This is a genomic window from Chromobacterium sp. Panama (assembly GCF_003052555.1).
In the GTDB taxonomy this organism is placed as follows: Bacteria; Pseudomonadota; Gammaproteobacteria; order Burkholderiales; family Chromobacteriaceae; genus Chromobacterium.
In genome coordinates this window covers 4,302,502-4,360,172 of record NZ_QARX01000001.1, presented here as the reverse complement: position 1 = coordinate 4,360,172, position 57,671 = coordinate 4,302,502, and the positions used below count along the sequence as shown (strand labels likewise).

42 protein-coding genes and 3 pseudogenes (2 of these 45 only partly in view) are annotated in these 57,671 nt (G+C 52.0%); 34 read left to right on the top strand and 11 right to left on the bottom strand.

Annotation, left to right across the window (positions count from 1 at the left end; all coding sequences use genetic code 11):
* The 3 genes from DB032_RS23935 to DB032_RS19580 all read left to right on the top strand — a co-directional run.
* On the top strand, window positions 1-1,038 hold the 3' portion of the coding sequence (locus DB032_RS23935; protein ID WP_146176752.1) for a transposase. It extends 978 nt beyond the left edge of the window; only the last 1,038 of its 2,016 coding nucleotides appear in the window; its start codon lies beyond the left edge, outside the window; its stop codon occupies window positions 1,036-1,038.
* Window positions 1,035-2,411, top strand: a complete 1,377-nt coding sequence (locus DB032_RS19585) for an ATP-binding protein (protein ID WP_107800941.1) — start codon at window positions 1,035-1,037, stop codon at window positions 2,409-2,411. Before DB032_RS23935 ends, DB032_RS19585 begins: the two co-directional genes overlap by 4 nt.
* A 92-nt stretch (window positions 2,412-2,503) precedes the next feature.
* Complete coding sequence (locus DB032_RS19580; protein WP_107800940.1) at window positions 2,504-3,184, top strand: type IV toxin-antitoxin system AbiEi family antitoxin domain-containing protein; 681 nt, start codon at window positions 2,504-2,506, stop codon at window positions 3,182-3,184.
* 344 nt (window positions 3,185-3,528) lie between these two features.
* Here DB032_RS19580 and DB032_RS19575 read toward each other — a convergent pair whose 3' ends face one another.
* The 3 genes from DB032_RS19575 to DB032_RS23925 all read right to left on the bottom strand — a co-directional run bounded on the left by DB032_RS19575 (window position 3,529) and on the right by DB032_RS23925 (window position 5,564).
* Window positions 3,529-4,224, bottom strand: coding sequence for an adenylate/guanylate cyclase domain-containing protein (locus tag DB032_RS19575; protein WP_107800939.1), 696 nt, complete (start codon window positions 4,222-4,224; stop codon window positions 3,529-3,531).
* Between the two features lie 10 nt (window positions 4,225-4,234).
* Entirely contained in the window at window positions 4,235-4,750 is a 516-nt protein-coding gene (locus DB032_RS23930) for a Pycsar system effector family protein (protein WP_146176751.1), read from the bottom strand.
* 571 nt (window positions 4,751-5,321) lie between these two features.
* Window positions 5,322-5,564, bottom strand: coding sequence for a hypothetical protein (locus DB032_RS23925; RefSeq protein ID WP_146176750.1), 243 nt, complete (start codon window positions 5,562-5,564; stop codon window positions 5,322-5,324).
* Window positions 5,565-5,747: 183 nt separating this feature from the next.
* Here DB032_RS23925 and DB032_RS19570 point away from each other — a divergent pair, with 183 nt between their 5' ends.
* The 5 genes and pseudogenes from DB032_RS19570 (at window position 5,748) to DB032_RS19550 (ending at window position 16,391) form a co-directional block, all read left to right on the top strand.
* Window positions 5,748-8,348, top strand: coding sequence for a hypothetical protein (locus DB032_RS19570; RefSeq protein WP_107800938.1), 2,601 nt, complete (start codon window positions 5,748-5,750; stop codon window positions 8,346-8,348).
* Between the two features lie 546 nt (window positions 8,349-8,894).
* Entirely contained in the window at window positions 8,895-11,591 is a 2,697-nt protein-coding gene (gene rdrA, locus DB032_RS19560; protein WP_146176749.1) for an antiviral RADAR system adenosine triphosphatase RdrA, read from the top strand.
* A complete protein-coding gene (gene rdrB / locus DB032_RS19555; RefSeq protein WP_107800935.1) occupies window positions 11,591-14,386 on the top strand; it encodes an antiviral RADAR system adenosine deaminase RdrB in 2,796 nt (931 codons plus the stop codon). The genes rdrA and rdrB overlap by 1 nt, the downstream gene beginning before the upstream one ends.
* Before the next feature lie 361 nt (window positions 14,387-14,747).
* Window positions 14,748-15,164 (top strand): annotated as a pseudogene (locus DB032_RS24905) (TniQ family protein); the annotation flags it as partial.
* 150 nt (window positions 15,165-15,314) lie between these two features.
* On the top strand, window positions 15,315-16,391 hold the full coding sequence (locus DB032_RS19550; protein WP_233246745.1) for a hypothetical protein: 1,077 nt from the start codon (window positions 15,315-15,317) through the stop codon (window positions 16,389-16,391).
* On the opposite strand, the gene DB032_RS24900 is transcribed toward DB032_RS19550, so the two are convergent.
* The 5 genes and pseudogenes from DB032_RS24900 to DB032_RS19525 form a co-directional block, all read right to left on the bottom strand.
* A complete protein-coding gene (locus tag DB032_RS24900) occupies window positions 16,362-17,537 on the bottom strand; it encodes a TnsD family Tn7-like transposition protein (protein WP_370445206.1) in 1,176 nt (391 codons plus the stop codon). The two genes, DB032_RS19550 and DB032_RS24900, sit on opposite strands and share 30 nt — an antisense overlap.
* Before the next feature lie 615 nt (window positions 17,538-18,152).
* A complete protein-coding gene (locus DB032_RS19540) occupies window positions 18,153-19,634 on the bottom strand; it encodes an ATP-binding protein (protein ID WP_107800932.1) in 1,482 nt (493 codons plus the stop codon).
* A gap of 5 nt (window positions 19,635-19,639) precedes the next feature.
* On the bottom strand, window positions 19,640-21,808 hold the full coding sequence (locus tag DB032_RS19535; protein ID WP_158274373.1) for a DDE-type integrase/transposase/recombinase: 2,169 nt from the start codon (window positions 21,806-21,808) through the stop codon (window positions 19,640-19,642).
* The gene (locus DB032_RS19530) at window positions 21,801-22,685 is read right to left on the bottom strand and encodes a TnsA endonuclease N-terminal domain-containing protein (protein WP_107802029.1); all 885 of its coding nucleotides are present in this window, start codon (window positions 22,683-22,685) and stop codon (window positions 21,801-21,803) included. Before DB032_RS19530 ends, DB032_RS19535 begins: the two co-directional genes overlap by 8 nt.
* Window positions 22,686-23,172: 487 nt before the next feature.
* Window positions 23,173-24,309: pseudogene (locus tag DB032_RS19525) on the bottom strand (IS3 family transposase).
* Between the two features lie 213 nt (window positions 24,310-24,522).
* Here DB032_RS19525 and DB032_RS19520 point away from each other — a divergent pair.
* From DB032_RS19520 to DB032_RS24240, 4 genes are all read left to right on the top strand, one after another.
* Window positions 24,523-26,034 carry a hypothetical protein gene (locus tag DB032_RS19520; protein WP_107800930.1) on the top strand — a complete coding sequence of 504 codons (1,512 nt, stop codon included), beginning with the start codon at window positions 24,523-24,525 and terminating at the stop codon, window positions 26,032-26,034.
* 18 nt (window positions 26,035-26,052) lie between these two features.
* Window positions 26,053-28,353, top strand: a complete 2,301-nt coding sequence (locus DB032_RS19515; RefSeq protein ID WP_107800929.1) for an adhesion domain-containing protein — start codon at window positions 26,053-26,055, stop codon at window positions 28,351-28,353.
* 71 nt (window positions 28,354-28,424) lie between these two features.
* Window positions 28,425-28,958, top strand: a complete 534-nt coding sequence (locus tag DB032_RS19510) for a hypothetical protein (RefSeq protein WP_107800928.1) — start codon at window positions 28,425-28,427, stop codon at window positions 28,956-28,958.
* Between the two features lie 185 nt (window positions 28,959-29,143).
* A complete protein-coding gene (locus DB032_RS24240) occupies window positions 29,144-29,314 on the top strand; it encodes a hypothetical protein (protein WP_158274372.1) in 171 nt (56 codons plus the stop codon).
* A gap of 138 nt (window positions 29,315-29,452) precedes the next feature.
* On the opposite strand, the gene DB032_RS19505 is transcribed toward DB032_RS24240, so the two are convergent.
* Window positions 29,453-30,778, bottom strand: a complete 1,326-nt coding sequence (locus DB032_RS19505) for an RNA-directed DNA polymerase (RefSeq protein WP_233246744.1) — start codon at window positions 30,776-30,778, stop codon at window positions 29,453-29,455.
* Window positions 30,779-30,823: 45 nt separating this feature from the next.
* Here DB032_RS19505 and DB032_RS19500 point away from each other — a divergent pair, with 45 nt between their 5' ends.
* The 8 genes from DB032_RS19500 to DB032_RS24235 all read left to right on the top strand — a co-directional run bounded on the left by DB032_RS19500 (window position 30,824) and on the right by DB032_RS24235 (window position 35,219).
* A complete protein-coding gene (locus DB032_RS19500; protein WP_107800926.1) occupies window positions 30,824-31,087 on the top strand; it encodes a hypothetical protein in 264 nt (87 codons plus the stop codon).
* A gap of 77 nt (window positions 31,088-31,164) precedes the next feature.
* Complete coding sequence (locus tag DB032_RS19495; RefSeq protein ID WP_146176747.1) at window positions 31,165-31,641, top strand: FxLYD domain-containing protein; 477 nt, start codon at window positions 31,165-31,167, stop codon at window positions 31,639-31,641.
* Window positions 31,642-31,691: 50 nt separating this feature from the next.
* On the top strand, window positions 31,692-32,948 hold the full coding sequence (locus DB032_RS19490; protein ID WP_233246743.1) for an EAL domain-containing protein: 1,257 nt from the start codon (window positions 31,692-31,694) through the stop codon (window positions 32,946-32,948).
* The gene (locus tag DB032_RS19485; RefSeq protein ID WP_107800923.1) at window positions 32,945-33,589 is read left to right on the top strand and encodes a response regulator transcription factor; all 645 of its coding nucleotides are present in this window, start codon (window positions 32,945-32,947) and stop codon (window positions 33,587-33,589) included. The genes DB032_RS19490 and DB032_RS19485 overlap by 4 nt, the downstream gene beginning before the upstream one ends.
* 190 nt (window positions 33,590-33,779) lie before the next feature.
* Complete coding sequence (locus DB032_RS19480) at window positions 33,780-34,385, top strand: YSC84-related protein (RefSeq protein WP_107800922.1); 606 nt, start codon at window positions 33,780-33,782, stop codon at window positions 34,383-34,385.
* A gap of 117 nt (window positions 34,386-34,502) precedes the next feature.
* Entirely contained in the window at window positions 34,503-34,715 is a 213-nt protein-coding gene (locus DB032_RS19475; protein ID WP_146176746.1) for a hypothetical protein, read from the top strand.
* A 7-nt stretch (window positions 34,716-34,722) separates the two neighbouring features.
* The gene (locus DB032_RS23920) at window positions 34,723-35,085 is read left to right on the top strand and encodes a hypothetical protein (RefSeq protein ID WP_146176745.1); all 363 of its coding nucleotides are present in this window, start codon (window positions 34,723-34,725) and stop codon (window positions 35,083-35,085) included.
* Window positions 35,082-35,219 (top strand): hypothetical protein, encoded by a 138-nt coding sequence (locus DB032_RS24235; RefSeq protein WP_158274368.1) that lies wholly within the window; start codon window positions 35,082-35,084, stop codon window positions 35,217-35,219. Before DB032_RS23920 ends, DB032_RS24235 begins: the two co-directional genes overlap by 4 nt.
* A gap of 304 nt (window positions 35,220-35,523) precedes the next feature.
* Here DB032_RS24235 and DB032_RS19470 read toward each other — a convergent pair whose 3' ends face one another.
* A complete protein-coding gene (locus tag DB032_RS19470) occupies window positions 35,524-37,842 on the bottom strand; it encodes an ATP-binding protein (protein ID WP_107800920.1) in 2,319 nt (772 codons plus the stop codon).
* A 1,071-nt stretch (window positions 37,843-38,913) separates the two neighbouring features.
* On the opposite strand from DB032_RS19470, the gene DB032_RS24895 reads away from it, so the two are divergent.
* The 8 genes and pseudogenes from DB032_RS24895 (at window position 38,914) to DB032_RS23915 (ending at window position 46,607) form a co-directional block, all read left to right on the top strand.
* The gene (locus tag DB032_RS24895) at window positions 38,914-39,180 is read left to right on the top strand and encodes a mechanosensitive ion channel domain-containing protein (RefSeq protein WP_107800919.1); all 267 of its coding nucleotides are present in this window, start codon (window positions 38,914-38,916) and stop codon (window positions 39,178-39,180) included.
* A 25-nt stretch (window positions 39,181-39,205) separates the two neighbouring features.
* A pseudogene (locus DB032_RS19460) lies at window positions 39,206-40,033 on the top strand (integrase core domain-containing protein).
* Window positions 40,034-40,259: 226 nt separating this feature from the next.
* Window positions 40,260-41,858: an SAVED domain-containing protein gene (locus DB032_RS19455; protein ID WP_199225942.1), complete on the top strand. Its 1,599-nt coding sequence runs from the start codon at window positions 40,260-40,262 to the stop codon at window positions 41,856-41,858.
* An 11-nt stretch (window positions 41,859-41,869) separates the two neighbouring features.
* Complete coding sequence (locus DB032_RS19450; protein ID WP_199225941.1) at window positions 41,870-43,150, top strand: hypothetical protein; 1,281 nt, start codon at window positions 41,870-41,872, stop codon at window positions 43,148-43,150.
* A 16-nt stretch (window positions 43,151-43,166) separates the two neighbouring features.
* Window positions 43,167-44,846, top strand: a complete 1,680-nt coding sequence (locus DB032_RS19445; protein ID WP_199225940.1) for a ThiF family adenylyltransferase — start codon at window positions 43,167-43,169, stop codon at window positions 44,844-44,846.
* Window positions 44,847-44,911: 65 nt separating this feature from the next.
* On the top strand, window positions 44,912-45,376 hold the full coding sequence (locus DB032_RS24890) for a Mov34/MPN/PAD-1 family protein (protein ID WP_107802021.1): 465 nt from the start codon (window positions 44,912-44,914) through the stop codon (window positions 45,374-45,376).
* A 629-nt stretch (window positions 45,377-46,005) separates the two neighbouring features.
* Window positions 46,006-46,287: a CopG family ribbon-helix-helix protein gene (locus DB032_RS19430; RefSeq protein ID WP_107800917.1), complete on the top strand. Its 282-nt coding sequence runs from the start codon at window positions 46,006-46,008 to the stop codon at window positions 46,285-46,287.
* 140 nt (window positions 46,288-46,427) lie between these two features.
* On the top strand, window positions 46,428-46,607 hold the full coding sequence (locus DB032_RS23915; RefSeq protein ID WP_146176744.1) for a hypothetical protein: 180 nt from the start codon (window positions 46,428-46,430) through the stop codon (window positions 46,605-46,607).
* A gap of 1,109 nt (window positions 46,608-47,716) precedes the next feature.
* On the opposite strand, the gene DB032_RS19425 is transcribed toward DB032_RS23915, so the two are convergent.
* The gene (locus DB032_RS19425; RefSeq protein WP_146176743.1) at window positions 47,717-48,235 is read right to left on the bottom strand and encodes a DUF6471 domain-containing protein; all 519 of its coding nucleotides are present in this window, start codon (window positions 48,233-48,235) and stop codon (window positions 47,717-47,719) included.
* Window positions 48,236-49,115: 880 nt separating this feature from the next.
* On the opposite strand from DB032_RS19425, the gene DB032_RS19420 reads away from it, so the two are divergent.
* The 6 genes from DB032_RS19420 to DB032_RS19395 all read left to right on the top strand — a co-directional run.
* Entirely contained in the window at window positions 49,116-50,492 is a 1,377-nt protein-coding gene (locus DB032_RS19420; protein ID WP_146176742.1) for a hypothetical protein, read from the top strand.
* On the top strand, window positions 50,489-52,231 hold the full coding sequence (locus tag DB032_RS19415; protein WP_107800914.1) for a TnsD family Tn7-like transposition protein: 1,743 nt from the start codon (window positions 50,489-50,491) through the stop codon (window positions 52,229-52,231). The genes DB032_RS19420 and DB032_RS19415 overlap by 4 nt, the downstream gene beginning before the upstream one ends.
* 54 nt (window positions 52,232-52,285) lie before the next feature.
* Window positions 52,286-53,785, top strand: a complete 1,500-nt coding sequence (locus tag DB032_RS23910) for a TniQ family protein (RefSeq protein ID WP_233246802.1) — start codon at window positions 52,286-52,288, stop codon at window positions 53,783-53,785.
* On the top strand, window positions 53,761-54,687 hold the full coding sequence (locus tag DB032_RS23905) for a hypothetical protein (protein WP_158274367.1): 927 nt from the start codon (window positions 53,761-53,763) through the stop codon (window positions 54,685-54,687). Before DB032_RS23910 ends, DB032_RS23905 begins: the two co-directional genes overlap by 25 nt.
* A gap of 44 nt (window positions 54,688-54,731) precedes the next feature.
* Window positions 54,732-57,002, top strand: coding sequence for a transposase family protein (locus DB032_RS23900; protein WP_146176739.1), 2,271 nt, complete (start codon window positions 54,732-54,734; stop codon window positions 57,000-57,002).
* A gap of 287 nt (window positions 57,003-57,289) precedes the next feature.
* On the top strand, window positions 57,290-57,671 hold the start of the coding sequence (locus DB032_RS19395; RefSeq protein WP_107802020.1) for a glyoxalase superfamily protein. It continues 1,271 nt past the right edge of the window; only the first 382 of its 1,653 coding nucleotides appear in the window; the start codon lies at window positions 57,290-57,292; its stop codon lies off the right edge, out of view.

The window sequence follows — 57,671 nt, the reverse complement described above, 5'->3', positions numbered from 1 at the left end:
GTTGTGGTTCGAATAGTTTGCCACGTATCTGGATTGGTGCTTGGTATTGGATTCTCTTTTGGTAGCGAAACGCATATCGCTTACCGTTTGGCATTGTTTTGCATGGCGGTACCTAAAGAATTTTTTTGTTCCTTGTTTGGAATGAAAATCAAAAAAGAACAGTGGCCCAATCACGGTAGATCTCCGCACCTGATTACGGACAAGGGGCCTGGCGCTAAGCTGGACATTATCCCTGATGGCCCATATCGGTTTGCAATTAAAGGGTTACCCCCCTCTTATAGTGGACAGAGTAAAGCTACTTCCGAATCATCCCATCCGCGTGATACCAAAACAGAAGGTGAACCAGTCTACATTGCCAGTGATTTGAATCCTGTTCAAATGGCTCGTCGGGAAATTAAACGTGTGCTTGTGGATAATTCATGTTCTGATGCAGATAATAGACGGACGCCTGAAATGATCGCGGATAATGTATTTCCTAATCCAATTGGAGTCTGGAATTTTTTGGACCAGAGAGGGCGAACTTGCGCCTTGCCAATTTCCATTCAAGATGCTGTCCGAACATATCTTACGCCTATCAAGCTGACGGTGCAGCATGACGGCTTATATTATCGCACCCAACGTTTTGACTCTAGGTCTCTGCGCGAGACGGGCTTGATTGAACGTGTTTCACGAGGGCAGAACGCTGACTGTAATGGATATATGCTTGACTGTTGTCTGCGCTATTTATGGGCTGAGATAGATGGAAAGATTATCCTGTTGGCGGCTAAATTGCCAATTCGAGATTCAGAAGAGCAGCTTTTTATGAGTTCGGTTGAGCTTGAAACTATGGAAGAGCAAAGAAATAAGCAGAAGCCTATGTTTCGTATTCATAAGCTTGCAACAAAGGCAGAGGCATACCTGGAATTTGAAAGGCTCACCGGGAAGAAATGGCATTCTGGTAGTCAGAAGAAAGGAAGCCCCGGCAAGGGAGGTGCCTTGCAGCAACGCGAAGCCAATGAAGCAAAATCCATATTGTCTCCTAAAAAGAAAGCGTCATGAATAATCAGAATCCTTGGGTTGATCGCTTTGTTCCATTGCTGGATGATGATGCTATTCGAAGCAGAGTCAAGGTGGCCCCTGAGCCTTTGATGAGGTTGGTGGATCTTTCTGTCGGTGAGGCGGTAGCTGAAATAGAAAGTCGGTTAAAGCAGATCTATCTTCCGACTGATCAGAACGTACGCATAATAAGGTGGATTATTGATTATATATTTGGCTGCGTAAAAGATCGCTATAGCAATAGATCAGCATTTCTTCGTGATGTATATAACCCGACTTATAAAGATGATAAGCTTCCGTCTGCTTATTGCCTGTCTGGCCTTGCCGGAGTCGGAAAAAGCGTCCTTTTAGAAGCACTCCAAAAGGTGTTGCCAGCAGACTTTGAAGTTGATGTTGGTGAGGGTCATGACCCCTTCCCTGTCCGATCATGTTGGTATGTAAGATTATCAGCTGATGCTTCGTTGTCAGACTTGCTTTCTCCGTATGTTCAAGGGCTCGGTGAGGAGAATACTCGACCGCGTAACTTAATCCGGCGTTGTCATGATCGAGCTTTTCGTGATGGAGTTGGATTGTTGATTGCTGATGAGTTTCAACATTTAAATGCTGGTGAACATGCGAATGCTCTAGTTACTAAATATTTGCTGAAATTCAGATCGATTGGTGTGCCTTTTGTATTTTCCGCTAACTATAGCTTAGGCCATCGCTTGTCCAGAAGGCCGCAGGAAGATAAGCAGCGTTTGTTATCAAGTCCAATTGTGTTATTGCCTGAGGATCCTCGTGGTGAAGATTGGGTGAAATATCTTCATGAAATTAAACGAGTGCTTGGTGGGTTTTTTTTCGTTGACCCTGTTCAGGATCGAGCGGCTATGTTTAATTATTCCGCTGGGTTGCCTAGGTTGGTAAATAATTTGATTGCTATTGCATATAAAATTTCTAGGGGAAATGGGAAAGTGGTGATTACCATTGAAGACGTTTGTACCGCCTACCAGTCGTTAGAATTTACAATTAATCGATGCGATGTGATGAAGCTTAATGAAATATCAATCGTGGGCTCGATGGCTAAGTTCTCAAAGGCAGACTCTCATCTTATATGTCCATTTGAACTGCCAAAGAGTAAAGTGCAGGCTGTCGCTGAGCATCTTCAGGAGGAACGTGAGCGACGCGTATGGGAGGCTGGATTGAACTCTTCGCTGACGGAGGAAGAACGTAAAAATTGTGACAAGTTGGCTGGTTCTAAAAAAGCTGAGCAGAATTCAGGTAAATCTAATAAGACTAGTACTGTCTTTTCTATGCGTACAAAAAAACCAAAATCTGCGGATGAGATTATTGCGGCTGCTCAAGAGTTTCAGAACTCCATTCTGTCTAAGAAGACATGATATATCTGAGGTAGTATTTTAAAAATATTTTAGAATTTTGTTGGATATTGTAGTAATGATCAAATTTGTGCTGGTGGGCTAAGGGAACGGCAATGATAAACCGAATTGTTCAGCACTTGATGAGAGAGACTCCAAGGGGCCAGCCTCTGGATTCTGTATTGCTGAGCGAACTTGGTGTTAGCGTTCATTTAGCATCCCATCTCGTCGAGGAAGGATGGATATATAGGTTGTCGTCGGGAGCTTATCTTTTAACAGGAGATAAGCCAACAAGAGACGGCACGATTGCATTTCTAGGTAGACGGATCAAGGGGCTTCATGTCGGTGGGAAAACAGCACTGGCTTGGTATGGCGTTCGCCATAATATACCTTTCCGAGAGAAGGTCGTGCTGTGGGGACAAACAAAATACAAATTTCCTCCTTGGGTTGAAGAGGTAATGCTTTTTTCCTACCAAACCACTTCTATATTTAATGAAGACTTTCCTTATAGCTCACGGATAAAGCCAATGCCTTACGGCAATCCGAATGTTTTAGTTTCCTGCCCCGAGCGGGCTCTTCTTGAGCTAGCGAGTGAGGTCGGAAAGGGACAATCCATGGAAGAGGTTCGTAATCTTGCCGTCATGTTACGCAACCTTAGACCGGCTGTTTTGGTTGAACTAATGAATTACTGCAGCAGAGTAAAAGTCGTTAAACTGGTTTGCAAGCTTGGGGTGGAGGCGGGTTACTCGTGGGGTAATGAGGTATTGAAGTATGATTTTTTTCGTCGTAAGGTCTAAATATAAATGCTCGATATATCCTTTTTAATTGAATGAATCTTGAATGTCTGGCCTTGATTGTTCGGTTTCATGTCTATGTGTTAGGGGATTGATTGTGCGTAATTTTTCGTGAATTTCTAATTGCTGCCAAGAATGGACCTCGTATTTACTTTGCGCCACTTGTTTATTCATTCAAATGGATCAGAAATAAGATGCAGCGATATGCGGCGAAACGTTAAAAGAAGAGTATCGTCGACCTCTTTGTCCGACACTCAGCTTATTATCACTATAATACCAAAGCCGCCTGCACCCAATAAATTTCCCCCACCTTTTATACGGCAGTGATGAGATGGTCGGATTGGGTGTCAGAATTTGCGCCTCCAAGCTGAGCAATAAATCTCCATATTGTTCATTGGGGTCCAAAAGCGTTTCTCCCACATCTCTCTTCCATCGCTAGACTGTTTGACGTCTTTATGCATGGAGTCGTATACCGCTTTTGTGATCCAGAGTGGCTTGTCGGATAGATTCGTGAGCTTTGCTGCGTAGTTGGCTGCTCGTCCGATCCAGACAAGGTCGTTGTATCCACGTACTCCGATTCGAGCTGCTCGCAGTTGACTAGTGTCTACCCCTATCACGTGTCTCAGTTTGAAGTTAGTGTTGGGGTACTGTTTGGTAATCCCAGGTTGAATGATCTGCTCAACTGCGTAGTTGATTTTCATGGCTGCTCGCACCGCGGATGTGTTCTTTGATGAGCTGGTAAAAATAGCCATGATACGATCGCCGTCATAGGCAGTTACCACGCCATCTTCGGCTGCAATGATTCGTGCGGCACAGCGAAGGTAGGCTTTGTAAATCTCCGCACTGAATGACCATTGGTAGTTGTCTACCATATTCGTTGAACCGTCTAGATCTGCATAGAGAACCGTAGCAGTTTCAAGGTCCTTTGCGTGATTTGATAGTCGCAGTTGAATGGGATCGGGAACGCCCTTGGTTTTCTCAACCATCCACTGCTCTTTTAGTATCTGTGTGATCTCAGATTCTAAGTCTTCTTTAAGTGGCATATTCTTATCTTTAGAGTTTGACGAGCAACCCGATTGCAACAATCCAAAGAGTTGCGGCGAAGAATGACCAGAGCATGCTTCGTCGTACCCATATGTACTTTTTTTGTGCAATCTCTGCGTTTCGATGAATCTGATCGGTCCAGTCTGTCAGCAGTTGTTCATCTGTTACTTGGCGGAACCTGTCGCCAAAGCTGGTAGAGCCCTGGGCTGCGATTGGTCCGAAGAAAAGTAATGAGTCTTTGGGACCGTTGGTGCGGGGTAATACAGCCACGGCTGCGCAACATAGTCCGATTACAGCGGCTCCTGCGGCCGTAAGTGTGAATAAATAAGTCCAAGCTACACGCGTAGTGCTGTCTGAGGTGGTGAAAGCAGCAGCAAGACCACCAAGTAGTGCCATGTTGATAGTTACTATCACACCCACTTTGACTTCGGCGGCAGCAATCCATGCGAGATGCCGTTCAAACACCCACTGAGCGGTAGCAAGGCGTTGTTTTGTGTCAGTCACGTCGCGCCCTTTATCAGCCATTGCTTTTCCAAGTGCATTTAATACAGCCAATATATTGTCATATTTATTGAATTCAAGTCCGCAATGTACAGCTCACAGGCTCGATCTTGTAGGTCTCGCTCACCGTTGCGGTGGTCATCAATGTCAAGGGGGTAATCAGCACCACCTTTCGTGGCCAGCACCGCCATCTCAATGGACTGCCCCGGCTCCTGTAGGCAATCCTGCCCTATGAGTGCCTGTGCGCAAAACGTTCTTTTTTCCTGCTGTTAGATCTCACGGTAGTAGTTTGTGGCACCTGACCACTGTACTGGCATATACGAGCAGGAAATGCTGATATTGGCTCAGGGCACCTCAACGGTAAAACCCAGCGGCCATTCATTGGCCAACAGATTGGAGCGTCTTATGTTGAGGAAGGGAGGCGTCGATGAAGACGTCTCCCTTTTTTGTTGTGCCTAGCGAACCCGACGGCGGCGGGTGCAATTACGAAGACATGGGTCACAGCAGGCAGCCGTTTGAGGCATGGCCGCTACTCTGTAGGGCACGCAGCGTTGCTGCGCCCATTGCACCCATTGCACCCATTGCGTGCATCACGCTAGGTCTTCGCGGGGAGCTTGGGTGCGGAGCGACTTGCCATCTGCTGTTGTTCGCGGCAGTGATCTAGGCACTCCTGAAACCCATCCTGATACCCGGCGTGGTAGCCATCGTTGTAAGCGGCCTGATACATCCGTTCCAAAACGCGTCCCGGACCTCCCATGGCTTTCATTCGTGCGGTCATGGCCGAAGCGCCGCTCACACTCCTGCCGCCGGGAAGTACATAGGGTGCGAAAAAGTTCATGGTCTCTCCTAATCGAGTTGCAATGACAGATAGTGGTCTGCCGTTTGAACAAAGCCGTCCCGGGTAGTCCGGAAACGTCGCCGCAAAACTATGCGGCCACCGCAGAGTAGAAGAGCCCTCGGCAAGGAACAAGATCATGTGCTAAAAAATGTTCCGGAGCATTGAGAAGAAGGAAGGATTCCCATGAGCGGGCCAATCGCGAGCGCACCACACTGGCACAAGTTTCACAGCTATGACGAGATCGCCAGGGCATTGAAGGCGAGGTACAAGAACGATTTCAAGGACTGGGCTGCCAGAAGGCTCGGTATCCAGATCGGCAACATCGATCGCCGCAGCAACCTGCAGTGGTGGAAGAATAGGCCGCTTCAAACTCAGCACCTGACGACCTTGCTGGGTTTACGTGAAGATGATCTAGCTCTGGAGCCAGCGCGGGCAGCCTATTTGTTTGAATTTAAAACGTTCGATGCCCTTCCGCCGTTGGATTGGCGTACCGACATGCCATGTGAGCTGGGGAATATCCTGCCGCTCGAGGGTGACCCCGCGCCGCATGAGGGCTGTTCGACAGTCGAGGCTTGGCTGCAGAGACGCTCTTGGCCATCTGCGCCAATACAGAACGCCTGGCTACAAATCGACGATGGGTATGAGTTCGAGTTGGTCGCGGCGAGATTGCAATACAAATTTCCGGTCGATGTGCTCCGCTGCACCCGACTGGTTGCCGACCAAATGCTCAAAAGCGACCGGTTGTATGCCCCGGCCTTGCTGATGCTCTTGGTCGACCAACCTGTGACACCCGGGGAAATCGCTTGGCTTGGGAGCAAACGCCAGAATGGGGGATTGTGCATTATTTCCCCGTATCCCAACCCGGCAGTGTCCGCCTCACAATCAACAGAGATGAATGCACCCCGATTTGCGCCTTGGCGCTGGGTTCGTCATCCGGACTGGCGCGAGCGCCTGCTGCAATGGATTGGTGCACGACTGGCTGCGTTTCACCGCAAGACTCATCTTGAGATTGAGTCGGCACGACAACTGTTGGAGGAAATCGATCCTAGCGGCCGACTTCTAACGTCTTCACAGGATGTATATGCTCTATGCAACGAATTTCATCGCCCACCGGTAACCGATGGCGTAGCCGACCCAGTAGATCGCAATGCCAAGACATGGGGGCTTAGTCTCCAGCGGCTACCCGCTGGCATGAAGCGAGCTCTCAAACAGAGTATTGAGGACCGCTGGCTGAACTGGGAGTCCTCTTGGAATGGGCCGCAAGCTGTTGATTCAGTGGACCGCCTAGCCATGAAGGGTGTGGACCCCGGTACACGGGGGAAAAACCGACTGCCTGTGGAGAAAAAAGGAACCTTGAGTTGGCCGACGACACAATTGATCATGCTCCGCGACATCGTGATCCAGCACATCAAGGCCAATGATGTGAAATGGCGAATGGCATGTTACGACGAGAGTCGTCGTCCGATCATTGATGCGGCTTTAGCCACGCTGGAGATGCCAGCGCTATGCGAGGTCATGCAAAAGCTGCTCAGCCAAAAGGACACCACAGATCGACCCGCTCCCGCTGTTGCCCTGTTTCTTGCCATCGGGCGCCGCTTATCCTCTTTGACTCCCATTCCACGGGCGGCACGCGAAGGCGCGGCTAAACTTCTGGACGCCGTCTCGACACAACTTGAGCCGCATGCACGCGCGCCGATGCCCTGGAGCCGCCCAGGCACTAGCCAAGGTGATCTGCTGTACTGGATCGCGGCCTGCTGGGCCTGGAGTGTGCATTCGCTGGTGAAGCCCATCAATGCCGCAGGTCTGGCGGGGTGGCTGTTTCCTGGATGGACCAACGAGCCTATTCCTGTTCCAGGCGATGTCGTCCACCAGACCACCTCCCTCGTGCCCGGGGACAGTCAGATGCAGGCAATCCAAATCCTTCTCAGACTACCGGAGTCCTTCTGGCAGAAGATGAGGGAGCGGATGCAGGACTATCCAGCGGCGGTTTTCCTACGGATGGGTCTGTTGCTAGCTGCTTGTAAGAACCGTCAGCCCATCGAGCCTGACTGGTGGTACGGAATCATTCGAATGGGGTTGCTGGAGAATAGCCTGTTGCTAGAGATCCAACGTAACTCGAAGGAAGAAGTCGGCCAGCCTTTAAATTTGCGGGTAGCGGAGTCATGCTGGCCATCGTTGGTCGAGTTCGTACGCCAGGAATACACCAAAGCCCCCTTGCGCCATGTGTATAAAGTCCCGGCTTGGTTCACCACTGACGCATCAGATAGTGCATTTTCGCCGATAATCAGCGCAGTGGTTACAACACTGAGGCAAGACCCGGGGAAGGCCATCAAGCCGCTGAATCGCGAACAGATCAACTTTCTCATCGAGCATCCAGAGTCCTTGCCGGTGGAGATTCGGCGCGAATTGCTCGCCAAAATTTCGTTAGACGACGTAGCGAACGAGTGGTTGCCGATGGGCTTCTTCGTTCGGTTCGGGGCCGATTGTACGGCATCGTTCCCGCGGTTTCTGGAAGCACAGAAACTCAGCATCTTTGCTGCGCAAGCCCTGTGGGCATGGGATCGCTTCCAGGCTGAGGCTATCTTGCGCCGTCCTGCTGGTTATTCCGATCAGGCGATCAGGAACATGATCATGCATTGCCCAGCCCAGAGCGTAGGCGCTGCTTTGGCCGCTCGGGCCGAACGTCAAGATTTTCTCAAGGAGGACGAGTGGCGAAACTGGGCCAAAGCGCGCATCCACAACGCGGGGCCGCTGGCGGCTAAGCTTTTGTCTTTGGTGGGCTGAATGAAGTTTGGAGAGGGGGGCCAGCGAGGGCAGTGTTCCACGTTGGGAACTTGATGGTGGGAGTCCCCTTTGCCGAAAATAACCGGGCGCTTGGCCCTGATCAGTTGATCTTAATAGACACAGCTAGCAATCTGCATTTTGTCATCCTCAAATATCAACACGGACGCGTAATACAAAAAACTCTGCACATCCTCTCGGCCGAAGCGGTCGATGATGCCTCTGTGCTAGACTGCCTGCTGACAACCATGACGCAATGATCATGAAAGGTCGCTTTGCCACAGTATAAATCGGCAAGGACTCAGCCCCGCCGAGTGCTATTCCCTCTTTAGCAGCGCTAGGTGTCTGATGTTGACCGCCGTGGGGAACAACTCTGAGCTGCTGCTTTTGAGCTACTGGAAAGCGCCATTCACCCAAGTTGTCGCTCAGGATTCGTGAAGTCGTGTTGGATTGGATAGGTGGTCAGGTTCATGCCATGAGAATCACCGCGATCAGCTGATGCAGAATGTCAGGATCCCAATCAAAAAACTGCATACAGAGGGAGAACTCATGCCGGCAAGATCAGATCTGCTCCAGGAGCCAATCTACTATCCATTGAATCAGGGCGAGCGCGCGAGCCACCTGCATGTGGATCAATTGCTGCCCAGGGACGTCTACGAAAGGCTCGCGGAGATGCTGCAGGAATCGCTGCAGCAACAGTCCCCCGCCGTGGATGGTGAACCTCCGGAGCCGATTGACGGACTCCAGCAGTTCGCTCGCGGGCGCGGCCACACCACCGTCTTTCTAGACGGGGGGCGTGGAACCGGAAAGACCACTGTCATTGTGAACCTGCAGGCGTATCTGCGGGCGCCCAGCGTGCGGGACAGTTTCGAAGGGGTGGCCGACCAAGTGCACATACTGCAGCCCATCGACCCCTCGCAGCTCGAGGACGACGACGACCTGTTCCTGAACGTCGTCGTAGCGGCGGTCCTGGGGGACGAGGAGATCCAGCGCGGGCGAGAGAAGGATCCCGTTCGCTGGCAAGCGCTGTACGACAGCCTTCAGCATCTAGGGACAGCGTTGGCAGGCAAGGAAACCCAGAGCGATGGGGTTGGTCTCGACCGCCTCCGCTCCTTCATGGGGGCACAGGAACTGGCTAGTGCCGTCCACGACTTTTTCGCCAAGGCAGCAAACTTGTTGGAAAAGCGTCTCCTAGTGCTGCCGATCGACGATGTCGATACGACGCTCCATCGGGCCTTCGAGAACCTAGAGGTCGTGCGTCGCTATCTCGCGAGTCCCGTATTGCTGCCAATAGTTTGCGGCGATCTGCGGCTTTATCACGAAGTGACATGGCGGGACGCTTTTCGTCGCCTCACGAAGGATGTTGCGGGCTTTCACAGTGAAGCCAGACCAACAGCGGTCTCCCTTGCAGTGGAGTACCTACGCAAGATCTTTCCTCTGCATCGACGTTTGCGGATGCCAGAGGTGGGCACATTCCTTCGGAACGACAGGATCCTGCTCGGCACGCCGCGAGACGGCGCCCCGCCCCCGCGTCTGACACTGCCCGACCTGGAGGCCTGGCTGAGGGCGCTGCTGGCGGGGGCCGTGAACGACCATGAGAACAGCCGGCTCCCGATTCCCATTCCGACCGTACGAGCGCTGTCCCAGCTGTTGGCGCGTGTGCAAGCGGGAATTCCTGCGCTTGAGCTTGCTTTTCACAACGAGACAGCCCCGCATCCCGTGACAGACCTGATGCGCCGGATAGTGTATCGGCGTCACGGTGAAACACCGCAGGCACTTCGGCGTGGCGAATCGCATCCAGAGCCTGCCACCGCCGAAAGCAAGCTGTCGCTGGCGCAGTGGCAATCGGCATTGTTCAACCATTTCATGTTCGAACCCGGTGGTGGTGCAGTGTGTCTAGTCCTGATGGCCGCGCGCCACTGGCGCGAGGCTCCTAGCAGGTCAGTCCTCGACACCCCGCTTTTCGCTCCTCTGAAACAGGTCGGTCAGCACGACCTCCGATACATCGAAGCCCGCGCGGCACTCAACTGGAAGACGGACTTGACCGGTCGTCTTCCGGAGTCCTGGGTGAACACGCTAGCGGAAGAATCTATTCTGCCATTCGCCACTCCCGAGATCGGGCGAGCCGTGGTGCCGGATCGGTGGCAGGTCGATCCCAAGGACATCGGAGACGACGGCTTCAGCGAAACCCCCCGAGTGCTGATCGAATTGATCACGCACCGTAACTTTTACAGTCCCAGTAAGCGAGCGACGCTGATCTGCAGTGGACGTATTCTCGAGCTTGTCGTGACCAGTCTTGTCAGGAATGTCTCCGCTCAGGATATTGATCGCATCCTGACAACGGCGCCCTTTCATAGCGCAGTCGCCGTTGCGGCAACGAAGGCAGCCCACATCACGGTGGACGAGCTAGAGTCCTCCGACCTTGAAGGCGACGAGGATACCGCGGGAGAGGAGCCGTCGGAAGAAGGCTCCAGTCACGCCGAGCTGGATGACACCATGGTGGACCGAGACCTCGCGATCGATTTACTAGCCCAGAAAATCAATGAGTGGCGACGCGAAGTCGAGGCCCACCGTCTGCCGCTGTCGCCGTGGCTGATCTATTGCGCCTTAAACAAGACTTTCAACCAAGCGCCGCTCTTCACCCGCCCGCTGCAGTACAACGAACAGCCGAGCAAGGAAGCGCTTAGCAATGTCGTGGCGTCCGGCCTCTCGGCGTTTAATTCGTTCTGGGCTGCGGTGGCGAGCTTCGAGAAAGGGCCACTTTTCGATCTTCCGCTGGAGTTGTCCAATGTCAATCTGCTGAATCGGCGCGGCGACTTCCAGCGCAATGATCTGTTCACTCAAAACATCAGGCCCTTACTCAGGAAAGAGCACGGATCTATCCGGGGCGAACGGGTGATTTCCACCACTTGGGCGCTGGGCGAGCATCCCTTGCGTGGGTTGCTGCAGGATTTCTTCGACTTAGCGAAGGAGCGCGAAGAAGATCCCACAACCGTTGAGGAGGATGCGGTCGATGGTAGGACCCATTTCCTGAAAATGCTGGGATTTCCGAAGGATCGGAAACGACTCTCTGTCGCTGCCATCGTAAAGGCCTTGGAACAGAGTGCCCCCAAAGGGTCCTCGCCGGCCCGCTATGGAAAATCCATCTTCAACCAATTGTCTCGCCGTTTCCCGCGCCTTGCGGAGCTGACGGTTCTAGAACGCGCGATCGCCGAACTGGAGCTTCGCGCCGCCGGAACGCGCTGATGTTGCTGCGAGCTGTTCCTGAGCGAGCGCTCGGCGCGCTGTTGGGGGGCGAGCCGGTCGCGGACGTCTTGTGTCAGTACCTGATTGGGCTGACCCGGCCTACAAAGCCTGAAGGCGTGGCTTCGAAGCCGTCCCTCGAGCCCTTGAGAAAGGCATTGCGGGCGGCCATTCAAGCGGACATCGATCAAAGAACCGCCCGGTATCATCGCCTGAACGAGCTTCAAACGATGGCGCAGCAGCTGTGCGCCCCTCGCTTTCTCGAGACTACGGAGATCCCGGCACTCGCTGCGGCGTTTGACGAGGTGATGGAGTGGCGCGGCTCTCAGGTGTGCTTCAAGGACAAGCATGTGCAGCGCTATGCGGAGCTGATCTCGGAGCTCGATCCGACAGTACTGGTGGCGTGGCAATTGGCCAATGACCGAGGAAGCCCACAAATCGAGTCGCCCGCGACGTTGAAGGAGGCGGTGGAGGGCCTGGCCACGCTGTTCGTGGGCCCTCGATTCTTCACTCAACCGTTCGCCGAGAACCACGCACATCTCCACGGCATTGCTGGGGACGACCTCGTGCTCGCCCAGCTTGTGTTGAGCCACGGTTTTCCCGTCAGGAATGAGGATGACGAGGAGAGTAGCGAGACCGGGGAGGCTAAGGCGGATGTGGGCAAGGCGGACCTCGACGAGCGAGATCCGCCGCCGGAACCTCCGCACGTGATTCGACTCAGGCGCATTCGCCGCCTGCTCGAGGCGTTCATCGGGGTCTGGAAGACAGTCAACGCGGACGAGCCTTCGACGCTCACGCGGCATGAGGAAGCCTTGATACACGCCTGTCCGCATGATGTGAAGTCGGCGGTTGGCAGTTCGACACTGAACTGGCGGGAGGAGGACAGGGGCATCGTCGTCGGCGACGAAGTCATCAACACCCGTTGGATGCTCAAGCAGCTGGCGGGCGCCGCGAGCCGAGGCGACCTCCAGTACGCCTGGACCTGGCTGTTCGTCCTTCTATGGCGTACCTATCGCGCGCAAGCGGCATCGGCAACGATCCGCGTGGCGGTTCTGCTGTTGATCACCGATGTCATGGCGTTGCGGCGGCAGTTGATCATGGATGGCAACGGCCTGAGGCGCTTCACGACTAGCTACTTTCGTCCCGTCATGCGGCTCATGGCGGGCGAGAACGCGGCGTGGAAAGGGATGTCGCAGAAGGAGACCGCCCGTCGTGTGTTCGCACGGCTCGGTGACAGGGCTGAACTCAAGATTTCTGCGGGGAGCTTCCTGGAGGCCGCCTTCACCGCGGCCTTCGCGCAGGTCGCCGACGGGCGCATCGAGTCGCTGCGGTCGCTACACCCGGACGGTGACGTCAGCTACGCGGACCTATCTTCGCTCGATCATTGGCACTTTTGCCTGCACTTCAATCGCTCGGGAAGCAAGACGCGTCATGCCCGCCGTAAGAGCCTTTGGGAAGAGGCTCGCAAGCTGAAGGGGGTCCTGGGGTCCTCGGTCAAGTGGGACCTCGAACCACTCTTGCGAGGCGGGAGCAGCACATTGGGCGGTCAGTTCACCCCTGCACGTTTCGTCCGCGGCCTCGACGTCGCGGGCGACGAGACTCGTTGGCCGATTGAGGTTTTTGCACCGATGTTGCGATGGCTGCGGTACCAAGAGGTGGTAACAGAGCCGTTGGAAGAGTCGACAGTTCCCGCTACGGTACCGCATTTCAGCATTCATGCCGGCGAGGACTATGCGCATCCCTTGTCCGGTCTCAGGCACATCGATGAAACCGTCCTGTTCTGCGAAATGAAAGAGGGCGATCGGTTAGGCCATGCGCTGGCCCTGGGCATTCCTCCGGACGGGTGGCTTCGTCGTCACGGTGAGGTCCTCCTGCCAGTCGACGAGCATGTGGATAACCTCGTCTGGGCCTGGCACCAAGCCAGCGAATTGGCTCGAACGAAGCAACTCGCGGAGGCAGAACGCGTACTGCCGCGACTTGCGACAAGGATCACCCGCTTCCTTCCTCATGTCTCGTGGCGTCCGGCGTCGTCGAAATCCTCCCTGCCACCGTTGTCCGAGTTGCATGAGGCTTGGAAGCTGCGCCGGAACTGCTCGTATCTGGTACTCGAGCAGCCCAAGAGCGTACCTACTGGCGGCTCGACCTTGGATATCGGCGCTCCCGACCTCCAGGTCATCTCTGCTCAAGTAGGCAAGCCTAGTGTAGACGTCGCGGCGGGGCTGTATGTCCATCGGGCGAGAGCCGAGCGCGATCTCGGGCCGCAGGGGAAGGGGGGCAACGTCATGGTGCGGTTGACCCAGCAGCGGCATGGGCATGCCTCCCGCGCGCAACTCCATCTGGAGACACTCGGGCCTGACCGGGCGTTTCAGATGCATGATCACGACGACGTGCATGACCTGCGGTTCATGCTGGCGTTGCAGGATGCGTGCATCGAGCGTTACGCCCAAGCCGGCATTTCAATCGAGGCGAATCCGAGTTCGAATGTCTACATAGGTCAGATCGAGACCCACAGCGACCATCCGGTCTATCGCTGGTATCCGCCTGATCCGAAAGATCTACTTAAGGGCGGTAAGTTCAACGAGTTTGACCTTCGCACGATGCCGATGCCGGTGACCATCAACACGGACGACCAGGGCATCGTCCCGACCACCTTGCGGATGGAGCACCACTTGATGCATGAAGCGGCCCTTGACCGCGGGCATGCAGAGACACTGGCGGATGCGTGGATCGAGGAGCTCAGGTCGTTGGGTCTGCAACATTTCGAGACCACGCATCAGTTAGAACGGAATGCTCCTTAGGGAGCGCGTTGATCAATGAGGAATTCCGGCACTGCTAGTCAGTTGATCCACACCGGTTCCGACAGACTATATTTACGGGACGGTTCTGCTCAGAACTAAAAGCACTCGGTCCGACAGAGTGCTTCTTCGTTTCCTTAAGATTTTGGTGTTTGTAAAATCAACAAGTTAGCGAAGGCCGTCCGACAGGCCTTATTCCTTCAGATCAGTGCCCCCAAGTAATTTTGGGGGCACTGCCGTTTAACTGGTCCTGAGATTTAGGATTTTGGTTGAAGTAAGGTTGCCTGTGAGTCTCAAACGCATTACTCATTCCCTTCCAGAAAATCCCCCAGTAGTCGCTAGCAATGCCGAAGCATGTCTGGTGATGCCATACCTAACAGATGAGGCGATCATCTCGATGGTAGCCCGCTACCATATACAGAGTGGTAACACTACGGTAGATCACACTTTGAATGCGTTGTTCGATACTAGGCAGATTAGACTTAATCATTGGATTCCTAGGCACTTAGACCGGCTCGCTAAGGTTATGCCAGGTCACACAGATCTCTTGCTTGAAGGGCTCCTGCAGAACAATACGCTGTTCCCGTTGCTCAATTTGTTTCTTGGGAAAATGGGAGGGTCTGCGTATTTGATGCAGCAGTCATTGCCAAAGAGAGCTTTTTCAGGAGCTGGGGCCGTCAGGGTTTGCTTGGCTTGCATTAGCGAAGACGAACAGGTGCATGGTACCCCTTATGTTCACTTGTCCCACCAAATCCCGGGGGTTTACATCTGCACCAAACACAAAACCTGGCTGATTGAACGCTGCCCATACTGTAGGCAGCCACTATCACGGGATGGAAGCTTACCCTTGGAAATATGGCGTGAGGGAATTTGTGGGCACTCTCTGTCTTCATTTGAGCCAGAGAGAGTACGGGGGCGCCAGAAAGTAGAATTGAACTATGCATCTTTCTGTGCTGACTTACTCGGTTCCGGTGCTTCACCAGTTCCTGCGGATGTGCTTAAGGAAATGTACAGATCACGTGCGGTAGAAATGACTGGTGGGTGGAAGAAATCGCTTGATCGCTTTGCGTTCCAGGAAATGATTCATACGTTTTATGGTCCGGTATTTTTGGCCAAATTGGACGAAGACTTTAGCCTTGGTGATTTCACAAAAAGCTATCATTGGCAGAGCCTTTCGACAATCAAGGAAGTTCCATTGATTAGGCATTTGGCATTGGCTTTTTTCCTTTTTCGCTCCTTCCGAGACTTCAAGAAAGCCCGTGCGGTGGCAGAAGTGCACTGTATAGAACAACGTAGAAAAGAAATTGACTCTCAACAGCCGCTAGACACATCAAGTAATTTATTTGAGGAGATGCTTGCCGTCGCAAGACAAATACCAAAATGCACACTGGAAAAGCTTTGGGAGCGGCATTACGGGTTGACCAAGCGATTCATTAAACGATTCCCTGACCGCCTTGATGAACTACTCCGTGCCGCAAGTAGCAAACCAGTAGCCAAACCAGCTCAAATGCGCTCTTTGACTAGGCTGGAGGATCAAGAGTGGGCTGGGCGGTTCAGAGTGGCTGCCTCTACTCTTTATCAGCTTGTCGATAAGCGGCCCGAGCGCGTCAGTCGTAATCGGATCATGATCGAAGCGGGTTGGAAGCGGCCCTACCCAACTGCTGAAGTCTGCCCTTTGACATGGAGAGTTTTGGAAGAGTCTCTTGAGTCAGATTGGCACTACCACGCCCGACGTTATGTGTGGGCAATGCTTTCTCTTCGACCGGAACAGGGGGTTTCTCGCATCACAAGAGCATCTGGCCTTGATAATCTACGATTCAAAGAGCTTCGCCTCTTTTTTGCGGAAGTAACCCATTGGCCTTTACTTGAGATAGGGGTTGTTGTGGAGTTTCTCGAGAATTTTGGGGTCACCCGACAGTGGGCTGGGCCTTGTCCTGACAGGCAATTTCCCCAGCTGGGACGGAAATACCAGCGCAAGTCATGGGAGTCCGGCCAGGCGTCGGAGTAACCAGTCCGGAGGCATGTGCCCCATTTCCTTTTGGGATTGCTGACGGAACCAGTTTAGTCGTCGTTGTTGGAAAGTGGACACGGGCTCAAGATGCTCTTTCAAATAAATTTGGGTGAGGGGGAGCTTATCCAATTGTTTGTTCAGCCAGTCAGGGTGTTCGATCAACTCTGCTAGAGCCGGGAGACTAATTCGCAGAGGTTTGCCTTGGAACGATAGCAGAGTCAGGGTTGCTTTTTGAAGGGCGACCACCATTGCCCGGTCACGGGCCTGCCAATCTACGACTGGTCTTCTACAATTTTTTGCATGAGGCAGTGTGGATTTGAAGCGCCCTAGCCAAGCTTGGTCATGACGAGAGAGCCAGACACAGGTTGCAGGTGCCTGATGGCGTAGTTGTTGCCAAGTTGTAGTCCGGCTTCGACGCCGAAGATATCGTAAATAGGTTCGTTCGGTGAGTCTTCGTCTTGCCAAGATGCTCTGCCGACGGAGTGCTTGGGTTGTCGGACTCGTTGCAAGCAGACGGTATAGGGTAGATAGGGAGGTGTGATGAGCCTTGGCTATATCGATTAGTCTCCGCGGTTCAACGAGCGCAGTCTGAAGTCGACGGCATGTACTGGTATTGAGTTGCTTAGGCCGTGTTTTGACCGAGATATGAAGCCTTTGTGCAAGGATGATCACGGTATTCGTGCTTAGACCCAAGCACTTAGCCGCTTGTCGGAGTGACATCGGTTCTTGTTCAAGCAAGCAGGAGAGCCGTGTAAGCCGTTCATCATGGTAAGGGGGTTTAGTGGTATTGGTGTTGCCGCTTCGAGGTGGGGGAGCTGGATCGATGGCTAAGAAGGTATCAATGTCAGGCGCCAGAAATCCTATCAAAAGTAGATGTTTCAACGGATGATGGGCGGCGCGTGGGTGTCTGCACAGGGTTGTTAGCCAATGCCCTTCTCTTTGTTGAAGATCGTTTAGTAAGCGGTCAAATGGAGGGATGTCGTGGAGGGGATGCCAGTAAGCTTCTATGGCATTTGTGAGGGCTCTTTGGTCGATGTAGGTTGGTTGTTTGGCGAGCCTTACTTGCATTAGCCAGGCCGCGTAGCGCCAGCGGAGCGAAGTGTAGATAGTTGAACCTGATACTCTCAGCAGCTCGGTACTCATTGCTGCAACCTGGTTTAGTCGTTCTTGTGCTAGAGAAGAACTTTCTCTTGACAATGCAGGGCTACATTGTTCGCCGAGATCCTCTGGTAAAGGGAGGCGATGCGGGTGACGGCGTAACGTCTGTGGTGGGAGGATAATAAGTGGCTGTCGGTGTTGGGAACACATTAGGACACCAGGTAAATGGGGAGCTCGGTGCCAAGTTGCCACTCCAAGGCTGACAAGGTCTTGCTCGGCACAGGCTGGGCAGAAGGCAAGGCGATTGGATCCCCCCAATCGGCTGGCGATAAGGCCCAGAGAAAGCTTGCTTCCTCCCACATTCTGTCCCGCCATAGCAGTCAGTACCTTGGCGTAGATGTTTGGTGCGACAAAATGTTTGAAGTAGGGTAACGCAGTGTGAGCTTCGATCAATTCTTGGATGGATTCTTGGCATTCCAGTCTTGATGCCATTCTTTGCAGATGACTGGGTAGCAAGCAGACTGGTTTGGCATGACGTGTGCCAAAGAGGGCTTGGAGGGTGTCTTGAAAGCGGAGAAGACCTGCGAGCCTGTGGTAGCGGGCCGCGATTCCCATAATAGATTCCTCGCGGCCGAGTGCGGTCAGTATGGGGGGCATCACTTACTCGTCAGGAACGCCTTGTCCCAAACCAGGTAAGTCGGTATTTAACTGCCCAGTCTCATGGAGAAAATCAAGGGGGGAGAGCTGTGTCGCAGCATGACGCAGGTCGTTAGGATCATCCAGTTGTGGGCGGTGGCGACTTTTATTTTTCTTAGCAGGGGAAGGTGTAGAAGCAGAAGCGGCATGCATTGAGCTCTTAAACAGGTCATCTAATTCTCCTTCCACAAAATCGATATTGAGATTTTGAGTGTCCTTCAATTCTTTTAGATAACGATCGGGAGGGAGAAGATCCTCGAAAGCAAACAGCGACTCGATAGTATTCTTCCGCAACGCATTGATAGCGGGGTGAAGTAGAGTTAAGGACTCATCGTAAGTCGTTTGAATAGCCATTTCGCTAAGCGTCTCGGATCCATCCTCCATTGCCCGCTGCTGAGCTAACTTGAACAGGATCACAAGGAAGTCGGTAACGCCTTGGGTCAGATCGAACAACCGGTCAAGCATGGAGGTTGTGAGTGGGCTGAAGGTGTGCAGCCACTGATAATGCCAAATGCGCTCCACCAGCTTATCCCACTCGGCATCTCGGCACATCGGGCGCCTGAAATCGATCAAACCGGATTCCGAAGCTCGTCGAGCATCTTTCATTTCACTTTTGAATAGGTTTACAGCCTTATATGTGCCGACCAATACAATTGGGACTTTTAGCATGTCGCGCAAGTTCTGAATGAAGTCCAGCAAGCGCTCAGTTCCACCTGACTTCGCAGTGCTCAAGCGCTGGATTTCATCAATGACTAGAACTCCCAGAAAATACGTTGCGGAATGTTGCCGCATCATGGCCTCCGCTTCGTCGGTTGTTACGCGGGATCGCGAGTACATCTCTTCATATTCGTTGGTACCCAGCGCGCGGTCGAGTTGACGGGAGAATTCCCGGCAGAAAGCGAGAATTGAGCCATTCTTCGGGCAAGTAATTTTCAGCCAAACTAATTGCTTGACGGGTAGGGGCTTGTTGTGCCAACGTTGGTGTTGGATAAGTTGCTGAGGGTAAGTGCGCAGTACCGCATCAATCGCTGTGGTTTTCCCCATACCGCTGAGACCTACTACCACGGCTTCGGAGTCGGTTGCCGTTAGGTGACGGTGTAACAGGGGAGGAGGCATATTTTCCTGGGCTTTGTACACGGCTTGCCAAGTTTCGGGCTTACAGGGGTTACGCAGAACATAACCTGTTCGTATGAGCCTGGAAACCGTACGTTCAAGCTGATAAAAATGGGGACGTGGCGCGACAATGTGTTTCAAACGCCCTAACAGATGCCAGCGCTCTTCAACGGAAAAGGACTTTTCCCCAAGTTCGAAGGGTGGCCGGTACATCATGTGCAGTGCTGCCTCCCGGAGGCCCATGATAGGGGGTAAAGCTTCAATCAGTGGGTTGTCCTGGTATTCCTGGATTCTTTGCCGTAAGTATGTGGGCGAATGGTCTTTGGTCTTCATCTGATTTACCAAATGTCTTCAAGTGGATCGGGCATAGTTGGGGCGGGCGATGTTTGAGTCCTCTGGAGCAGAGGGGATGTGGTGCGATAGGACTCGACGTCTTGGCGTAGGCGTTCGGCACGACCTGCTTCTTTTTCGATTGCACGATGGCTGGTGATCGACGCAGCAATTCGCGCTTTGCTGAGACCTTGTCGAGCCTCTTTTGTGGCGGCCTGAGCTTTTTGGACGATGTCATCGCACTCGGCGTCTAATCGAGAATTGATTTGCTTCTGAGCATTCTGCTTTTTCTCGGCCTCATAATTTAAAATCTGAATTTGATCCCACAGCTCCTCCTGTCGAGCTTGTGCGTAACTCAGTTCGTGTTCGACCAGATAACAGGCTTCCCAACTGCGATTTTCTTTGTTCTTAATCCAGATCTGCTTCGGAGCATAGGACAGGTACCGAATCTCGATCATGTCGTACTTCCCTCTGGTGCGGGCTCGGGCGAACCTCTCCTCCAGACAAAGACGATTATTGATGTAGTGACGTCCATCGAAGTAGAGGCCTTTTGGCCTGATTGAAGCTATTGCTTTGGGTAGCAGCGCAGTCCAAATGATCTGAGGATCTTCCCTGCGAGCACGGCCCGTCTTGTTTGCGATTCCCCAGTTCCAGACAGCTAATGGTGTCGCATCTAGTAAACCCTCGCCCACCATCTCGGGAGGCAGGCGGTCTGCTTTGTATCTGGAATGGTTGAACTGTAGAAAGCGCCGAATCAGGATTGAAGTCAGTTCGCGCAGGTTTATACAGGCATCCAGAGGGTTTCCGCGTTTGCGTACCTCCCGCTCCCGTTGCACGAGTGCACCGGGTAGAAACCGAATAGTACCCTCATTGATTAGGTGGAACTGCTGCTCGATATTTGGTTTCCAGTCACCTCGTCGAACGGCTGCATTCTCCACGTCAATGTTCAATGTTTTTGTCAGCGTGTCGGAGGCTTTGCTGCGCATTTCACCGTTATCGCTGAGTAGCTTGTGGGGGAGGTGGTGGCATGGCCAGTCTTCCTGGGTGATCTCTACACCATAAGATTTGCAGAACTCAACTTTATCGCTGAAGGCATTGAAAAGCGCCAACCGCGCCCCTTCCCAGCTTGGACCTTCTAAACCCAAGTGAAAGCCAACGACCATGGCGGAGAAGACATCGACGATGACGTACAGGACAGGTCGGCCAATGATCCAGGCTCGATTGAGGGTGGATACTAGGTAAATGTCCATGATCGTGGCGTCGACTTCGAATCGAGCACACGGGCCGAATAAGTGACTACGAGATGAGCCGTATGAACCTCGAAAGGCCAGGTTCCAGGTCGAGGTGTCGATCTGCTTCTTCGTTAAGGACAGGTTGTAGTCCAATTGTTGGATTAAGTAACGAAACTGCCATATGGATGGCTTTTCATGGGCCTCCGGCATGATTGGAACGCTTAACTTGCCATGCCGCTCATAGCCCTTGTTAAAGTGTTTTTTGATTGTTTCCTCGTAGGCCTTGGTGATGGTTTTGTCTGGTTGGAGGAACTCCGTAATGCCCGCGATCAAGCGGGAGCGGACAGAGGCTGCCGAAATTCCCACTTGATCCGGTTCATCATTAAAGAGGACGCGGACGGGGCGGCGACCCCGTTTGCCCATGGTTGGTTTTGTGCGACGTTCCTCTTTGCTTCCCTGCGGACCACACAAGTCATAGCAGGGGAGTAGTGCATTGATCGTGCTGCCGTAAGCCCAGTATTTATAAAGGAGGCGCCGGAGCTGACTGGGGGGGATGGCTAATGTCTTTGCTCGTTGAGCAATAGCGGATCCTCTATGTTTTGGGTGGTAGATCCAAGGGAGCATGGCATCGCAGACGAGTGGCTCAATAATTGCCCAAGACTTGGCTCGGATGGTCAGGTAATGCTCTGGTAGGCTGTCATCGTCTTGTAAGGCAAAGGGGCGCAGGGTCAGTGCAGTGGGCTGAATGTATCGCCCCTCAAGTAACTGCTGCCATGCGCTTAGTTGGAACTCACAAGGAGCCTTGAGGGGAGACTGGATCGCAATGGCAACCAGAAGGTCATTGGATGCGTCGACCCATAAAATGCGATACAGCCCTTGCAAGGGGAGATTGTCGATGCCTGGGGTCGGTTCAATTAAGCTGTTTTGCAGGAGTAGGTCACTCACGTCTGTACTCCGGTTGGTTTCTAGGGCTGTATCCATTTGTGATGATCTGTTGAGCCAAGGGTGAGAAACGGAACGAACTGGGCAGGGAGAGACTTATTGGTTGGTGTAAATTCACTAAGAGGAGATGGCTCCATGCGCTATGGCAAAACAGCTGCTGCGCGCAGCCTTGGTCATCAAGATGAAGCTGGTTTGCACTGGTCGCGAGCAACTGTGTCAGAGAGAGTTCAAGGTGATTTAGTCCCGCGAGACAGTTTAAGAAGCGAGGAAGTTGAAACAGTAGTTCAGGGGTTAAGTCGCGGGCCCCATAGCTCAGCCATTTCAAGTTGGTGATCATAATGGGATCGAATGCCTCCTCGGTGACTAATGTCCATGGCACATTGAGAGAAAGCCAGAGCCGTCTTTCAATTTCGAGTTTTTCAAGTGTGCGAGTTCGGCGGCGCCTGTTTTCCTCGGTAAGACGCGATGATGGCTTGATGCTGTAGGCGTGATAGTGGTGATAGCCTTTCCTGTCTTGATGTGTCAGGAGAAAGTCGGTTGTCATTACTGTCCACTTAGCTGTTTTGCGATCTGCGGGATGGCGGATCCCCATGTCTTGTGCAATTTGTATTGTCTGCTCAATGGGAAGCAAGGGAAACTGTGTCCGGATATCGATAACATTTGGAGCAAAGTCGGCAATCAAGAAGAAGTTTGTTTCCAGATCCGAGAGTAGATGATGCTCTCTGTCGACTGTGTGACCGGCTGCGCGAGTCTTACGTCCCAGTGAAGGAACATCTCTGACGGTTAGCCAATGCTCGTAATCCAGTCCTTCTTTTGACATGGTGAGAGCTTGGGCGCTTCTCCCGTGTTCACTGGCAAAGTTGGTGACGGATTTTGTCATAGCTGTTTACAACATCTTCTAAAAGTAAATTTGAAAGAGGGGCTGCTATTCTCCATGTATACATGGTACTGAGCTTTTTGCATCCAATCTTGCTGGATAGGTATCCACTTCGTGCAAGGCGTGACAGTAAGGGTTGCCAACGGCACAATGGGAAGACAGGTATCAGGAATTTTTAGGTCAACCCGATGGAAAGAATAATAGTAGGGGACCGTAAAGCACTAGCCCGTTAGGGGCCTGCTGATGATTCAAGGCGAGTTTATGGTGAACTCATCGTATATCCGGTATGGTGATGCTGCCTTGCTTGTTTTTATGCCTATTAATTTTATTTCAAAATATATTGTATACGAATGGCGTGTTAGCGAAGGGTGGGGTTTGTTTGAGGATTGCACGCTTCAATTATAGCGCGTACGCCCCACTTTTCTGATTATGATCATAGGTCAAGTTAAGGCGCGCGTCAGTTTGTAGTCAGTACGACGTCTCCCCATTTTCAGTAGCAAAGGGCTTTAGAGTCCGGGGCTAACTTACCTAATTTTTCAGCGAGCAATTTGGCGTAGGCTGCCGGTATCAAACCGCCCAGTACTTTCTTCGGCCTTTCGTTATTGTATTCCCTATACCAAGCCTCTATGACGACCTGGGCATGGCGCAGGCTGGTAAACCAGTGCTCGTTAAGGCATTCATCACGGAAGCGTCCGTTAAATGATTCGATATAGGCGTTCTGATTGGGCTTGCCGGACTTGATGAGGAAGAACTGTACGTCATGAGCATGCGCCCTGGCGAGCATGGCGTGGCTGCAGAATACCTTGTCTTTATCCGTTCGGATTGCTTTTGGGTGCCTGCGAGTCAGCGCCAACTGGTCGAGGATGCGCGTCAGATGCATGCCGCTCCTCGCACGCTCCAGAGCAAGGACCATCTCCTCATGAGTCGCATCATCGGTGATGGTCAGGCTCTTTATATGCCCCGACCTTCTGCTGTCCGGTCGAATATGAAGTCCACCGAGCGGACCTGATTGGCCGCCAGTGGACGCCCCTACGGGGGCGATCCGCCACCGGGATCTTCTTGCGCTTCCGTTTGTGATTTGTAGACCCGCCTCGGAATAGGGCCGATCCACCCGCTTGTGGTTGACTACCAGGCCAGCCTGCCGCCGCTTCAAATAGATCATGCCGACACCGTAGCGTCGGTGCCGTTGCGCGAGCGCGATGATCTGTGTTTTCAAGGCAATATTGCGATCAGTCACCGGTTGGTAACGGAATGCCCTTGGGCTCATCCCCGCGAGGGGCCGCGATCTGCGCTCACAGAGTGCCCTTATCCATTAGGTGACGCACCAGATCACGTAGTGATGGTGCGCTCACCACTTTTTTGCAGAGCCTCTTTAGCAATTTCGTTTTCTCGCAGCGAATCGGCCAGGAGTTTCTTCAGTCGAGTGTTCACCGCTTCCGCTCTTGAGCCGCTTGGCGTCCGTTGCGTTCATGCCGGCAAACTTGCTGCGCTAGAGAAAATAGCGGGCTTCCGAGAAAGCGTGCTTGCGACCCAACTCTGCAACAGGCATGCCTGTTTCTGCTTCTCGCAGAAACCCGACGATCTGTTCTTCGGTGAATCGTTTCTTCATGATTAATCCCCATGTCATGGTGGGTTGGACTCCAACGTCACGTGCTACCCAATACCGGGGGATGTCGAATCGCGTAGCCATGAACAGTCATTATTTTGATTTTAAGAAAACTCCTACCTATTTATCGGGATTTTGGGTGATTTGCCAATATCTCAGTCGATAGCCTGCTTTTTAGAATTCAGCGTCATTAACTTTCACTCCGGATTTCGGACTGGTTGCGCGAGGATTCTCATGATTATTCAACCCCTTACTGTTTGTTCCAAGAGCTCGCGCACGGCGGGGCGCCAGGGCAAGCTCGCCGTTGCGCTAGGCTTGGCGCTGTGTTGCGTGGCGCCACTATCGCTTGCCGAAACCGCTTTCGAGTCGAGCAGGGAAAGTGACAAAGCATTGCTGGAAGCCGCAGGAAAAAAGAATGGAGTTGTGGATCAAGCATTAGCCAGCACCGCGAAGTCCGTTGGAGAGGGTAATCCCAGTCTCTCGTTCAATACCGATAAAGGTAACTTGAATCTCAGTCAGAGCGCGTTGGATTTGAATCGTCAAAGTGACGATGCGGCGGTGTCTTTGGGCTTTGGCTTTGGCCCCAATCCGGGAGTGACCGCTGCGGGTAGCGTTCTGTTGCACCCAAATATGGCAATTGGTGGCCGTCTACACACTGAATCCAAGCTCACGGATGTGGTCCTGAATGCGGTGGGGGACCTGGGAAGCTCGGGCCTACGCCTACAAGGTGCGGTCAACTACATGACTGGCAAGCAGGATTTCGACTTTTATCGTTCTCGCGAGACTGCTCGTCTTTCTCAGTTTGGTTATTACGGCAGCGCTAGCTGGTTCAACCCCGGAGCCTCCGATCTTGGACTGCAATCTATGGGGGTGGCGCTTTGGGGAGCCAAGGCTAAGAACCATAGTCAATTCGACACTCTGAGCTACGTCGACGAAACCAGTGATGCTTGGGTGTTAACCCGGGACCATCGCTTGATTTCTGCTGGCTCGTTAGCGGGTGGCGCGCTGGAGTTGCAATACGCACCAGCAGAAAACCTAGTCCTTAAAGGCGCCTTCGGTATGGAGCGAATGAGCTTCCCGTTCAGCGATGGTAGCCAGGAAACAACACGTAAACCCTACCTTGACCTCAAGCTCACTTTTGCCGCCGATGAAAAAAACCAGTTTGCTTTTGGCGCCAAGACCGGTGCGGCTGAAAGACGCATCGATGTGGAGTGGCAGCGGCCAACTTTCTCACTGGTGGCGTTTAATGCGAATGGTGTTGAAAAAACCTCTGGTCGTTGGGGGGTTGGCGTGAACTTCGACATTCTTGCTCTGCTGGGTAACAAAAAGTCGAGTGGGGGTGTTTCTTTGGCTTCTAGTCTGCGTCCGCGCCCGCAGCAAAACAGTAGTGAACTGTTGAAGACGGCGATGACGCGTCCGACGCAATTGCCATCCACTTTCCTGGCAAAAGTCGATCCGACAGGCCTGGAACGGACCATCGTGGAGAAGTCGAGTCTGCCACCTGGAGGTGTAGTGGATGCTCAAGGCAACCTGCGCATTCCTGTTGGTGAAGGGCAAGGCCAGGTCTTCGATAGCCAGCGGAACCAAGCAAGCTTCACCGATAGCGTCTACAAAATGGAAGGAAACGTTCTAGTTGTAAATGTTTCGGCTCTTCCCCACCCGCAGTCGCTGGACCAGTACTCACTTCATGTGCGTGACGGTAACCAAGCCGTGTGGCTCGTAACCTTTGATACCGTCAAACAGTAATTGTTGGAGAGCATAAAAATGAACAAGATTTTTCAAGTGAAGTGGTCTGATGTGAAATCGGGCTGGGTAGTGACATCGGAGTTGAGCTCGCGTGTACCGTCACGTCGGCGTACCACGCGAGGGCGTGGTGTTGGGCAGTCACTGTTTGTGCGTATATCGCTATTGGGCGCCATGGTGTTCCAGGCGTTGCTCCCAGCGCAAGCATTGGCGGCCGATGTGGTGCGGCATGTTCAAGTACGCAGGGAAGGCGTCAGCATCAGTCAACTAAAGTGGGTCGAAGTGCCGTTGGAAGTGGGGCAGACGCTGAGCGCGGTCTATCAATTCCATGATGAGCTGAATGGCGCTGAGGGTGATCAGTCTCGGTATCTGTATGGCTATAGCGATACTGCTACGCAAGTGGCCATGGAAGGCTTGACCATCGAAAAGAGCGGAGAGGTACCAGGGCGGCTACTGACTGAAGATGATGTTGGCAAGACCTTGGAACTGTCGGTACAGGGACGTAGCCGTTTGGCTACGGGCAACCTGCAAACCATCAATACGAAGAACCTGTCGGAAGGGGGCGTGGCTGCCGCCATACCGCCTCGCATTGCGGATCTGAGTATCCAAGGCTCTTTGGAAGTGGGCAAAGAACTGAAGGGCAGCTATCAGTTTGTGAACAATGGCGGACATCGTGTGGATGCTTCGACTTACGCCTGGGGCGCAAAGGGTCGCACTAACCCGAGTTCGGGAGATGCGGTCGCCCAATCCGGTGAAGTGCCGGGACATAAGATTGCGGCAACTGATGCCGGGCAGGTGTTGGAGCTAGCGGTTCAAGCAAGAAACGGTGCGGGCAAAACGGGCAACACGCTTAAAGTTTCCACTGATATGGCGGTCGAGGATGGTAACCATACCGACGGCGGCGACAAAGGCAAGCCGATTGATCCGTCTGCGAAGCCGATCGTCAAGGCGCTCAAAGTCAAAGGCACGTTGGAAGTGGGCAAGGACCTGACGGGTGCTTACCAGTTCGACGCCAATGGCGGCGAGGGTAGCGATGCGTCCACCTTTGCCTGGGGCGAGAAGGGCTTGGCCGATGCGGCCAAGGGCCAGTCTGTGTCCAAGTCGGGCGAAGTGCCGGCGCACAAGATCGACGCTGGCGATGCCGGCAAGGTGCTGGAAGTGGCGGTGCAGGCCAAGAACGGCGCCAATCAGATTGGTAACACCGCCAAGGTGGCGACCGACGGCACGATGGAAGGCAACGAGGGCGGCGGCAACGAGACCGACGGCGGCGACAAAGGCAAGCCGATTGATCCGTCTGCGAAGCCGATCGTCAAGGCGCTCAAAGTCAAAGGCACGTTGGAAGTGGGCAAGGACCTGACGGGTGCTTACCAGTTCGACGCCAATGGCGGCGAGCCGACGGATAGGTCGCGCTATTCCTGGGACAGTTTGCTGGGTAAATCTACCCGCAAGTCGAAGTGGTCTGTGGTGGAGACGTCCGGAAAAGTGCCGGAGCACGAGATCGAGATTGGAGACGCCGGCCGAGTGCTGGAACTGACCATCGAGGCGATGAACGGCAAGTCAATCGTGGGTAACCAGCTGACGGTTAGGACCGATAGCTCCGCCAGCGAAGGCAATGAAACGGAGGGTGGCGACAACGGCAAGCCGATTGATCCGAATGCGGCGCCGGAAGTGGCCCAGCTGAAGATTATAGGCGATGCCAAAGTTGGCCAAACATTGACCGCCAAGTACCAGTATCAAAGCCATAGCAGCCTGGGTGAAGACAATTCCCGCTACGCCTGGGGTGAGAGAGACTCAACCAGCGAGAAGGTGGAGAAGGGTAAGGTGGTGGAAAAATCGGGCGAGGTGCCGGCTTACAAGATTCAATCCTCCGATGTGGGCAGGGTGATGGAGGTGTCTGTGCGGGCGGAAAACAGCAAGGGTAAGGTGGGCAATACCGCCACGCAGGCCATGGATAGCGCTGTTAAGCCCGATATTGAGACCGATGCGCCCATCTTGAATGTGCCCGGCATTGGCGACTTTGCCCTGATGTCTGGAAAGGATGACAGCAAGAGGAAGAATTGGTCGGGTGCGGATCAAATGTGCAAGGCCAGCGGCATGAGGCTGCCTAGCTCGTATGATTTGGTAGCGCTTTACAAGCAGTATCCGAACAATACGATTAATACCCAATATGGTTGGCCCACGGCCTACACCGGCGGCGGCATCGTCAACTACTGGTCGTCGACGCCGTACAGCGACGGCGGCCACATGCTCGTCTACCTGGACAACGGCGGCGTCATCTGGGGCAACGACAACTCCGTCTCCCGGGTGGCGTGTGTCCGCTAGAGCTTGATACTTGTTTCTTGATTCTTTGTTTTCCCGCCGGGCGTGAGCCTGGCGGGCCTCTGGGAGGAATGATGGGTTTGCAATGGAGTGAACGCTTAGCGCTGCAGCAGCACGATGCGGGCATCGTGCTGTTTCGTGAAGGGATGTTTGCCAGGATGTATGAAGTGGGTGCCTGGCGTTTTGTTCGTCAAGTGCGGCCTTTGAAGATATCGGTGCGGCGGATCAAGAAGCTGGGGCAAGACGTGGTGTATTGCGGTTTGCCGATCGCTTCGTTGCCTGCGGTGGGTGTAGCGCTAGAGAGTTATGATGAGACCAATGCTTGCTGGCGGTTGCCAGGAAGCGAAGCGGGGGTTGTGGGGTTTGACGAGTGGCGGTGTTTGCAATTGAAAGCTGCGCATGCGTTGGCCGGAGCCGTGGCGGGGTTCCCGCCTGGCAACGGCTCGCTGGCGAGTGCTGGCTGGTTGGAGCGGATTGCGGCGCTAGACCCGACGGGTCTGTCGCCGATGGAGGCGTGGGCCTGTTTGAACGCATTGAGGCGGGAGGCCTTGTTGAAATTGGGCGAAGGCGGCAATCCGCAGAAAGGAGACGATAGACCGAACCCCTGATTCTGTCCGCGCAGGCGGATATCTAGCGGCCAGGCTGTTACGGCGGCTTGGTGAATGATCACTGGGAATCAGGCTGGCACTCTCCCCTGAGCAGCAATGCTCAGGTTACATAGGGAAAGGCGGGGAAACCTGCCGATCTGGCCGATGCCGATGGGCCCCAGGCAAGAGAGGGTGCAAAGTGGCGCTTGTGCATTGCGCGAGCTGGTTGGCCCACGGCCAACACCGGCAACGGCAACAACAACTACTGGTCGTCCACGCCGAACAGCAACGGCAACCACAATATCGTCAACCTGAACAACGGCAACGTCAACTGGAACAACGACAACAACGTCAACCGGGTGGCGTGTGTCCGCTAGAGCGTGGTTCCACTCTGAGGGAGGGGCGGCTAGCTTCAAAACCGGATCTGGCCGGCTTTCTCGCAGTTAATAACCCCCCGCCCTGTATGTGTCTCTTTACCATATGGACAGGGGGTTGTAGGGGGCACCGGTTTTTACTCAGCGCCGGTATGCCGCCCGTAGGATGAGGTGAGTATGCATTGGATCGGCTGGCGCGAAGTAGCGGTTCAGATGAAGGAAATCTCGGCGGTGGATCTCGATCTTCAGCGATAGACAGTCGGCGGATTGCATTAGGCCGTAGTAGCTGTTCAATGTGGCTTGCATGGCGCGCAGCAATTCCAGGCTTGGCGCGATCGGGGGCTTGAGCAGGCCGTCCTGGTGCCAGCTCAGCCAGCGTCCCTTGGACGGCACGAGGATTTTTTGCCGCGAATGCGGCGCCAGCAGATGGTTGAAATAGGCTAGATAGCGCCGCAGGGAGGCAATGCTGCGTCGGCGCAGGCGAAGTTTGTGCGGGTAGACGACATAGCCCAGGACATTCAGGCCTTGCCGGGTTTTCTGGATATGGATCTTGTTGGGATGCAGTTGCAGCCGCAGTTGGCTGTGCAGGAAGTCCTGAATGCGCTGTATCCAGTGTCGCAGCGTGGCGGTGTCATCGGCCAGCAGCACCATATCGTCCACATAGCGGATATAGCCCTTGGCCTTGAGTTGATGCTTGATGAAGTGATCGAGCGGGTTGAGATAAACGTTGGCGAAAAACTGGCTGCTGAGGGAGCCGATGGGCAGGCCGCAATCCTGTTTGCCGTGATAGAGCGTTTTATGGGTGGGGATGGATTGTAGTAGGCGACGGTCGCCGCTGAGGATGGGATTGGTAGAGGTGGGGTCATTCAGAATGAGGGTGCTGGATAGTTGGTGCACGTATTTCAATCTTGGCTCAGACAGTTGGACCTTACGTAGTGCGTGGTTCCATAGTGAAAGAAGGGTTGGACGGTGAATGGAGGGATAGAAACTACGGATATCGATTCTTGCTGCATATCTGTGCTTGGGCTGCCTCATAAAATGCTGCAGCCGGCTTACCGCTGCGTGAGTCCCTTTGCCTTTTCGATTGGCAAAACTATCTTCAATGAATTGTTTGTCGATGGCGGTGTTAACTTGACGAATCAGCCAATGTTGTACTAGGCGGTCTGGGTAAGCCGGTGCAAAGATTTCTCTGGGCTTAGGTTCTAATACGACGAATCGGTAGAAGTGGCCTAGTTTCCATGTGCCGGATTCTATTTTTCCGGCAAGCCTTAAACAAGTAGAGGCAAGCAGGGGTAGGGCTATCTTTTTCTGCAAGCTGGAGTGAGTTTGGCTAGCGCAATGGAGTAGCTCTTGAGCCAGTATAGGGCGGTTTAATTCGTCAGAGGAGGTGTTTTGAAGTCTGAGTTTCGGCATCCAAAGGTTTTCTCGGATATGGCTACTATTTTTCAATGCTACTATGCCCTTCATGGTCATTTGCCAAAAGTGTTTCGGATTACGGTTGGAGAGCAAATTATGCATGAGATGGCGGAATGTTTAAAGGCAATGGCTCTGGCGAATGGAGTGGATAGGCAAGATGTAGAAGACTGTCGTCGCGGGGCGGTCATTTTACGGGAAGCCCAGTCGAAACTAATTGCAATTCGGACTTTGCTACTGACAGGGTGGAAGGTGAAGGCCATTTCCCATGGTGCTTTTTTAGATATCGAAATAAAAATGGAAGAAGTGGCCCGGCAAGTTGGTAAATGGCAGCAGTGGTTTCAAATTAAGTCGGGTACGTAGAACTGGAAGGTTGGTATTTGATGGGGCTGCGTTGTTTGTTCGAATGCTTGGATTTGATGACTAGGGATGCGATTGATATGAAATACAGTGATTTTAAAAATAGACGCCAAGGGATAAGGCGTAGTTCGATTGGGGTACTGTTAGCCTGTGTAATGGGACTGCCCTGTGGCTACGCAATGGCGGAGGCGAAGCCCCATTTATTGTTTCATATGGGAGTGGGAGCGAATGGCCAGTTCGCCGTCAAAGGTACGATCCAGAACCAAGGAGATCGCCCGGTGGACCATGGCTATGTGGTGGTGTCTATGCGGGATAAAGGCTGTCGATCAATAGGTGATCAGTTGCAGACATTTGGCAACGTCATGCCGGGTCAGAAGCTGCCTTTTGAAGTGCCGGTGGATGGCAAGTTGTTCAGTTACCGCTTGTCAGCCTTCAAAGCCTTTGACGATATGGGATATGAGCTACCCGCTACCGACGATACCTTAAAAATTATCCAGGCTAGGGAAAAAGAGGACAGAGCCGTGTGTCGTAAGGAACGTGGTCGAACGTCGGAATGAGGTGGGAATATCCTAGGTTGGGACGAGTACCAATGAAGCGGATATCAAAAATGGATGTGTCCGAGCTAAACGTATTGGTGGTGGACGATCATCCTATTGAGCGAGCCCACGTCAAGAGCCTGCTAAGTAAAGCGGGAGTTGACAAGGCGCAGCTGTGCGATACCTCTAGGGCGGCGGCGGAGATCTGTTGTCAAGAGGGGGTGGACTTGCTTATTTGCGACATCATGATGCCGGATGGCGGTGGCAGTGAGTTGGTATTGATGTTGAGAGAGGCCTTTGTGAATGGGCGTTTGGCTAGCTTGCCCGTTTTGGCCTGGCTAAGCTCAGTGGACAGCATCATGCTGTTTTCACATATGCGTATGGCGCAAGAAGCCGGCTTCGAATGTGTCAAAGTGGTTCACAAGCCTTTGGTGATGGCAGATTGTCAGTCTGTGCTGCGCGACACTTTGGCGGTGGTGTACAAGGTGGGGGCGTTGCCGGCGGCGCCCGCTCTTGGCGAGGATTTACTTAACTCAGCAACGCTGCGGCATGCAATCCAGGAGACGGAGGAGTTCCAAGCTTGGTATCAGCCGCAGTTAAGCCTGCAAGATGGGAGGGTGCTGGGGGCGGAGGCTTTGATACGTTGGGTCAGGCCTGATGTGGGCGTGATGTCGCCTTCGCGCTTGATGCCAAGAGTGGCGGAGTTGGGTTTAGAAGGGGTGTTGTTTGACAAGGTTGTGGCGCAAGCGGCTGCGTTGCAGCAACGTTTGTTGCAGGCGGATAGGCGTTTGCCCATTGCCGTCAATGCATCCGCCGCGGTGCTGTCGCAAACAGATTTGCCGTTGCGCTTGGAGCAATATTGGCGCAAGCAGGGGCTGGTGCCTAAGCTTCTGACGGTAGAGCTGGCTGAAAATGTCAACATCGAACAGAGCGTGGAGCTGATGGTGTCACTTAACCGTTTGCGTGCAGCAGGCTTTGGCTTGGCCATTGACGACTATGGCGTTGGTATTTCCACGCTCAGGATGCTGGCTGATATCCCTTTTTCTGAGATCAAGTTGGACCGCAGTTTTGTCCAGAATATGCAAGGGTCTGAGGTGTGTTACGAATTGGTAAGGTCCGCTATCCAGCTGGGGGGACGGCTGGGGATGACTGTGGTGGCGGAAGGGATTGAGACCATGGAGCAAAAAAGCATGCTGCAATTCATGGGGTGCCTGGTAGGGCAGGGATATGGCCTGTTCAAGCCCATGCATGGCGAGGAGCTGCTTGCCTTACTGCAATCAACCCGACCTGAAAGGTCCTCAAAAATAAATGCGGAGAGGGTGGTATGAGTCAAATCAAGCTAATGGTGTTGGATGACCATGACGTTGTGAGAGCAGGTTTGCTTTCCTTTCTCCAGCACCTTGACGATGTGGAAGTCTTGGGAAGTTTTGGCCGAGCCGTTGATTTGGTGGCTGGGATGCGGGAACAAGCGCCAGAGTTGGTGTTGCTGGATTTCTCGCTTGGCAAGGGGGAAATGGATGGTTTGCTGTTGATCCAGAGCATTGCTGCCCGGTTCCCGGATTGCCGCATCTTGGTGATTTCCGCTTTTGAGGTACCGGCGGCAAAGTTGGTGTTACAGCGGGCGGGCGCTCATGGGTTTATCAATAAATCAGCGTCCTCGATGGAGATTGTCAAAGCGATTCGAGTCGTGGCGTATGGATATCCGTTTTGGCCCGATACGGAGCAGGGAAGGGGTGAGCAGAAGGAGTTGTCAGGCTCAAGTGAGGTGCCGGTTGAGAGCTTAGTGGAAAAACTGTCACCGAGGGAGCGAGAGGTTATCCGCTGTTATTTGAGTGGGATGACGGTATCTGAGATTGCGGAGAAGTTTGCTCGTAGCGTGAAGACCATCAGCACGCAAAAACATACAGCATTTGTAAAGATGGGAATCAAAACGGATCGAGAACTATTTATGTTACGAGATAGCATATAAGCAGCTTTTGCTGATTGATATGTAATAACCGGGTTTCCCGGTTTTTATTTTCCTGAAATTTAGGTTGTTTCTTATTTTTCTGAGAGACATTTAGGGATAGTCTGATTGTTTTGCTGGTGGTGATGCAGGAAAATGTTCCTCAACGAGACTTGCCATTTGGTGGGTGCAAAAAAAGGCTTAAGTGGAGCGCATGAAAAGTAGGATAACAAAAACGGCAAGGCCTAGGTGGCAGTGGTTGCGTGTTGTGGCGATGACGATGGTGCTTGGCGGCGTGGTTGTCGGATGTGCTGAAGCCCCTGCGAAATCCGTCAGTAGCGCACGCCAGGAGAAAGCTCAAATCAACACCGATGCTCAAAAAGTATTGCAAGGTCTCTATGAGCGCACGCCGGAAGCCAAGATCCTAGTCGCTAAAGCCAAGGGTGTGTTGATCTTTCCAAAGGTATTTGCCGTGGGCGTCATGGTGGGCGGTGAGTATGGCAGAGGCGTGCTGCGGGTCTCGGGCGTGCCGCAGGACTATTACAGTGTGCTGGCTGCCACGGTGGGTTTGAAGGCTGGCGTTCAGTCCAAAGCTCAAGTTCTATTGTTTATGACGGACGACGCAATAAGAACGTTTCGGGATAGCCAAGGATGGGAGGTGGGAGCCGATGCGTCTGTTGCCATGATGAAGACCGGCGCTAGTGGTCATTTGGATGTACGAAATATCCACCAACCAGTGCTTGGTTTTGTGATGAACAATGCGGGATTGATGGCCGGTGCCTCTTTGGATGGGCAAAAAATATCGAAGCTTGATATCTGAGCGGTGATGTTGCAGGTTTGCAGCCAAGCCTACCGGTCCCCGGGTAGCTTGGCTATTTTTTCGAAAGCCAAATCCATGTGCACAAGAAATGAATGTATCCAATTGGTCGATAGTATTATGAGTCGTCTGCAAACTCTGGAGAAAAAAGTCTTGGTTTGGGATTCTAGGCAACATCGCCTGCGTGCTTTGGCCTTGAAGTCAAAATCGATTGAAAAGTTTTGGGAGAGCGAGCAGAAGCGTTGCGTGGTGGGAACCTTTGACAGCAGGGCTAATTACTTGGATGTGCTGCAGGCACTGCAAGCAACGCTTGAAGGTATCAATAAAAGGTGATTTTATAATGAAAAGTGAAAGGTCTATTCAAAACCAAAAGGCAGCGATATTAAATGTCATTATTCATCAACTACGGCTTATTCCTGAGTCAGGAGGGTATATTGCGCCGAAGTTGTTGCGCTTGACCGATGAGTTTTTAAAAAATGAGCAAATGGGCAAGATGGAGGAACTAGTATCCATTGCGTTGGAGGCCGCTAGGCGTAAGTGCCGTGCTGCCGTAGCTAAAGCGCGTGATGGAGGCCCGGCCGTGCTGTCTAGAGGTGATGCGCAGTTGTTGATTGACTGTTTATATCGGGTAATAGAACGGCTGGCGTCCTCAATGGGAGAAGGGCGAGTAGAGTGGCTTTGGTTTAAAACGGTGAAAGTATGATGAAGACCAAGAAATGGTATCAAGGTCTATGGCGTTATTTAAAAGCGGTGGTCTTTTCCATTACGGTATCTGCTGTGGTTTTCGTGTTGTTGCTTGGAAGTGCTTGGGGCGTGGATCAGTGGGGTTGGCCATGAGTTTGAGAGGTGTAAGGAGAGAGGGAGGATGGTTTGATCTTGACCCATGGTTATCAGCCGGCTCCAGAGCAGAGTAAGCGAGTTCCTGACGTGAGAGCGAGCGGCATTAGCAGTCTATGGGGTGGTGGATACCTGGCTCCGGTGGGAGGCGGAAGAGAAAATTACCGACGCTAGGCGTATATTGGCAGCCTTATGGGAGCAGTTTCTGAATAAAATATGAAATGCATGGCCGGGTTAATGCCTTTGCAAACTTGCCCTGATAGCGACAAGCCATGCCGAACAAGCCACCTCTTTGTATTCTTGCTTAACTGAGGGGAGGGGTAAAATGGTCCAAAGCTTGGCGTAGTGCCTGAAGTAAGTTCCCGCACTCAGACTCCTGTTGTCCTATAGCGGATTCCAATGCGTCTGCCGCCGCTGCGATCTGTTGTGTTTGCATGGTGCGTGAGGCGCCTTTAATGCGGTGCACATGATGATGCGCTGTTTGCCAATCTCCCCGCGCGATGGCTTGTGCGGCCTGATCGTAATCCTCTTCATTACAGTTGATGAAGGCTTGCCAGAGGCTTGCCTCTTCCGGTGCCGATACGGGTTGTGATGCTTGTTTGGGTGGGGAGGACAAGGAGGGCAACCACATCCATAGGAGCGTTTGGAGTGAAGCAAGCTGTAGTGGCTTGCTTAAAACATCATCCATGCCGCTTTCAAGGCAATGTTTGCGATGGGCATCACCAGTATTGGCCGATATCGCAATAATCGGTCGTCTCTTTTTACCCAAAAGTTGTTCTTGAATCCTAATCCTTTCTGCCGCCTGATAGCCATCCATCAGAGGCAGGTGGCAATCCATCAAGATGAGGTCGATTTCTTCATCGTGAGCTAATGTGTGAAGTGCTTGTAGGCCATCGCCAACGATCTGGCATCGCAGTCCCAAGGACCGGACTTGCGTGGCAATCATTTCTTGATTGGCAATATGATCCTCCACCAACAAAATCAATGCATGACCTGGAATCTCGGCTCTAGGGCCCGACGCCACCAGCGGAGCAACGCGTTCTTGACAAATAGTCGCGGGAAAACTCAGCGTAAATTGACTGCCTTGTCCTTCTTTGCTTACCAATGTAATTGTTCCCCCCATCAACTCGATTATCTCCTTGCAAATAGAGAGTCCCAGTCCAGAGCCCCCGTACCGACGTGTTGTAGAGGCGTCAGCTTGAACAAATGGCTGGAATAAGGCGGCTTGCCGATTGACGGGAATGCCAATTCCGCTATCGCTGATTTGAATGCAAATCTGATTTTTTTGATTGATTAAAGAAGTGCAGGAATTGCTTTCGGCCATTATTTCAATAAATCCTTGTTCTGTAAATTTAATGGCGTTTGATATTAAATTTCTCACTGCTTGCTTTAGGCGAATGTCATCAATAAGTAAGGCGGGTGGGATTTGATTTAGAGTTAATAAAAGGGAGATTTTTTTTTCATTAGCTAGTGGGAGGTACTGGTCATGCAATTCTTGTAGCAGTAAAGCAATGGAAGTGGGGCGTGCCTCTAATTCAATTTGATGTGCTTCAATTCGTGAAATATCTAATACGTTATTGAAAAGCTCCATGAGGTTGTTGCCGGCGCTTTGAGCTTGTTGGAGAAGCTTTTTTTGATTGGTGCTCAGGTGGGTGTCTTGTAGTAACTCGTTGGCTGTTAGGATCACACCCAGCGGGGTTCTGAGTTCATGGCTCATCATCGCGAGGAATTTACTCTTTACCTCATCGCTTTCTTTTTTAGCTTGGTAGGCTTTTCGGCTGAACACTAGTGCTATTGTCATCACAGACAAAATGGCAATGGCGGCTAATAATGTCCAGTGATAACCTTTCCAGATATTTTTGAGCTCGGGAATATTTTGATTTGTGTGTTCTTGCCAAAGCAGCGTGGTGTTGAATAGCTCGCGAGCGGTAAAATTTTGGATGGTCTTGTTTAAGATGGAGTAAAGAATTGGGTTATCTTTACGGACCAATAGTGTTTGCGCACTGGTTTCTTCTTCATATCCTGCTATGACGAGGGTGTGGTAATTGGGTAGTTCAAAGATGGCGTCTTCGCGTAGTAGCAAGGCAACATCTATTGAGCCATTCGTGACAGCTTGCAGTAGCTGCTTTTGATTTGAAAATCGTTTTATTTTGAGTGTGTTTTTATAATGGGGAGGTAGGTAGCTATTGTTCAGAAGACCCATTTTTTGTAGTGGGATTGTGCGGATGCTTGGAATGAGCCCGTGGGTATTTCTTGTAACAAAGACTCGGACTAAGGGGTTGTAAGGAAAAGTAGCAACGTAGTGCGTATGAATAAAGCTATCGGATTCGGCCCTTAAGTCTGCACCAATGATCACGGTAGGAAGCTGATTGTTTGGAAGGGAGGCAAGGGGGTGGGTTAATTCGCTCAATTTAAGTGAGAGTCCTGTTTTTTGACGAATCAGCTCAGTTAGCTCGGCCTCAATGCTGTCCTGATGGTGAGTGCTGATGGTATTGGCTTGAGTGATAGGGTGGGCCTGAGCCCATTTGACTTCTTTTTCATTTAATAAGCGCTCAATAGGCACGGCTAGCGATACCGCCGTCAGTAAAATACCTTGAGTAAAGATTAATAAATATCTTGGCATGTTGGTCTCCGCCAAAGAGTTGCTTGATTCTTAATGTATACCTTTATTTTGTGAAGTCAAATATTAAAGAATAAGGCAGCGATTTTTGGGATTTATCCTATTCGTTTTAAGTAAGAATAGGATTAATCCTATCTGTTTTTTTAGGAGGGGAGGTACAGCCTGTTGGGCGAAAACTATTTGTGATATAAAGCTAGATGTAGAATGAATAAAATTGTGCTTGCCTCCTTGTTATGGAGCTCAGTTTTACAGGCGCATGCTGCGGACTAATCCATTCTGAAAGGGGGGTACAGAAAATTGGCGCACTAAGCGAGATTGATTTTGATATGATATATAGATGTTAAGTCAATCCTTCTGATAATTATGTGGCTTTTTTAAGTGATGGTTGGGAGATTGGGCTTGATGTGCTTGTGGCGATAGTAAATTCTATAAATCAGGAACGTTTGGAGTTTAAACAGAGTGCCACTTTTTGAATGACAGTAACTTTGTTCCTATATGTTGGTGCAAGTGCCCAATTGATTACAGCGGGCTATAGTGATGATAATGAGCTGATCGCTAAGAGCCTGTTTACGATTTGCTACGCGTCGGCGATACGGTGTTGAAACCGGCTTCGAAATGCTCATGTACCACTTGACCAAAGCCGCTTTCTCAGCCGTTTTCGCCTTGTAACGCCCTGGCTCGCGAGATCGTAAACACGTTCTAAGATGCTGGACTCTAATGATTTGAATGGCTTGGAGTCAAATATTTTTTTCAATAAAAATAGGGCATGCATAGCGGAATTGAGTGATAGCATTTCTTCGGGGAAAATGGATATGCTTAGCGATGAGTTTAAATAATGTGCGATCAGGCTATGGATTGGCGCGTGTTTTTATTTTTAACCTATAGGGTGGGCTTCATGGTGGCCCCTCCGTAGTAAAAATGACCAGTGAGCCGATCATTTTGTTTTTGAGTAAGACGCATGTGGTTTGGGTGTAATCCTATTTCTTGGTTTTGAAAAATAAATGTTATCCGATTGGCTGAGGGCCTTCTGTTCGCTATAGTGGCTATAATTTATTACGGTGGACTTGTTTGAAGATGAATGGCAGTAGAGTAGCCGAAAGGCGTGTTGATATTACTTTGAGTGTGCCTGCTTATGAAGATGTGGATGCTGTAAAGAAAAAGCTATCTGCTATTATGGTGAGTGACCAACGGACATTGATGTATCGAGATGTGTTTGTGAGGTTGCTAGAGTCGCGAGAGAGCGGTTTGAAATTTACTACTAGACTCTGGACTAGGAATGAAGACTACTGGAATGTTTATTATGACCTTGTCAGTAAATTTAAGATGGCTTTGACGGAGTGATGGTTCGAAGTTCACCGAAGAGCAGATCACCTTCACCTTGCGTCAGGCGGAGTCCGGCTCCTCCGTTGCCGAGTCTGTTGCAAGATGGGCGTCTTCGAAGTGACCTTCTACAACGGAAAGAAGAAATACGGTGGCCTGGGCGTCAGCGAGCTACGTCGCTTGAAGCAATTGGAAGAAGAAAACGCCCGGCTCAGGCGTATGGTCGCTGACCTGAGCCTGGATAAGTTGATGCTGCAGGAAGTCCTCCACAAAAAGAGGTGGAGTCGGTTAGCTAACACGAGCTGGCCAACTTCCTGATCGGTGCGTACCGCGTCAGTATACGTCGCGCCATAGCTGTTATTCAGTTGCGGCAAGCGACGTATTTTTATCGTCCCCACCCTCGTGACGATCGAGCGGAGCGGCAGCGAATTCGCGATATTGCCGCCACGCGGATTCGCTATGGGGCAGGCCGTATCCATGTCCTGCTGCGGCGAGAGGGTTGGCGGATCAATCAGAGGATGTCGCCGTGACCATGCGGCACGTACAAGCCTGGCGCGGAATACCTCCGCGGATTCAGCTCGACAGCGGCAGTGAGTTTATTTCTCTGGCGCTGGATCAATGGGTCTATGAGCAAAGCGTCACGCTGGACTTCTCGCGACCAGGAAAACCCATGGATAATTCCTTTATCGAGTTGTTTAATGGCAGCCTGCGCGATGAGTGCTTGAATGTGCATTGGTTTCTGTTGTTGGGTGACGCGCGTGACAAGGTCGAGCGTTGGCGACAGGATTACAACGAATTCAGGCCGCACAGTTCGCTGGGCGACCAGACCCCGTGCGAGTTCCGACTTGCTCACCTTGAAGCCGGAAATCTCTAGACTAGACCGCTCGGTTAGTCGGGAGAAGGTCCGCTAGGCGGCGGAAGGCAAGAAGTCCTGATTATCTCAATGGCATTATAATGCCATCTGTCATCTAGTCGTATCGTTATTGCTGTCGACGGAAAATGTCGACGTCCTTTAACCATCCCATTGAAAAGGGAATGGCCGCCCCAAAATAGATGACATCCCGATCCGGTGACGCAAGTTAATTGGTAGAAGGAGAGTAATGTCGCACCCGCCCCCCGAAGTGTCGTCGCTCCCCGGCGCCAGTTCATCCTCTTTCACCACGACAGAGCAGGACCTGGCTGCGTGGCTGGATGCTTGCCGGACTGCCGGCCACCATGTTGCATACCTCCATGCAGGCTACTTGTGTAAGGTGGCCGATCTCGACGAGCCGAGCCGCACTCTTCATCCCGCCGATCCCGGAGCCTCGGCAAAGTCGAGTTTGAAGAAGTTGGCTACTAAAGGCCTGCTCATGCGCATCGAACTACCGTTGCAGTCGTTGCAAGATGCACGGGAAGTCGACCCGGCATGGGAGCGGTCTCCCTTGGCAACGGCAGGTGATCTGGACACGCTCATCGCCGTCAGGGATGGACTCCTGGGCAGGACAACTGGCCGCGGGGCCCCGATCAACGACAAAACCGCCCAGAAGGTCTGGGCTGACGCCGGCGGCCGATGCATGTTCAAGGGATGCGGGGCGGATCTCACGGAAATCCCCCTCTGGACGAAGGCTAGCCGGGTGGGCTATCTAGCCCACATCATTGCATCCGACCCAGATGGGCCGCGAGGCACTCAGACAGACTCACACCGGCTTTCGAACAACCCGGACAACATCATGCTGATGTGCGATGCCCATCACCGTCTAATCGACTCTTTTGCATCGGCTGAATACCCTGCCGCGACCCTCTATGAGATGCGCAGAACCCACCGGGAGCAAGTACGTCTCTACCTGGATTCCCTGTCATACCCGGCCAGCCAAGCGGTGACGCTGCACGCCAACCTGGCGTACGTTCCAACTTACTTCCATGACGCGGAGTTTGTGGAAGCCATCTTGGCAACCGGCCGCTCCATGCTCCCAAGAGTTGTCCATTACGTGCGCCGGACAAGTCAGCGTGATGATCGAAATACTACAGGATTCTGGGCCAATTATCTTCGGGAGCACGAAGCACATATTCGGCACTTGGTCACAAGCTTTAATTCCGATAGCGCGACCGCCACTGGAAGCCTCTCCGTCTTCCCACTCCATCACATTCCTACTATGGTTTTGGCAGGGCGCATCATGGGCGAGGCCCAGGCTATCCAAGTCTTTCAGTACAACAAAGAAAGCCGCTCATGGGCTTGGAACCCGCAAGCCATTGCCAAGCCGGCCGACTCATTTAGTGTGAATACTTTGCCGACAGAGCGGGCACAGGAGGTCTTGCTTACCGTCGAATTGACTGCTGCAATCAACGAGCAGGCCATTCCGGCGGATCTGCAGACGGCTGTCGCTGCTGGAAGAATGCATTGGTTGCGCGTTACGACAGCAAACCCACGCTTCGACTGCATCGCCCACCCAACTGATCTTGATCAGTTTATGCGGGTCGCCCGGCGTGTGATTGACCACGTTCAGGATGTGATGCGCGTCCAGAAGGTTCACTTGATCGCCATTAGCCCTGCCAGCGCTGTTTTCCGCTTCGGGCAGATGCTTCAGGCTGGACATCACCCCGAGTATGTTGTCTACGACCGTGCCGGCAGCGAGCACTCATTTGTTCCTGCATTCTCCATCACAGGCCACAGCGTGTCGGCTCCTGATGGTGAACGTTCTTTCTCCATCTCCCTTAGGTAAGAGCCCGCCCCATGATTCTCACGAAAAGCGCCAGCTTGGTACATCAGGCCGAGCAAACCCGAACCACTCGCTTAACCGAGTCTCTTTCGCATTCCATTTTGGGGAAAAGTATTGGGTTCGACTCCGCTATGACGGACCTGCTTCTCACCTACAGCCCATGGGCAGGTGCCTTGAAAGAGGCTAACGACCATATCACGGTGCGCCCGGAAGAAATCGAAGCGGCTGCGGATGCGTACGAAGAAGCAGCGCAACATCTAGTGGCCAATTTGAAATGGCCAGACCATACAATCAATATCCTCGTGCAAGGCTCCGCCAGTACGCAAACCTTAATCCGCTCACCCAACGGCAATGAAAAGTTCGATATCGATGCTGTTTGCCAGGTGGATATTTCTCGTGTGACCGCACGTGACCCCGTGGGCTTTTTCCAATCCGTTGGAGACGCGCTGCGGGAGCTGGAAGCTGAAGCAAAAAAGCGCTGCTGGACCATTCCGTGTTCGAAACAGAAGTTCTATATAGAGTTCACTCCATCCGTACCTCTGGACAATGTCCCGCCAAACACCCTGGATGCAATGGCGCCAAAGTATCGGGTTGCAGAGCAATACCGTGCAACTGCCTTGGCTGTGGTGGACACTCCTTCAGAGATGTGGAAGACCTCGAATCCTGCAGGGATGACCAAGTGGGTTGATGATACCGCCCGCCGCCAGTTGATCCGCCAAGTTGTGCTGGACTCCGTGATTCTCGCCAAGTCGGCTGCTCATGTGGACCAGGTTCCCGACCAGAAGGTGGAGATTACCGACACCCTGCGTATCGCCATCCGCCTCTTCAAACGTCACCGTGATATGTGTGTTCGCCGGAACATACTCACTAATGAGTTCGCGCCAATCTCTATCATCATCGTAACGCTGCTGACCCGGTGTTATGAAGGCTTGGCCGACCTTGGACGCACCTATGTCCATCCGGTGGAATTACTCGCTGACCTTACCTCCCTCATGCCGCATCTTGTATTGAAACTGGATGGCCAGTATCGGGTGGACAATCCTACTGTTGAGGGTGAGAACTTTGCTGAGAAGTGGAATACCGATGGCGGGGCACGTTACCGGTCATTCTCCGCATGGTGCCGAGTGCTCAATACGGATCTGAAAGCCATCCTCGAAGAGACCGAAAAGCAGGCGATTACCAATCGTGTTCGTGAAGTATTTGGGATCCCCGCCCCCACCTCTGGCGGTTCTGGCTTGTCATCTAAGGTTGTTGCCGCGCCTCCTGCGACGCCTGCAGGGCGGGGTCTTGCCTGAATACGAAGGATACTAGTTGACTCTGGATCTTGACGTCATCCATAAGCATTTCCCGGACATGCTATCACCGGTGCTGAGCCGAGACGATGGAGCAACGAGCTATCGGCTAAAACTGTCGCCACTTCCGTCCGGGCGGGAATTCGCTTGGGCGGAACTTCGGCTGCCGAAGGATTTCCCAACTCATGCCCAGGCCAAGATCTACTTATCCCCCGACGCCATATTGCGCATTCCCCACGTTGAGTGGGCCGGTGCCCTATGCATTGACGGGGATCCTGGACCCGGCTGTGGACTGTCGGCAGAAGAGCGGATTTTTCATCTGTTGCTGAACTATCATGATGCATTTCTGCGGTCATGGACCACTGGTGCGCTAGATGAAGATTTTGCCCTCGAAACCCTCAACTATTGGGCCATTGAAGTGGCCAAGGCTCGGGCGAAAAACGATCCAGTACGAGCTGTCTGGACGGTCGCTCCTTGTCCGGAGCACCCGGTACTTCTCCGGGGGACCCTACTGACCCCTGAACGAATCGTTATTGCGTCCGATGAGCAGTTGCCTATTACCAACCGTTTGATCCGTGTTTTGGGGGCGGGAGCCAGCCAGCGCCTAGGCGTACTGGTGGCGGATATTCCCATCTCTCACGCACTGACCCCGCAAACATGGCCACGTACCGCGTCTGAACTGGACGTTCTCCTCTATGCGCGCCTTGAACCGCGGGACTATGATCAACTCCGTGATGCGATCAGTCGCCGCGGTCGTCGGGTGCATCGCATTGTCCTGCTGCGCAACAACGAGTTTGCTTATGCCTACCTGCTCCCTAGTGGGCCAGCCACAGTGGTAGACGATGGCTGGTGCACGAAGACTTATCCGTCCCGATTGACTCCCCAGCCACTCAATACCGAACGCCTTGACCCGGCCTGGACGGTAGGCCGTGACCAGCACCCTGAAGTCAATGCTCGCCAAGGAGTGCACGTCCTAGTTTTAGGGGTAGGCGCCCTGGGTAGCCCCGTGATCGATCATCTCGCTAAAGCCGGGATTGGCTTAATTACCGCCGTAGATACCGAAGATCTCGAACCACCGAATATCGGCCGCCATCTGTTGGGAGCGGAGTCCATAGGCAAGTCGAAAGCAGTAGCTCTTGCCCAGCGAATCAATACTGGTTACCCAGCCACGATCGTTACACCGATCACAAACAAAGCGGAGGCCTGGCTGAACCAGCATTCCCTGGGGGGGGTAGATGCTGTCCTCGACCTCACCGGTGAACCCGATGTGCGCAGGCGTATCGACCAAGCTCGCCGCCAACACCCCTGTCCTTTGCTAATTGGCTGGATGGAGCCGTATGTTGCCGCTGCACATGTGTGCACTCTTCCGGCCGACACCCCCTGGCTACAAGGCAATGATGATCATTTGACCAAGCTTGAGGCAGTCGTGTGGCCAAAGGAGGTGATCCGTCGGGAGCCTGGCTGCAGCAGCCGCTTCCAGAGCTATACCGCCGCCGCCGCCGCGCACGCAGTGGCCCTCGTTGCCGAACAGGCCCTCGACCTGATTGATGGGGGCGACTCTACGGCAGAGGCTCAAGTTGTGAGCTGGGTAAGAGGCCAACGCTATCTGGACAAGCACTGGCCGGGTCTGGAGCTGAAAGCATGGGCGCAAAACGCCACGCCTCATGATGGAATCATTTTAAGGCGCGCTTTTCCGTGATCCGGATTTTCTTTTACCCCGATTCGAAGCGTTACGTTCTGTTCACCGAGCTGGTCCTTGAATATATGTATGCCCACGCCCAGCGTAGGCTGTGGCAGGACGAGGCAGGAGGAGAGATTTTTAGTGCTGCACCCGATGCATCTGGCCTGATTATCACGTCAGCAGCGGGGCCCAATGCCGGTGATCGCCGTAGTCGGCACAGCTGGAACCCAGACACGGCTGCTGCGGATTTGGCTCGCCATAATGAATTCACCCAAGGACGGCACGCGGTGGGCTTATGGCACACCCACCCTGAAATATCTCCGACTCCCTCTAGCCTGGACCGGGAAACGACCCAGGCATATCTGAAGTCTTTTCTGGAGCAACGCTCGCGCTACCTGATGGTCATCATCGGGAACCACGGTAAGACTCTCTCTATGGCTGTATGGGCATTTACTTGTGAGGCTGGGGGTAGGTGGGAGGAGCTGAAAGAAACGTCGAATACCGTTGATTTTCAAATGGATGGAAGAGAAGGAAAGCGGTCTAGATAGGAATAGTAGAGGAGCTATAGGCGCATAATGGGTGGTACAAGCTGGCCGTTTTGGCCAGGTTATGCTTCCCGTCACACCCTGACCAGGATACTGTGTTGCGGCACAGCCTGAGCAACGGCGGTGCTTTGGCACACTGCGCTTGCTCGCTGCTGCTGGCCCATCAACCACAAGCGCGTGGAGCGGCTGTACCACGAAGAGGGGTTGCACTGTGTTTGCGTCACCGCAAGAAGCGTCCCAGCCAGCTGCGAGTGGTCTTCGGTGCAGGCTCCAATCAATGCTGAAGGAATGCCAGAATCAGCCAACCTAGTCCAGGTCAGAGCAGTGATCGAGCCCTGGCGACAAGACTATAATTATGTGCGGCCATATAGCGTCCTGTAGTTCTAGACCGACATGCCGTATCGGTAAACTATCGACCCCTACGTGAGAAAATTGCTAACTAATCGGTGGTGTATCATATGGGTGAATGTCACAGGCTACCAGTTGCTTGCCGGGTTGTTTTATTTCCAAATGGCATGGCGTCAATGTCTTTCCCCGTTTGACGAGTGGTTTTTTGGTCGGGGGAATGGTCTACATTTGTGAATGAATCAATACTATATCGTGATGCGGCAGACTTGGTTAAGGAGTGCATGATGTCTGACCACCTAACTAGAGTAATTACAGCTCATGTTCCGGCCTCAATGGCAGACAAAATCGACTACATGGCAGGTCGTAAGAGGTGCTCCCGTGACTGGATCATGACGCAGGCGTTATCTGCTTGGATCGAGAGGGAAGAAGAACTCGAACACCTTACCCAAGAGGCACTTGCGGATGTCGACCTTGGTCAAGTCATCAGCCACCAGGCCGTAATTATGTGGGCGGAAAGACTGGGAGCAGATAGCTCACTTATGTCAACAGGGAAAGAGGGAGAGTAAAACTTTCTAGACCTAGCGGCAATGCAATTAGTTTGCACTGAAAAATAAATGGTCTGTAGGTCAAATGGTTTCTTCAATTGGTTTTCCCCCGTTGGGAGCCCAGCTCAGTTGTCGAAAACTCTACCAGCAGGATATAAACGATGCACAAGTCCGAACCAACCGAATTTTTGGAAACGTCCTCTGCCACGGACTATGACACTTATGTACGCCAAGCAGTTCAAGCTGCCATAAATGATCCTGCTCCTAGTGTGCCGGATGAGGAGGTGAAAGCTTATTTTGCCAAAAAACGCATGGAAATACTGAGCCGCTTGGTTGACTGAATTTATTAGTCGTATCTTCCCAGTGCTAAAATCTAGAGTGTGGGGAGATTGGTACCGCTTTCAATGAGCAGGCGGGGGAACTGCGATGGCATACCGTGGCGGAGAGTTAGTTTAGTTGCCCATGCAGGAGTGTTTCGAGGGAAGATTATCTCTCGACGAGGAATATGTCCGCCGGGACATACTCGATCATATCAAGATGTTCTACAGCCCGAAGCGTCGTTATGGTTCCACAATCGCCGGTTGAGTGTTAGAAGCAGAACCTCCATTGCGGCAAAGGGGCGAGAAAAGCTAGGGCGGTTCAAGACCGTTTTAGAAGCTAGATGACTTCGTAGAGGATAGCTCGTACGGGAAAATTGTTAGGGGTATGCTGTGTGAATTTGCAGTGGTTGCTCCCCTTAAGTCTTCCCTATAGCTCCATAGTTGAAGTCTGCGTAGTGCAAACCTATTTGCTATTGTGGCTATTTGTGTTGATGGAAAAGTGCAAACATTAGCAGTATTGCATTTTCTTGTAACACATTGAATTTAAAGGGATGTGTGGTGCAGGCATAATTGCAATCTATCACTAGTGTAAGCGGTAAATAGAAGCGTTGGTTTTTAGTTTCGAAGAAGCGTGGGTTTTCGTAGCCTCAGTTGCCTGGAAACCCACGCCAGCATTGCTTCCCAACGTATTTATTTGTCGCGACATTTCCCGCCAGAATTGCACAAGAAGCACCCCCCATTCTTTTTAGAATTCGTCCTGGGTGCCACCGTCTAACCTCCTCTTGCTGTTGTAGCGTTGCCTACTCAGTACGGTGGCATTCACGTCTTCGGCATGACTCACAAGCGGATTCTATGCGCAGCACATGCAGTGGGCTGCATCCGTATAGCTTAAAACCCACGCCTTCGGTTGTGCAGGGAGATGGCCATCTGAGCTCCTTCGTCTTGGGTATCTTGGATGATGTGTGGTCTGCAGCCTGCGATGGGGGTATAGCTGGTAAGGGCTGTTGACTGACGTTGGGAATGGGTTCTACAGGGGGTGGTAGCTTGCTGTAAAAATGTAAGTTAATACGTACTTTTTCGTCGAGGAGCGAGTGACGAAGCTGGGGGCATGGCAATGATGCTTGGTTTGTTTAGTCGACGCTTGCAGGTGTGGATGCTGCGGCTGAAACCAAGTCTCGATATTCAATAAAGGCGTCCAAACTTCTGCTGCGCAGGATAACGAGGCATCGTAGGAAGTCGGGTAGAAATAGATTTCCAGACGTTACGTGAGCAGCGAGGGTCTTCTGTGTGAAGCTGGCGCCAAGCGTGGTGAGCCGAGCGGCAAGCTCATCGATGCTCACCGGTGGGATTTGACGGATTTCGCTAAGAATGACAGCTTTAGCACGCTCGTCCCAAGGGGTTGCAACATCAAATGCTGTTCGCCAAAGCATAGGCGGCTCGGCATCAATCACATGAAGAATCTGCAGGAACAACTCCAGGCGTACCCTTCCGAGCGCGACACGAGACGCCAGTGCTTTTTCGTCTTCGTGCATGCCAAATGTAGTTGCTAACCGCCTAGCGAGCTCGGCATAGCCCACATCTTTTCGCATGAGGGCAACGCGAACGACGCGGGCAGCCAAGCTTGCCCAAGGAGCAATTTTTTCGCTCACAAATTTCCTTGTGTTCTAGAAATTTACGTCTATCGTTTACGCTGTAAATACCTACATTTTTATAGGAGAGCTCTCACCGCTTGGAATGGGCAAGGACCCTGCTATCAGCGTTGGTGTAGCTCAATTGTAGGAATGTCGGCTGTTTCTGCCAATGGTTGGTGCGATGGCTCGCATGTGGGTTAAGAAGGGAGCTGATGGCGAAGCGGAGTGCGCAAAGGACGTTATGCGTGATGGCTTGGCGGTTTGCAAGCTGAGTTAAGCGAGGGCATTGCAGCAGGCCGGTTGTGTGCGTACGTGCAGAACTGCTGTGCGAACGCGTGCCCTTGCTTTGGGGAGAGAGTGCACAGTAGAATGCGGATTCTTTTGTTTTATACGAAAACGCAAAAACCCCGATATTGCCTCATGTTATACCGGTAATTGGCATTTTGTCAAGCGAGCCGTTACACCATTTCTCAATCACAGTGGGCTGGAGCACAAGCATGTAAACGCTAATTCGATAGCAGCACCAACAACCTATGCACCACAAATGAAAATGGAGGGTTTCTGGTAGCCCCCAGAAATCCCTCCACTGAGTTTGTTTTAGTGGCAAGCCAAACTGAAGCCGCCCAAACTCCCAATTCAGACGGGATGGTTTCATGCATGGCGTGCTCTGTCAACCCCTGCGGCCAATTTTTTGCCTGCAGGGGGGCGAAGCTATGGATGCAATCAATGGAAATGACTATCCGCGTCATGGATGGCGGCCGCCTATACTCCCGCCGCCCAGACTCTTTTATCGTAAGTTGCCCGCTCAGGGGCCACGCCTACTGCCCGTTGCCTCATCGTTGTTCCCGGTGCGGCTTGTATGCGTCATGGTTTGAACCTGCCTTGATAGGTGGCCGCCATGCATAACTCTCTGGTCACCACGGCTTCCCGTTCCCCGCAAGTGATGCCGCGGGAAGTTGTCTTGAGTTCCACTTCAGTTGCCGTGAGCGACCTATTGAGCCCCCGCATGGCCGAAATCATGCGAGTACTGCCGGCCACGGAGTTGCGTAACAAGATGCGGAGGCCGGCGGTGCCTCATGCAGCAGAACTGCGAAAGGCCGACCCCGAGACCAAAATCCAAGCCCTCTCCAGTTTCAGCGGGGCCTATCTCCCGCTAGCGGAGACACTGACGTTTACTTCGCAGGTTCTGGCTAAGACTCGCGAGGTATACCGCGCCAAGCAGTTTGGTTGTGAGGAGTTTCGGCGTTATTTCCATGCAACCGCGGAGGTTCTGCATGGCGAGAGATTGCGACCACTACCTGTATGTCTCAGTTCTATCACCGACACAGGATTCTGGCTGACAGGACCCTCATTAATGGGGCGAACTGCGACTTTGCGGCGCTTGGTTGAAATCTTGGGTAGGCCATTTTTGGTCGAGGGAGAGCATCCTGCTCCGCGATGTATGTGGGTGATACCGGTTCTCTACCTAACCTACCCGACCTGCGGAACGCTCCAGGGGATGCTTAGGGATATGCGTGAGCGCGTACTGTCTGTGATTGGAGGGTACGACACCGATATCAATGCACTGTCCGATATAGAGGGGTGGCGTGGCCAGAATGTAGCAATTGCAATCTGCACCCTGCTGAATGTCGGCCTGGTTGTCCTCGATGGTGGTGGCTTTGCAAACGTCAATGGGCATACAGCGGCCATCTTGCAATTCCTGCTTAAGTTGCGACAGCACACAGGCATCCCAGTGCTCATCTCAGGCACCAGCGCATTCATGTACTGCACAAGCTTCATGGGAACTACGGCCTCTAACCTGGTCAACGGCCCTGGTCTGCATCTCGACCCGATTCCCAAGCCTGCTCCGTTGGTAGATGGCGTGGTCCCGAAAGCCAGAGGTGTCTGGCGGCAAGTGGTTACCTGGTTGTGGCAGGAGGGAGTGCTTCCAGAACATTGTGAGATGCCGGCTGCGCTTCCTGAGTGGGTATATGGCGCGACATTTGGCCGATTTGGTTGGCTGGTTCAGGGGTTTCGGGCGCTGCACGTCACGCTCGTGACGACACCTGAGATGCAGCAGCCAGGCCACCTTACCGAAGACGCTGTGAGGCAAATATTTGAGCGGGCGTTACAGCTGCATACCGGTGCCCGAAGTGCCATCGCGAGGACGCAAGAAGTGGTATCTGGTAAAGGCAAGCTGGCTGTCTTGAAGAATCTCGACCACCTTCCAGCGGCGCTTTTTGAAAAGCCTCAGGTGCACGAGTGGTTGGATGAAGCAATCTTGAGTCGGATATGACCGCCATGAATCGGAACATTTTGGTAGCGCCGCACTTCCCTGACGGAGAGATTGTGAACGCCTTCCTCACTCGCATACTGAGTTATGGCGGCGTGCACTCCTTGTCTCTGGCATGCCGCCAGCTTCTCAATAGACGCCCCAGTCTTGATGGAATGCCGAATTACCTTGGTTTATTCCATCAAGAGCTCGGCTATCTTTATGGCGATATCGATACGCTCATCGATAAGCATACCGAATTCAACTTCATTTGCTGCGGCCTGCCCAAGGCGAAGTTTTCTGCTCAGCGGGCTAGGTTGATTGATATGTACAAAGGGCCGGTTCGGCTCTGCCGACTTCCTTTACTTTTTGGTGTCAGTGAACAGAGTTATCTGCAATGTTCTGAATGTGAAGAGCAGCAAAAAAGAGAGTTTGGATTCTCATTCATCCATCGGCGCATGGGTGTGCCATTCGTAAATGTCTGCCCCATTCATGGTGTTCCTTTGTGTGCCAGCAAGAGACAGTTGCTACTTTTTGATGCCCACTGCCAGTCAAAGCCAAATAGTTATCAAGTGGTTATGACTATGGAACTCGGGAAACGCATTGAATATTGCATGGAGACGCCTGTGTATTTATCAAGATACGACAAAGATAGTGTTATTGATTTATTCAAATTATCAGGTTGGATAGATGATAACAATCGGTTCCACCTTATAGATTTTACACGGAAGTTCTCGATTTTTTTTGATGGAGCATTTTCGGATGAGCGTTTAAAAATTCTATGCCAGTCGGAACGGCATATTGAAAATGCGATACGTGCGCTATTGCGTAATGAAAAAAGTATCCACCCAGAATGGTGTGTGTTATTTGCTTGGTTTGCGGAGCAACAGCCATACACCGGTCCAGCCCAGTCCACGGTAGCCATACCCATTGAGGCAGCGCACAGAAGATTGGTAAGTCCAAAGGTAATGCCGTTGCGTGAAGCTGTTGCTGCCGAGCTGGCTAAACATAAGGCCCTGCAGGCAACAGCAATGGCTATGGGAATTAGTGCCTCGCTACTCAACGTGTTGTGCAAACGTTATGAAATTAATGTCAGTTGGCGTCCTAAAACTTTGAAGGAATCTGTTGCTAACCTAGTCAAGAAAGAGCTAGTGGATGGTAAGTCACCGTCTGAAGTTGCTGCAAAATTCCAAATTTCGCTAACAAGCGTGTACCGCCAACTTGCAATTTTGACAGACGTACCGCTTCCTCGCGAGAAAGCGCTGAGTGCTCGCATAGAGTCTGATAAGGCGGAATGGCTGAATGCTATCCAGACAAATCCTGAAATGCCTCGCAATAGTTTACGGAAGAAATATCCAACATTATGGATGCGCTTATATAGAAATGCGCATGACTGGTTTGTGGCCAATCAGCCTACTTTCCAGTTGCCTAATAATGGAGTGCGTGCAAGCCCGCCATGCAAATTACTTTGCAACTTAAATAGCGCGCTCGCTGAAGCAGCTGATGTTTGTACTGCGCCAGATAAAAAGCGCATCAACATGTCCCGCTATCGTTTCCAAGAACTTACACGAGTCCCTATCTATGCTTTGAAGAAGTGTGAGGATAATGGTTTTGTGGAAAAGCGCGAGGAGCAGCATGATGATTTTGTTCGAGCGCGTCTCAAGCGCCTTGCTGGGCTTGTCGGTAGACCATGTGCTATTGCAAAGAAAGCTGGCCTCCGTGAAGAGACCATTCGTAAAGCATTAAAGAAAAAAACAGATTGATTATTTCAATTTAGGGGATTGCCAGTGGTGCGTAGAAATCCGCAGTTGTTCACCATGCACATGGTGCCTGAAGAAGACGTGACTGGATTTATTGTGCGTCAGTCATTTGAGAGGAGTCAAGGAAAGGTCCTTATACGGCCAAGCACTGTAGCGGACTCTACAAGACGACCAGGATGGGTATTCCCCTCTGGGCTTGGCCACCTTGGGGAGGAATTGCAGGCCAAACTTCCACCTGTTGACGAATTAATTGATGGTCATACTCGATTTCCGCTTTATGCAAAATTCTTGACGGGAAAAGATTCAAAAGCATTACGTGAGCATCACAAGGGAATCGCAATTAAGGGGGTGGCCGCTCGTGTTGGTATGACGAATGGTGCTTTCCGAGGAAGGATGACTATGTGCCCAGAGTGCATGGAGCGCGACATCCACCAGAATGGTTATGCCATCTGGCACCGACTTGCCTTGATGCCGGGAATTTTGGCGTGCCCAGTACATAAACGACCGCTACTCACGTTCTGTGAGGCCTGTGAAGCTGGTCATCGTCGTGTACGGACGAACTGGCGTCCGATGAGACGCTGTGTATGTGGCGGCCATTTAAGGGTAGTCGCGAGGCTAGATAACAAAACGCAAGAAATGGCCATATCGGTCGCCAGTATGGCCGACCAAATTCTTCGAGGAACGGGCTCTTCAGTGGTGTCCTCGGAGTCTGTCACACAGGCTCTGCACCATTACTTTGGAAACTGCCGGCGTCTGCATAACAGGTTGAATGAAGCGCTATATCAAGCTATTGGACCGGATTATCGCTCATTCCTAGGTATCGGCTTGGATACCTTGAAGCGTCTGGTAGGTTCTTTGGGTCACTATGGTCCTATTCGCAATCCCATTCAAAATCTTGCGGTCATACATGCGGTTTTTGGCGGATTTGATAATTTCTCAGATGTGCTACGAGCAGGCCAAGAAACGGTTGGTATTCGTTTTTCTAATCCTGAGTCGGATAAAAAAATTCCCGACAAGCGCCGAAAGGATAGGCATCGAACGAAAGAGCAATACATTGAATGGGTTGGTGGTCTTCCGTGGGAGCAGCAGGCTAATCTTAGGTTGACATATAGAAAATGGTTGCTTGAATTACTGCATGAAAATCCAGCCATTTATAGAGCAGAATTAAAATCGCTACCTGGTAGCAAGGCTGCACTCCGTTATCTGTTGAATATCGATAAGGCATGGTACGACCGCACTCTACCGTCAATGGCCAGAAAACGGTGTTATGTAACTCAAGAGCTTATTAATGTGCGAAAAATTGAGCAGCTTACTAGGCATATACAGAAACGATACGAGTTATCTCTTAAAGAAAGGCCCATGCAGCGAATCACTAAAGCTTATCTTCTCTCCAATGTGTCGTGCGAAACCGCTACTAACTTGGTGCTTGCGAGCGAAGGTATTCAAATGTCACTTGCTGCTTGCTCAGAAACCTTTGCTGAGTGGAAGAAGCGGGTGGAAGGAAACAACCTGAAGCAGGAAAAATGCTCACGATGGCATACCCAAAACGCAGGTTAATTGCTGATTGTAGTCATCTGCCCTACACCCCGGATGATGCAAAACGCATTCTCCGTACCGGTAAGCTTGACTACGTTGAGAGCTTTCCCCGACCTGAAAATGCAACAGGTTTTTATTTGGCGGATTTGGTTGGTAAGCCGATTCTGTCATGGCCTCCTGAATTGCCGAAACATGACCCGCGTGGGCATCCATCAACACCGAAATTTGAAGCATGGAAAAAAGCACAGGATAGCAAAATTGGTATTGCTGGAAATTACTTTGGCTTTAAAGGTGGAGGGCTTACACCAAACCATTCTGGACTTGAAGAACGCTGCCTCTATCATTTTGGGATGAATCCATTTGTTGTTGAGGTGCGTGCGCAATATCCAGAATGGGAACGCGGCATGTATCAGGAATACAAAGAAATGAATTTGCGTATGCCAAAACGCGGCGTGATAACTATTGATTTTCTTCTTACTTTGCAAATACCAGGGGGCTCGGGGTTTCACTATCACGCCGTTTCAGTGAAGCCTTATGAAAAGCTAAAGCAGCTATCTGTACAGAAAAGGCATCTACGTGAGGTGGAATTGCTTCGTTGGTGGGGTTGTACACACGAAATAATGACTGAGCATTCAATTTCCATGCGTGAACATATTAATAACAGACGTCTTTTTGAGTATATGAAGCTGGTGAATGATGTTTCAACATATCAGGAGGTCGCATCAAATATGGCGACCATATTGTTGAATGAGACTAGGTTTGAAATATGCGACCAGAGAATTAGTGCCGCTGCAGGATGTTTAGGATTGGGGAGGGATGTAGGCTATCGGATTTTCGCGATTGCGAATTTCTTAGGCTATCTAACACTTGACCATGAACATGAAATTTTGCCTGATAAGCCCTTGGTTTTGGTTGGGGACTGATAATTGTAGATTTTCATGTTGCTGAATTTGACTGGGATTTAATTGTGGATGCTGCAGAAAAACCGGTAATTATACGCAACAGTAATCTATCGCTTATTGTTGGGCGCGGTAAGGAGCTAATATTTAGGGTCCTTGCCTATAATGAATTGAGTGTCTGCGTTGTTGAACTGGGGGTGGTAAAGGCTGTCAAGGGCAATGCTCTAGTGAGTAAAATATTTATACCGAATCCGCCCTCGAAAAAAGTCAGAAATAGAAAGAAATGGGCGCGAAATTTTGTAGATAATGCTCTTGCGAATGGAACGCTTGTACGTGTGGCGGAGTTTGGCATCCCAGAGCAAATGACTCAATGCAGCATCCCTCCAGGAAGTAGTCCAGAGTTGGACCGGAGAAGAAGCGTTGTTGAGTATATTGATAGATGTTGGGGAGATTCTGTTTTTTGGAACTGTAAAATTAATGCAAAAGCAGTTGGAGATGCCGCAACTCGATTCGGTGTTTGTGAGGATGCAGTGCGACAGTGGTTTGAAATGCATAAGTTTTATGGCGGGCATGAGAATGCACTTATAGACCATCATTGGAGAAAAGGTGCTCCAGGTGTCTCTCGGCGAGATTTACGAAATGCAGATGGAACTCATACGCTGCTTGGCAGGAGAACTGACAGCGAGAAAATATTTGGGAATAAAGGGCACAAGAGAAAGCGCCTAACCAAGCAACAGCTTGCAAAATACGCTAGCTTTTTAAGGAAAGAAGCATGGGATAGTAATGATAATTTCCCTAAAATATTTCAGCGTTGGCTTGTTAGTCGTGTGGCATTTAATCGTGATAAGGATGGAAACCTAGTAACATATCAAGTCGACCCCAGGAGTTTTTCCGGAGACGATAATATGAAGAGGATTGGCAGGAGATTTCTTAAGCAATTTAGGGCTGAGCGAGATGAAAGTCGGGAAGTTAAGGCAGGTCGAAGAGGAGGTAGCGCTCAAGACATTGTGCATGACCAATTGTCCATTTTGGATATGGATGGAACCCTTGCAGAAAATTATCTTCTTTTTGGTGGCAAAGAGATGTGGATTGACGGGAGAGGGAAAATTACTGTCCTGCTGGCTGTTGACCGGGCAAGTCTGGCTATTGTTGGTTGGGATGTGAGCTTTGGTCCTGAAAATGGTGATGCATATTTAAATTGTGTCTTTTCGGCATATACGCCCAAGACTCGTGAGCTTCATCGGTGGGGTGTGCCATATCTGGCCGGCATGGTTTATGGATGTGCCACTGATTTATTTATTGACCGGGGGCCCGGAGTATCATTGAGGGCACAAACGTCGCTTGTTGATGGGTTGCGAGTGGCTGCAAAAATGGCTCCACCGGGTAGCCCTCCATCCAAAGGGCACGCTGAGCAGGTGATGAAGTACTTCCAAGAGGAGCTGAGTAATTTGTCTGGCTCTACATTCAAAACTGGCGATAAGGATGAGGATAGGAAAAGACAAAAAAACGCCAAGAAGGGAGCAGTTTCCTTGGAGAAATTCATGCAAGCCCTGCTTAAGGCAATTAGTAGGCGTAATCTGGAGACCGATGCAAGCCATCTTTTGACGCCGGATATGATGAAGAACAACATTGCCGCTTGCCCTGCTGAGATATATCGTTACAACAAAAACCGTAGGCGTGGTGATGCCCAGTGGGACTTGGCTCCAGAAGATATTTTTAGAAGACTATGTATTCCTCGAAAACAGAAAGCTCCGAATGGAATTGTTACAATCGATGGTAGAAAATATACCTCGGCAGAACTTCAGCTCTATGCGCGTACTTCTGAAGCAATGCACAATAAGGCCTCTTGTGAAATACAAACTTACGAGATTCCAAATGCTCCCTTTGTCTTGTTATGGGAGTTGACAGGTCAAGGACTTGGGCTGCTTGAAGCTACAGCATCGACGAAGAAGATATTCGAGGACGGGTATGGTTTTTTAACAAAATACCAAAATTACTACCGAAAACACCTGTCTGCAGAAGCAAAATTCATCGCTCGCAAGCACGTGAATGCCGCCATTAGTGCTGAGAGGGCGGCATCTGCCGCGGTGGTTTCGAAAGTCACACAAGCCAAGATAGACAATGTTGAGCGTAACGCAGCAATGGCGGCTCCTGTGGTCGAGACGGTTGGTACACCGAAAGAGCAGGCCCGGAGACACCTAGAACGCCAGAAGGTGACATCCATTATTTCTGAGTTCAATCAGGCACCTTTACAGGAGAGCGATTTCGCCAAGCCCATTGGTCGCGATAACGACTTGGTTTGGATTGATGACGAACAGGATTTGTTCATCGATGGTTAGCCGGCAGTGCGGGCGGGGAGCATTAGATGCGAGAGACTACAGTTTGTTGCTTGATGCCTCATGGCTGATACTCAGCAGGTATTGACGCACGGTTTTCATGCACTTAGTATAGGTTAGCGGTTGAGCCAAACCGTGGGCGAGTTGGCGCCCGTCAGTGCACGCACCGGACTTGTCCGGCACGGCAAAGCCAGTCGAAATTCCTGCGATACCTCTCTCTCGGCTTGATGACTCTTGGAAAGCCGGATAACGCGTGCCGTCCTGAAGAGCTTTCCGTTATGGAGTTCATCATGACTGCTTTCTCCTCTACCTCTGCCGCCCCTGGCTTCTCTGCCTCTAATTCCGAACAGGAACAAGCTAAAATTTTATGGTCGTATCTCGGTCCTAAGCATCCCCGCTTGACGGAGCCGACCGTACAGATTGTCGTCCGCAAACTTGCACAGAGTCCGCTGGAAGGGCCCAAGCAACTCGCCAGACGACTCCAGCAAGAGCTGTTGCAATTTGGCGTTGCTATTAAGCACACAGCAGCAGTGGAGGCAGCCTCTCGGTTACAGGGGTTCTCAGACTGGCATACGGCCCGGCGGCAAGTTCCTAATGACACGCTCAGATTGACAGTAGTCATGGCGGATGTAACCGAAGATTTTGCTCGCTGGCAAGATTTGGCCATCAGAC

What these genes read in the sequence shown, in the direction of transcription:
- DB032_RS23925 (WP_146176750.1), bottom strand. Translation starts at nt 5,564, where the DNA reads ATGAACTTTTTCGCACCCTATGTACTTCCCGGCGGCAGGAGTGTGAGC.
- DB032_RS19420 (WP_146176742.1), top strand. Translation starts at nt 49,116, where the DNA reads ATGCATAACTCTCTGGTCACCACGGCTTCCCGTTCCCCGCAAGTGATG.
- DB032_RS24895 (WP_107800919.1), top strand. Translation starts at nt 38,914, where the DNA reads ATGAATGGCAGTAGAGTAGCCGAAAGGCGTGTTGATATTACTTTGAGT.
- rdrA (WP_146176749.1), top strand. Translation starts at nt 8,895, where the DNA reads ATGCCGGCAAGATCAGATCTGCTCCAGGAGCCAATCTACTATCCATTG.
- DB032_RS19575 (WP_107800939.1), bottom strand. Translation starts at nt 4,224, where the DNA reads ATGCCACTTAAAGAAGACTTAGAATCTGAGATCACACAGATACTAAAA.
- DB032_RS19450 (WP_199225941.1), top strand. Translation starts at nt 41,870, where the DNA reads ATGATTCTCACGAAAAGCGCCAGCTTGGTACATCAGGCCGAGCAAACC.
- DB032_RS24235 (WP_158274368.1), top strand. Translation starts at nt 35,082, where the DNA reads ATGATGAAGACCAAGAAATGGTATCAAGGTCTATGGCGTTATTTAAAA.
- DB032_RS24900 (WP_370445206.1), bottom strand. Translation starts at nt 17,537, where the DNA reads ATGAGTACCGAGCTGCTGAGAGTATCAGGTTCAACTATCTACACTTCG.
- DB032_RS19530 (WP_107802029.1), bottom strand. Translation starts at nt 22,685, where the DNA reads ATGACAAAATCCGTCACCAACTTTGCCAGTGAACACGGGAGAAGCGCC.
- DB032_RS23920 (WP_146176745.1), top strand. Translation starts at nt 34,723, where the DNA reads ATGAAAAGTGAAAGGTCTATTCAAAACCAAAAGGCAGCGATATTAAAT.
- DB032_RS19515 (WP_107800929.1), top strand. Translation starts at nt 26,053, where the DNA reads ATGAACAAGATTTTTCAAGTGAAGTGGTCTGATGTGAAATCGGGCTGG.
- DB032_RS19415 (WP_107800914.1), top strand. Translation starts at nt 50,489, where the DNA reads ATGACCGCCATGAATCGGAACATTTTGGTAGCGCCGCACTTCCCTGAC.
- DB032_RS19570 (WP_107800938.1), top strand. Translation starts at nt 5,748, where the DNA reads ATGAGCGGGCCAATCGCGAGCGCACCACACTGGCACAAGTTTCACAGC.
- DB032_RS19490 (WP_233246743.1), top strand. Translation starts at nt 31,692, where the DNA reads ATGGATGTGTCCGAGCTAAACGTATTGGTGGTGGACGATCATCCTATT.
- DB032_RS23905 (WP_158274367.1), top strand. Translation starts at nt 53,761, where the DNA reads ATGGCATACCCAAAACGCAGGTTAATTGCTGATTGTAGTCATCTGCCC.
- DB032_RS19520 (WP_107800930.1), top strand. Translation starts at nt 24,523, where the DNA reads ATGATTATTCAACCCCTTACTGTTTGTTCCAAGAGCTCGCGCACGGCG.
- DB032_RS19430 (WP_107800917.1), top strand. Translation starts at nt 46,006, where the DNA reads ATGTCTGACCACCTAACTAGAGTAATTACAGCTCATGTTCCGGCCTCA.
- DB032_RS19505 (WP_233246744.1), bottom strand. Translation starts at nt 30,778, where the DNA reads ATGAAGGGCATAGTAGCATTGAAAAATAGTAGCCATATCCGAGAAAAC.
- DB032_RS19480 (WP_107800922.1), top strand. Translation starts at nt 33,780, where the DNA reads ATGAAAAGTAGGATAACAAAAACGGCAAGGCCTAGGTGGCAGTGGTTG.
- rdrB (WP_107800935.1), top strand. Translation starts at nt 11,591, where the DNA reads ATGTTGCTGCGAGCTGTTCCTGAGCGAGCGCTCGGCGCGCTGTTGGGG.
- DB032_RS19475 (WP_146176746.1), top strand. Translation starts at nt 34,503, where the DNA reads ATGAGTCGTCTGCAAACTCTGGAGAAAAAAGTCTTGGTTTGGGATTCT.
- DB032_RS19495 (WP_146176747.1), top strand. Translation starts at nt 31,165, where the DNA reads ATGAAATACAGTGATTTTAAAAATAGACGCCAAGGGATAAGGCGTAGT.
- DB032_RS19510 (WP_107800928.1), top strand. Translation starts at nt 28,425, where the DNA reads ATGGGTTTGCAATGGAGTGAACGCTTAGCGCTGCAGCAGCACGATGCG.
- DB032_RS19580 (WP_107800940.1), top strand. Translation starts at nt 2,504, where the DNA reads ATGATAAACCGAATTGTTCAGCACTTGATGAGAGAGACTCCAAGGGGC.
- DB032_RS19455 (WP_199225942.1), top strand. Translation starts at nt 40,260, where the DNA reads ATGTCGCACCCGCCCCCCGAAGTGTCGTCGCTCCCCGGCGCCAGTTCA.
- DB032_RS23915 (WP_146176744.1), top strand. Translation starts at nt 46,428, where the DNA reads ATGCACAAGTCCGAACCAACCGAATTTTTGGAAACGTCCTCTGCCACG.
- DB032_RS19585 (WP_107800941.1), top strand. Translation starts at nt 1,035, where the DNA reads ATGAATAATCAGAATCCTTGGGTTGATCGCTTTGTTCCATTGCTGGAT.
- DB032_RS23930 (WP_146176751.1), bottom strand. Translation starts at nt 4,750, where the DNA reads ATGGCTGATAAAGGGCGCGACGTGACTGACACAAAACAACGCCTTGCT.
- DB032_RS23910 (WP_233246802.1), top strand. Translation starts at nt 52,286, where the DNA reads ATGCACATGGTGCCTGAAGAAGACGTGACTGGATTTATTGTGCGTCAG.
- DB032_RS19500 (WP_107800926.1), top strand. Translation starts at nt 30,824, where the DNA reads ATGCATGAGATGGCGGAATGTTTAAAGGCAATGGCTCTGGCGAATGGA.
- DB032_RS19485 (WP_107800923.1), top strand. Translation starts at nt 32,945, where the DNA reads ATGAGTCAAATCAAGCTAATGGTGTTGGATGACCATGACGTTGTGAGA.
- DB032_RS19470 (WP_107800920.1), bottom strand. Translation starts at nt 37,842, where the DNA reads ATGCCAAGATATTTATTAATCTTTACTCAAGGTATTTTACTGACGGCG.
- DB032_RS19540 (WP_107800932.1), bottom strand. Translation starts at nt 19,634, where the DNA reads ATGAAGACCAAAGACCATTCGCCCACATACTTACGGCAAAGAATCCAG.
- DB032_RS24890 (WP_107802021.1), top strand. Translation starts at nt 44,912, where the DNA reads ATGTATGCCCACGCCCAGCGTAGGCTGTGGCAGGACGAGGCAGGAGGA.